This window comes from Streptomyces misionensis (assembly GCF_007896895.1).
GTDB classification, from domain to species: Bacteria; Actinomycetota; Actinomycetes; order Streptomycetales; family Streptomycetaceae; genus Streptomyces; species Streptomyces misionensis_A.
In genome coordinates, this window is the sequence record NZ_VOGW01000132.1 from 43,848 (window position 1) to 92,340 (window position 48,493).

Sequence of the window (48,493 nt, forward strand, 5' to 3'; positions counted from 1 at the left end):
GCCGGGAGCCGTCGCGCCGCCCGGCGAGCCAGCCGACCAGCTCCGCCGCCGGGCCCGAGACGGTCACCTCGGGCTCGTCCGCGGCCCCCCCGGCGTCCCAGGTCCGCGTGACCGCCGTGGTCCCGGTCGCCGGGCTCGGCCTGGCGGCGTGCTCGGCCCCGGGCGGAGACGGCGCCTCCGCGTCCAGCCCGACCGCGCCGGTGGACCTCGGTGCCGAGAGCGAGGTCGCCAAGGGCGGCGCCAAGCTCTACCGGGAGCACAACGTGGTGGTCAGCAGGGACGACAGCGGGGCGCTGAAGGCGTACAGCACGATCTGCACGCACGCCGGTTGCCCGATCAACAAGCTCCAGGGCACCACCCTGATCTGCCCCTGCCACGGCAGCCAGTTCGACGCCATGACCGGCAAGGTGGTCCAGTCGCCGGCCACCGTGCCCCTGACCGAGCTGTCGGTGCAGACCAAGGACGGCAAGATCGTCGCGGGCCCGGCGGCCTGACCCCGGCGGCGCCCCGGCGGTCCACGGGTCAACCAGCGGGCGCCGCGCCCCCGTTCACCGCTGCCAGTCCCACGCGATGCCCACGACGCCCGGCCGGATGCGCGGCTCGACCACATGGACGCAGTGGTGCGGGGCGGTGACGGGGAGTTCCTGCCGGCCGCCGCGCGGGGCCGCCGGGGAGTGCTGGGTGAAGCGGTGGCAGCGCACGGGCAGCGCCGCCGCGTCGAAGCGCACCTGGAGCGCGTACTGACCGCCCGGCACGTCGAAACCGCGCAGGTACTCACGGGCGGCCCGGGCCGTGCCGTCCTCGACGGCGTACCGGAAGAGGAACGTGTCCCCGGCGCGCAGCCGGGTGCCGAAGAGCAGCTCGGCCACCAGCACCCCGCTGTCGTGGTCGAAGCGGACGCGGCCGGTGCGGCAGTTCTCCAGGGCCCGCACCCGCATGTCGCGCGGCGCGCAGCCCGGGTCGCCCCGGTGCACCGCGAGGAAGCCGTCGACGCCGTCGCGGTGGGCGCGCACGATGTGATGGGCCTCGCGGGCCGCCAGCTCGCGCCGGGCGCCGATCCGGACGCACTCGTGGTGGCCCAGGGTGTGCAGCCCGCTGTCCGCCGGGCGGCCCAGCTCGGCCCGCAGCCGGTCCACCACGGCCGAGGCCTCGACCAGGGAGCGGTACGAGCGGGCCGCCCGGCGGCCGGATGCCGGGTGCGGCTCGGACTCCGCGAGCAGCCGGATCAGGGACTCGTCCGGCAGCTGGAGGATCTCCTCCAGGGCGCGTACCGCGCGCAGCGACTCCGGGCGCTGCGGACGGCGGGCGCCCTGCTGCCAGTAACTCAGGCTGGTCACCCCGACCTTGACCCCGTGGCGCGAGAGATGGTGCTGCACGCGCTGGAGCGGCAGACCGCGCGCGGCGATCGCGGCACGCAGCGCCACATGGAAGGGGCCGCCGCGCAGGGCCGAGTCCAGTTCCCCGCTGGGAAGGTCCGCGTGCTGTGTGGCATGCAGCATGCCGAGGGGCCTTTCTGTGAGGTGTCACGACGGCTGGTCAGACCGTCTGCGCGGTGTGCGGGGCCACCCCCGTGGCGTCGTGACGCCCATGGCTGCGCACGCCGCGCCCCTTCCCGCACGTGCCGGCCCCGAGTTCCCCCGCATTGAAGCGTGTTGATCAGCACCCGACAACACCTGGGGACCGGTCGCCCCGGACGACTGGCCGGACCCCGCCCCTCACCGGGCGGCGGGCGCCGGCGGGCGGGCCTTTCGGGCCCCGCGGCCGGAGCGGACCGGTCCGCGCGCCGCGGAGCCGGCGTCGTCCACAGGCCCGACGCGGTGTCGGTGCTCGCCAGTAGGGTGTGAGACATGGCCGATCCCTCCAGCTACCGCCCCAGGCCGGGAGACATCCCGGACACCCCCGGGGTGTACAGGTTCCGTGACGAGCACCGCCGGGTGATCTACGTCGGAAAGGCGAAAAGCCTGCGCCAGCGCCTGGCGAACTACTTCCAGGACCTGGCGAACCTGCACCCCCGCACCCGGACCATGGTGACCACCGCCGCGTCCGTGGAGTGGACCGTGGTGTCCACGGAGGTCGAGGCGCTGCAGCTGGAGTACTCCTGGATCAAGGAGTTCGACCCCCGGTTCAACGTCAAGTACCGCGACGACAAGAGCTACCCGTACCTCGCGGTGACGATGAACGAGGAGTTCCCGCGCGTCCAGGTGATGCGCGGTCACAAGAAGAAGGGCGTGCGGTACTTCGGGCCGTACGGACACGCGTGGGCCATCCGGGACACCGTCGACCTGCTGCTGCGGGTCTTCCCGGTGCGCACCTGCTCGGCGGGCGTGTTCAAGAACGCCGCCCGCACCGGCCGGCCCTGCCTGCTCGGCTACATCGGCAAGTGCTCCGCCCCCTGCGTCGGCCGCATCAGCCCCGAGGATCACCGGGACCTGGCCGACGAGTTCTGCGACTTCATGGCCGGCCGCACCGGCACCTACCTCCGCCGTCTGGAGAGGCAGATGATGGAGGCGGCGGAGGAGATGGAGTACGAGCGGGCCGCCCGGCTGCGCGACGACATCGGGGCCCTGAAGAAGGCCATGGAGAAGAGCGCGGTCGTGCTCGCCGACGCGACCGACGCGGACCTCATGGCCGTCGCCGAGGACGAGCTGGAGGCGGCCGTGCAGATCTTCCACGTGCGCGGTGGCCGGGTGCGCGGTCAGCGAGGCTGGGTGACCGACAAGGTCGAGGAGGTCACCACCGGCGCCCTGGTCGAGCACGCCCTCCAGCAGCTGTACGGCGAGGAGACCGGGGACGCGGTGCCCAAGGAGGTCCTGGTCCCGGCGCTGCCCGAGCCGGTCGAGCCGGTCCAGGAGTGGCTGACCGGGCGCCGCGGGTCCCATGTGTCGCTGCGCATCCCGCAGCGCGGCGACAAGAAGGCGCTCATGGAGACCGTGCAGCGCAACGCCCAGCAGGCGCTCGCCCTGCACAAGACCAAGCGCGCCTCCGACCTCACCACCCGCTCCCGCGCCCTGGAGGAGATCGCCGACGCCCTCGACCTGGACAGCGCCCCGCTGCGCATCGAGTGCTACGACATCTCGCACCTCCAGGGGGACGACGTGGTCGCCTCCATGGTGGTCTTCGAGGACGGGTTGCAGCGCAAGAGCGAGTACCGCCGCTTCCAGATCAAGGGCTTCGCGGGCCAGGACGACGTCCGCTCCATGCACGAGGTGATCACCCGCCGCTTCAAGCGGTACCTCGCCGAGAAGGAGCGGACGGGGGAGTGGGCCGACGGCGAGGAGACCGACGGCGACACCGCGCCCGCCGGCAATGCCCCGGCAGTCGACCGGTTCACCTCCGCCGGCACGGCCCCGGGAAGCGACCGGCTCATCCCCGGTGGAACCGGCCCGGAAACGGACGCGGTCACCGGTGCGGAGCCCGGCCCGCTCACCGCCACGGCCCCGGAAAGCGACCGGCTCGCCCCCGGCGAAAGCGGCCCGGAAACCGGCCCCCGGCCCGGCCCGGTCCCCGGCGTCGGAGCCGGCCCGCTCAACGGTGCCCTCAAGGACGACGACGGGCGCCCCCGGAAGTTCGCCTACCCGCCCCAGCTCGTCGTGGTCGACGGCGGGCAGCCGCAGGTCGCGGCGGCCCGGCGGGCGCTGGACGAGCTGGGCATCGACGACATCGCGGTGTGCGGCCTCGCCAAACGGCTGGAGGAGGTCTGGCTGCCCGGTGAGGACGACCCCGTCGTACTGCCCCGCACCAGCGAGGGCCTGTACCTGCTCCAGCGCGTTCGGGACGAGGCGCACCGGTTCGCGATCACCTATCAGCGCACCAAGCGCGCCAAACGCTTCCGCGCCGGCCCCCTGGACGACGTCCCCGGCCTCGGCGAAACCAGGAAACAGGCGCTCATCAAGCATTTCGGCTCGGTGAAGCGGCTGCGGTCCGCCACAATCGAACAGATCCAGGAAGTGCCCGGGATAGGCCGCAAGACGGCCGAGACCATCGCCGCGGCCCTCGCCCAGGCGGCCCCGGCCGCACCCGCCGTGAACACGGCGACCGGAGAGATCATGGAAGACGAGGAACCCGAGACGACGGCGGGCTCCTCGGGGGCGCCCGTGACCACGGGTCCCCCGGACGAACGACGGGGGCAGGAGACATGACCGAGCACGACGCGGAACCCACGCAGCGCCGAGATCAGGCGCGTGGCGGCCCGGGCGACGACACGGGCCGGCAGCACACCGGCCGGCCCACCGCCCGCCGGCACACGGGCCAGGACGCGGCCGACGACAACGGAGCACAGGTGAGTACGGGCAGCGAGACACCCGGGGTACCCGAAGCGGCCATCCCGGAGCTGGTGATCATCTCCGGCATGTCCGGAGCGGGCCGCTCGACGGCCGCGAAGTGTCTGGAGGACCTCGGCTGGTTCGTCGTGGACAACCTCCCGCCCGCCCTCATCCCCACCATGGTGGAGCTGGGCGCCCGCTCCCAGGGCAACGTGGCGCGGATCGCGGTGGTCGTGGACGTCCGCGGCCGGCGCTTCTTCGACAACCTGCGCGAGTCCCTGGCGGACCTGGAGGCCAAGCACGTCACCCGGCGGATCGTCTTCCTGGAGTCCTCCGACGAGGCACTGGTGCGCCGCTTCGAGTCGGTGCGCCGCCCCCACCCCCTCCAGGGCGACGGCCGCATCGTGGACGGCATCGCCGCCGAGCGGGAACTGCTGCGCGAACTGCGCGGCGACGCCGACCTGGTGATCGACACCTCCAGCCTCAACGTGCACGAGCTGCGCGCCAAGATGGACGCCCAGTTCGCCGGCGAGGAGGAGCCCGAGCTGCGGGCCACCGTGATGTCCTTCGGGTTCAAGTACGGCCTCCCGGTCGACGCCGATCTCGTCGCGGACATGCGGTTCCTGCCCAACCCGCACTGGGTCCCGGAGCTGCGCCCGTTCACCGGCCTCAACGAGGAGGTCGCCGCGTACGTCTTCAACCAGCCCGGCGCCAAGGAGTTCCTGGACCGGTACGCCGAGCTGCTTCGGCTCATCGCGGCGGGGTATCGGCGCGAGGGCAAGCGCTATGTGACCATCGCCATCGGCTGCACCGGCGGCAAGCACCGCTCGGTCGCGATGTCGGAGAAGCTCGCCGCGCGCCTCGCGGCCGAGGGCGTCGAGACGGTGGTCGTGCACCGGGACATGGGACGGGAATGACGGAACGTACACCGCGGCTGGGCCGGCTGCGCCGGATGGTGCCGGACGCGCGCTCCGGCCGCTCCGCCGGGACCGGGGCCGGCCGCCCCGTCGAGGCCCGCGGGGGCCGGCCCCGTCGCCGGGGCGCCCAGCCGAAGGTGGTCGCGCTCGGCGGCGGCAGGGGCCTGTCCGCCTCGCTCGCCGCCCTGCGCCGGATCACCGGCGACCTCACCGCCGTCGTCACGGTGGCCGACGACGGCGGCTCCAGCGGCCGGCTGCGCGACGAGTTGGGCGTGCTGCCGCCCGGCGATCTGCGCAAGGCGCTGGCCGCGCTCTGCGGCGACGACGACTGGGGCCAGACCTGGGCCCGGGTCATCCAGCACCGCTTCCAGTCCCAGGGCGACCTGCACGACCACGCGGTGGGCAACCTGCTGATCGTCGCCCTGTGGGAGCAGCTCGGCGACCACGTCCAGGCCCTGGACCTGGTCGGCAAGCTGCTCGGCGCGCACGGCCGGGTGCTGCCCATGTCCGCCGTACCGCTGGAACTCCAGGCCCTGGTCAAGGGGCACGACCCGGAGCACCCGGAGGACGTGGACACCGTGCGCGGGCAGGCCACGGTCGCGCTGACGCCCGGCGAGGTGCAGTCCGTGCACCTGGTGCCGAACGACCCGCCGGCCGTCCCCGAGGCGCTGGCGGCGGTGCTGGACGCCGACTGGGTGGTGCTCGGCCCCGGCTCCTGGTTCTCCTCGGTGATCCCGCACCTGCTCGTGCCCGAGCTGCTGGACGCGCTGACCGAGACCAAGGCGCGCAAGGTCCTGTCCCTGAACCTCGCCCCGCAGCCGGGAGAAACCGACGGCTTCTCCCCGCAGCGTCATTTGGAGGTTTTGGGGCGACACGCCCCTAAACTCGCCCTGGACGTGGTGCTGGCCGACGAGGCCGCCGTGCCCGACCGCGACTCGCTCACCGAGGCCGCCAAGCGGCTGGGCGCCGCGGTCGAGCTGGCCCCGGTGGCCCGGACCGACGGAACACCCCGGCACGACCCGGAGCTGTTGGCCGCCGCGTACGACCGTATTTTTCGGATGCATGGAAGGATCGGCCCATGGCGATGACGGCAGCGGTGAAGGACGAGATCTCCCGGCTCCCCGTCACCCGGACCTGCTGCAGGAAGGCGGAGGTCTCCGCCATCCTGCGGTTCGCCGGCGGCCTGCATCTGGTGAGCGGGCGCATCGTGATCGAGGCGGAGCTGGACACCGCGATGGCGGCCCGCCGCCTCAAGCGGGACATCCTGGAGATCTTCGGCCACAGCTCCGAACTGATCGTGATGGCGCCCGGTGGGCTGCGGCGCGGCTCGCGCTACGTGGTCCGGGTCGTCGCGGGCGGCGACCAGCTCGCCCGGCAGACGGGCCTGGTCGACGGCCGGGGCCGGCCGATCCGCGGGCTGCCCCCGCAGGTGGTCTCGGGGGCCACCTGCGACGCGGAGGCGGCCTGGCGCGGGGCGTTCCTCGCGCACGGCTCGCTGACCGAGCCCGGCCGCTCCTCCTCCCTGGAGGTGACCTGCCCGGGGCCGGAGGCCGCGCTGGCGCTGGTGGGCGCCGCCCGCCGGCTGTCGATCGCCGCCAAGGCCCGCGAGGTGCGCGGGGTGGACCGGGTGGTGGTCCGTGACGGTGACGCGATCGGCGCGCTGCTGACCCGGCTCGGCGCGCACGAGTCGGTGCTGGCCTGGGAGGAGCGCCGGATGCGCCGCGAGGTGCGGGCCACGGCCAACCGGCTCGCCAACTTCGACGACGCCAACCTGCGGCGCTCGGCCCGTGCGGCGGTGGCCGCCGGGGCCCGGGTGCAGCGCGCGCTGGAGATCCTCGGGGACGAGGTGCCCGAGCATCTCGCCGCGGCCGGGCGGCTGCGCATGGAGCACAAGCAGGCCTCGCTGGAGGAGCTGGGGGCGCTCGCCGACCCGCCGCTGACCAAGGACGCGGTCGCGGGCCGGATCCGCCGGCTGCTGGCCATGGCCGACAAGCGCGCCGCCGATCTCGGCATCCCGGGCACCGAGGCCAACCTGACCGAGGAGCTGGCGGACAACCTGGTCGGCTGACCGCCGCACAGCACGCCGACACGCCGGTGCCGATCCCCGTCCGGGGGGATTCGGCACCGGCTTTCGCATGTCCTCGTCCGCCGAACTCCCCGGCTCCATACCACAGGTGAGCGGAGCCCTCATCAAGGGTGCGGAATTGGGGTACTCGACAGGTGAGCCGACCCGCTCACGAACGAGTGACAACGACGTCAGCAAGGGGGGACATCAGGTAGCGAATCCGGGTGAATCGACTGCCGGTCCAGGGGGGTCCGTACCCCTAGTGACGTGTACGGAAGACCTGCCCACGTATGCGCCGTCTCGATGTCACCGAGGGCCCCTCGGAGAGGTAGGGTCGGTGGTGGTCGGGGACATCCCAAACAGAGCTCGCCGGCTCGCATGGCCGGCGTACCAACGAGGAGATCGGTTCGTGACGATCCGCGTAGGCATCAACGGCTTCGGCCGCATCGGCCGTAACTACTTCCGCGCGCTGCTGGAGCAGGGTGCGGACATCGAGGTTGTGGCTGTCAACGACCTGGGTGACACGGCCACCACGGCCCACCTGCTCAAGTACGACACGATCCTGGGTCGTCTCAAGCAGGAGGTCTCCCACACCGCCGACACGATCACCGTCGACGGCCACACCATCAAGGTGCTCTCCGAGCGCAACCCGGCGGACATCCCCTGGGGCGAGCTGGGCGTCGACATCGTCATCGAGTCGACCGGCATCTTCACCAAGCGCGAGGACGCCGCCAAGCACCTGGCCGGCGGCGCCAAGAAGGTCCTCATCTCGGCTCCGGCCAAGGAAGAGGACATCACCATCGTGATGGGCGTCAACCAGGACAAGTACGACCCGGCGAACCACCACGTCATCTCCAACGCGTCGTGCACCACCAACTGTGTGGCCCCGATGGCGAAGGTCCTGGACGAGAACTTCGGCATCGTCAAGGGTCTGATGACCACGGTGCACGCGTACACCAACGACCAGCGCATCCTTGACTTCCCGCATAAGGACCTGCGCCGGGCCCGCGCCGCCGCCGAGAACATCATCCCGACCACCACCGGTGCCGCCAAGGCCACCGCCCTGGTCCTGCCGCAGCTCAAGGGCAAGCTGGACGGCCTCGCCATGCGCGTCCCGGTCCCGACCGGCTCCGTCACCGACCTCGTCGTCGAACTCAGCCGCGAGGTCACCAAGGAAGAGGTCAACGCCGCCTTCCAGAAGGCCTCCGAGGGCGAGCTCAAGGGCCTCCTCGACTACACCGAGGACCCGATCGTCTCCTCGGACATCGTCAACGCCCCGGCGTCCTGCACCTTCGACTCCTCCCTGACCATGGTCCAGGAGGGCAAGAACGTGAAGGTCATCGGCTGGTACGACAACGAGTGGGGCTACTCCAACCGCCTCGTGGACCTCACGGTCTTCGTCGGCAACCAGCTCTGATCGCCGAAGACCACAGCAGCACGACCGTGACATGAGAGCAGGGCTCGGCAGGCGCAGCGCGGCGCCCGCCGGGCCCTGTCTCGCGCACGGACCACGTCCTCATACGATCAGGTGCACCACGAGCCCTCCTCAGGAGTCCACTCAATGAAGACGATCGACGAACTTCTCGCCGACGGCGTAAGCGGCAAGCGGGTCTTCGTCCGCGCCGACCTCAACGTGCCGCTGGCCGACGGAACGATCACCGACGACGGCCGCATCCGCGCCGTCCTGCCCACCGTCAAGGCCCTCGCGGACGCGGGCGCCAAGGTGATCGTCGCCTCGCACCTGGGCCGCCCCAAGGGCGCCCCGGACCCCGCCTTCTCGCTGCTGCCCGCCGCCGAGCGCCTCGGTGAACTACTCGGCGCCCCGGTCGCCTTCGCCCAGGACACCGTGGGCCCCGCCGCCCACGACGCCGTCGACGGCCTCCAGCCCGGCCAGGTCGCGGTCATCGAGAACCTGCGCTTCAACCCCGGCGAGACGGCCAAGGACGACACCGAGCGCGGCGAGTTCGCCGACCGGCTCGCCGCCCTCGCCGACGTGTACGTGGGCGACGGCTTCGGCGCCGTGCACCGCAAGCACGCCTCCGTGTACGACCTCCCGGCCCGGCTGCCGCACTACGCCGGCCACCTCATCGCCACCGAGGTCGGCGTCCTGAAGAAGCTCACCGAGGACGTCAAGCGCCCCTACGTCGTCGCGCTCGGCGGCGCCAAGGTCTCCGACAAGCTCGCCGTCATCGACCAGCTGCTCGGCAAGGCCGACCGGCTGCTCATCGGCGGCGGCATGGCCTACACCTTCCTCAAGGCCAAGGGCTACGAGGTCGGCATCTCCCTCCTCCAGGAGGACCAGATCCCGGCCGTCACCGAGTACATGCAGCGCGCCGAGAAGCAGGGCGTGGAACTGGTGCTGCCCGTCGACGTCCTCGTGGCCCGGGAGTTCCCGGATCTGAAGACCAAGGCGCCGAGCCGGTTCACCACCGTCGACGCGGACAAGATCCCCGCCGACCAGGAGGGCCTGGACATCGGCCCCAAGACCCGAGAGCTGTACGCCTCGAAGCTCGCCGACGCCGAGACCGTCTTCTGGAACGGTCCCATGGGCGTCTTCGAGCACACCGACTACGCCGAGGGCACCAAGGTGGTCGCCCAGGCGCTCGTCGACTCGGACGGGTTCACCGTCGTCGGCGGCGGTGACTCCGCCGCGGCCGTGCGTACGCTCGGCTTCGACGAGAACGCTTTCGGCCACATCTCGACCGGTGGCGGCGCCTCCCTCGAATACCTCGAGGGCAAGACGCTCCCCGGCCTCGCCGCACTGGAGGACTGACCCCGTATGACCACCCGCACGCCGCTGATGGCGGGCAACTGGAAGATGAACCTCAACCACCTCGAGGCCATCGCCCACGTCCAGAAGCTCGCCTTCGCCCTGGCCGACAAGGACTACGAGGCCGTCGAGGTCGCCGTCCTGCCGCCCTTCACCGACCTGCGCTCCGTGCAGACCCTGGTCGACGGCGACAAGCTGAAGATCAAGTACGGCGCCCAGGACATCTCGCAGCACGACTCCGGCGCCTACACCGGCGAGATCTCCGGCCCGATGCTGGCCAAGCTGAAGTGCACGTACGTGGTCATCGGCCACTCCGAGCGCCGCCAGTACCACCACGAGACCGACGAGCTGGTCAACGCCAAGGTCAAGGCCGCCTACAAGCACGGCCTGACCCCGATCCTGTGCGTCGGCGAGGAGCTGGACGTCCGCGAGGCGGGCAACCACGTCACCCACACCCTCACCCAGGTCGAGGGCGGCCTGAAGGACCTCCCGGCCGAGCAGGCCGAGACGATCGTGATCGCCTACGAGCCGGTGTGGGCCATCGGCACCGGCAAGGTCTGCGGCTCCGACGACGCCCAGGAGGTCTGCGCCGCCATCCGCGCCAAGATCGCCGAGCTGTACTCCCAGGACGTGGCCGACAAGGTCCGCATCCAGTACGGCGGCTCGGTGAAGTCCGGCAATGTCGCCGAGATCATGGCCAAGGCCGACATCGACGGCGCCCTGGTCGGCGGCGCGTCGCTGGACACCGACGAGTTCGTCAAGATCGTGCGCTTCCGCGATCAGTGACGGTGCGGTGACGCCGCTCATGAGTAGGCGGTAGCCGCGATACGTCGTACTCTTGCGGGGGCACGGCCCAGGTGCTGTGCCCCCGTCGTCCATCCGAATCCGAGGAAGTTGGTCCAGCCGTGGTTTTGGGGTTCTCGATCGCCCTGATCGTCTTCAGCCTGTTGCTGATGCTGCTGGTGCTGATGCACAAGGGAAAGGGCGGCGGCCTCTCCGACATGTTCGGTGGCGGCATGCAGTCCTCCGTCGGCGGCTCCTCGGTCGCCGAGCGCAACCTCGACCGGATCACCGTCGTGATCGGCGTGCTGTGGCTCGCGTGCATCGTGGTCCTCGGCATCCTGATGAAGACGAACAGCTGATCCCGGGCTTCACGGCCCACACATTCCGTACGTTGAGCCCCATGTTCGGTACGCGCCCCCATGCGCGGCCTATCATGGGGCTTGCGTCTGGATGTGGGGGGCGGTAACTCCAATCACTGGACGCGCGTTGGGCCTTACGTAGACTGAGGCGCTCGCGGCGAAGCGGAACGCCGACTCGCTTCGCGGCACCATCACGCAGGGAGTTACGACCGTGGCAAGTGGCAACGCGATCCGAGGAAGCCGGGTCGGGGCGGGGCCGATGGGCGAGGCCGAGCGCGGCGAGTCCGCACCGCGGCTGCGCATCTCCTTCTGGTGCTCCAACGGGCACGAGACGCAGCCGAGCTTCGCCAGCGACGCGCAGGTTCCCGACACCTGGGACTGCCCGCGCTGCGGCTTTCCGGCCGGCCAGGACCGGGACAACCCCCCGGACCCGCCGCGCACCGAGCCGTACAAGACCCACCTCGCCTATGTGCGCGAGCGGCGCAGCGACGCGGACGGCGAGGCGATCCTCGCCGAGGCGCTCGCCAAACTGCGCGGCGAGATCTAGGAATTGACGACCGGCCGGGCCCCTCGGGTGCCTGGCCGGAGCCGTATGCACCCGCTCGCGTCCGGCCCGTTGTCAGTGGCACCCTCTACGGTTCTCGTGAAGGCGACGACCGCGAGGGGGAGTTGTGTCGACGACGGCGGCGCGGATGCGCGCGCCCGCAAGGCGCGGGCGCGCGGGCTCCGGGCGGCTGTGGAGCGCCGCCGTGCCGTCCCGCTTCGGTGACGCGCCGCGCACCGCCGCGCCGCCCGCCGCCGGACCGCGCGTCCTGCGGCCCGACCGGCCACTGCGCGGACTGGACGCGGCCACGCCCCTGTGCGGCATCGGGACGGACGCCCCGACGGTGGAACGTCACCACCACCCTGATGCAGCAACGCACCCTCGCGGCCACTCTTGGCGCGGGTCCGTGCCGCCCCTGTGCGCACGGCCGCCGTCCTCGTGCTGTCCGTCGGCTCGCCGGCACCGGCCCGCGAGCCGGCCGCACCCCGTGTCCCGCCGGTGGGCGGCGCGACGGCGGCCCACACCCGGCGGTGATCAATTAGGTTGGAACCCGCTGGGACAGGCACGAAAGAAGGCGGAAGTCGGAAATGAACGCAGACGGCCGTACCAGGCTCAACCAGTCGCCCGAGTGGACCGCTCTCGCCAAGCACCGGGAGGAGCTGGCCGGCACCCATCTGAGGGACCTGTTCGCCGCCGAGCCCGAGCGCGGCGCCGGGTACACGCTGCGGGTCGGGGACCTCTCCATCGACTACAGCAAGCACCTGGTCACCGGCGAGACCCTGCGGCTGCTGCGCGAGCTGGCCGCGGCGAGGGACGTCTTCGGGCTGCGGGACGCCATGTTCCGGGGCGAGAAGATCAACGTCACCGAGGACCGGGCGGTGCTGCACACCGCGCTGCGCGCCCCGCGGGACGCGGTGATCGAGGTCGACGGCGAGAACGTGGTGCCCAAGGTGCACGCGGTGCTCGACAAGATGGCCGGCTTCGCCGAGCGGGTCCGCTCCGGCGCCTGGACCGGGCACACCGGCAAGCGCATCAGGAACGTGGTCAACATCGGCATCGGCGGCTCCGACCTCGGCCCCGCGATGGCCTACGAGGTGCTGCGCGGCTACACCGACCGCGAGCTGACCGTCCGGTTCGTCTCCAACGTGGACGGCGCCGACCTGCACGAGGCCACCCGCGACCTGGACCCGGCCGAGACGCTGTTCATCGTCGCGTCCAAGACCTTCACCACCATCGAGACGATCACCAACGCGACCTCCGCCCGCGCCTGGCTGCTGGCCGCGCTGGGCGACGAGGCCGCGGTGGCCAGGCACTTCGTGGCGCTCTCCACCAACGCCGCCAAGGTCGCCGAGTTCGGCATCGACCCGGACAACATGTTCGAGTTCTGGGACTGGGTCGGCGGCCGGTACTCGTACGACTCGGCGATCGGCCTCTCCCTGATGATCGCCATCGGGCCGGACCGGTTCCGGGAGATGCTGGACGGCTTCCGGCTGATGGACGAGCACTTCCGTACCGCGCCCGCCGAGGCCAACGCCCCGCTGCTGCTCGGCCTGCTGGGCATCTGGTACGGCAACTTCCACGACGCCCAGTCGCACGCGGTGCTGCCGTACAGCCACTACCTGTCCAAGTTCACCGCCTATCTCCAGCAGCTGGACATGGAGTCCAACGGCAAGTACGTGGCGCGCGACGGCAGGCAGGTGGACTGGCAGACCGGGCCGGTGGTGTGGGGCACCCCGGGCACCAACGGGCAGCACGCGTACTACCAGTTGATCCATCAGGGCACCAAGCTGATCCCGGCCGACTTCATCGGTTTCGCCGAGCCGGTCGCCGAGCTGAGCGCTGAACTGAAGGCACAGCACGACCTGTTGATGGCCAACTTCTTCGCCCAGACCCAGGCGCTCGCCTTCGGCAAGAGCGCCGAGGAGGTCCGCGCGGAGGGCGTGCCCGAGGAACTGGTGCCCCACAAGACCTTCCCGGGCAACCGGCCGACGACCACCATCCTGGCGAGGGAGCTCACCCCCTCCGTGCTCGGCCAGCTGATCGCCCTCTACGAGCACAAGGTGTTCGTGCAGGGCGCGGTGTGGGACATCGACTCCTTCGACCAGTGGGGCGTGGAGCTGGGCAAGGTCCTCGCCAAGCGCGTCGAACCGGCCCTCACCGAGGGCGCCGAGGTCCCCGGCCTCGATGCCTCGACCAAGGCCCTGGTCGCCCGGTACCGGGAGCTGCGCGGCCGGAGCTGAGGCCGGAGCCGGGGCCGGGGCAGAGGCTCTGGCGGCCGATCAGCGACCCGGTGGCCGGCCTGCGATCCGGTCGGCCGACCGGCGACCCGGTGGCGTCCCCCGTATCCCGTACACTCCCGATGATCATGAACAACGCGACTCGGGGGAGTGTGCCGTGGCACGGGGGATCCGCAGGCCGGGAGAACAGCGCGAGCGGAACTGGCTGAAGGCCCATCACGCGGCCCGGGCGGTGTTCCACCCGGCCTGGATACCCGAGCCGCTCGACCCGTCCGTGGAGCAGCTGAAGCGGATCCGGGTGGCCGGGGGCACGGTCGCCGCCGTCGGCGTGTACACCTTCGTGCAGGGCGGCTTCGCCGTCACCGAGATGCTGGAGAACCTGCTGGTGGCCTGCGGGGTGCTGCTGGTGATCGCCCCGCTGACGGTCGGGGTGATGCTGTGGATCTGGCGGCGCACCGGACCCCTGCGCGTCCTGCGCCCGGCCCTGCTGAAGGCCCTCGGGCTGCTGCTCACCTTCATCGCCTCGGCCGTGACGGCCCTTCTTATGCTCCAGCACAACAGCCAACTGGGCGCGGGGCTGCTGATCCTCCCGGTGAGCCTGGTGACGCTGTGGCTGATCTGGTTCGTCGGCGCCGGGGCACTGCGCGTCACCGGGAACTTCTTCGGCACGGCGGCCGTGCACCGCGGTCTGCCGCCCCTGCTCGCCATCGTCACCAGCTGGCTGATGGCCCTGCCGGACCTATTCACCGGCGATCTGCACGGCCTCGGGCTCACCCTCGGCATCGTGTTCATCCTGGGCGCCCCCGTGACGGTCACCGGCATCGCCCTGTACGAGCTGGCCCTGCTGAGGCGGCGCTACGGCATCAGGCTGACGGATCACCCGGCGTCGCACCTCGGCCGTGCGCCGTCCAACGCGCCGTATTCGTACGGTCGTTGAGCCCGGACACGCGAGACGGCGGGGATGGTGGCCTCCCCGCCGTCCGCTGTGTTCCGGGCCGTCTCGCGTCAGGGCGACGCGGGCGGATAGAGCGACCTGGGCAGCTGGGAGGCCGCCGCCGCGTCCAGCAGCCACAGGGTGCGGCTGCGGCCGCGGGCACCCGCCGCCGGGGCCTGGATCTCGCCCGCGCCGGACAGCGCGATGGCCGCCGCCTCCGCCTTGTCCTCACCGGCCGCGAGCAGCCAGACCTCGCGGGCCGAGCGGATCGCGGGCAGGGTGAGCGAGATCCGGGTCGGCGGCGGCTTGGGCGCGCCGTGCACGCCCACCACCGTGCGCTCGGTCTCCCGTACGGCCGGCAGCTCGGGGAAGAGCGAGGCCACATGGGTGTCCGGGCCGACGCCCAGCATCAGCACGTCGAAGGTGGGCACCGGGCCGTGGTTCTCCGGCCCGGCCGCCTTCGCCAGCTCCGCCGCGTAGGCCTCGGCCGCCGCCTCGACGTCCGTGCCGTACGGCCCGTCGGAGGCGGGCATGGCGTGCACGCGCTCCGGGTCCAGCGGGACGGAGTCCAGCAGGGCCTCGCGGGCCTGGGTGACATTGCGCTCGGGGTCGCCCTCGGGCAGATAGCGCTCGTCGCCCCACCACAGGTCGAGCCGGCTCCAGTCGACGGCGTCCCGGGCCGGCGCCGCCGCCAGCGCGGCCAGCAGGCCGTTGCCGTTGCGGCCGCCGGTGAGGACCACGGACGCGGTGCCCCGGGAGGCCTGCGCGTCCACGATCTTCGTGATCAGCCGGGCCGCGGCGGCCTGGGCCATCAGTTCCTTGTCGCGGTGGACGACCAGCTGCGGGGTGTTCACTTCGCCGTCGCCTTCCTCGAAGGGGCCTTCTTCGCGGTCCTGGCCGCCGCCTTCTTCGCGGGCGCCTTGGCCGCCTGCTCGACGGGCTCAGGCTCGGCGACGGCCGCCCCCTCCGCGGAGGCCTCGGCGCCGGTCGCCCCCTCGGAGCCCTCAGCGGTCTTGGGACCCTCGGAGGCCTTGGGACCCTCGGAGGCCTTGGGGCCCTCGGCATCCTCGGAGCCCTCGGACTTCGCGGAACCCTCGGCAGCCGCCTGCCGCGGAACCGTCTCCAGCCGGTCCACCCCGTAACGCAGCGCCGACGCGTAGGTGTCGTCCGGGTCCAGCCGGCGCAGCTCCTCCGCGATCAGCTCGGCGGTGTCCCGCCGCTTCAGCGCCACCGCGCGGGCCGGCTGGCCCTCGATGGACAGCGTGGCGAGGGAGCCGTCCGCCCGGTCCAGGGTGATCGGGCCGCAGGTGGTGTCCATGCGGACGGCCGTGAGGCCCGGCCCCGCGGACGGGGACAGGCGCACCGGCACGTCCAGCCGGTCCGCGAGCCACATCGCCAGCAGCTCGCAGCTCGGGTTGAACTCCTCGCCCTCCACCTCGACCGCCCGCACCGTGCAGGTGACCTGGTCCAGGGCGGCCGCCAGCATCGAGCGCCAGGGCGTGATCCGGGTCCAGGACAGATCGGTGTCGCCGGGGGTGTAGGCCGCGGTGCGGGCCGTCAGCTCGCGCACCGGCTCCTCGGCGGCGTAGGTGTCCGTGACCCGGCGCTGGGCGAGCGCGCCCAGCGGGTCCTTGGCCGGGTCCAGCGGGGCGTTCACCGGCCACCACACGACCACCGGGGCGTCCGGCAGCAGCAGCGGCAGCACGACCGAGTCGGCGTGGCCGACGACCTCGCCGTACAGCCGCAGGACGACCGTCTCGCCGGTGCCCGCGTCCGCGCCCACCCGCACCTCGGCGTCCAGCCGCGAGGAGGTGCGGTCGCGCGGGGTGCGCGAGACCCGCTTGACGACCACCAGCGTGCGCGAGGGGTGCTCGCGCGACGCGTCGTTGGCGGCCTTCAGCGCGTCGTAGGCGTTCTCCTCGTCGGTGACGATGACGAGGGTGAGGACCATGCCGACGGCGGGGGTGCCGATGGCGCGGCGGCCCTGCACGAGGGCCTTGTTGATCTCGCCGGCGGTGGTGTCGGTCAGATCTATCTTCATGGCCGGCGCCAGCTCCGTCCGTCTCGTGCGAGCATCTCGTCCGCCTCGGCGGGGCCCCAGGTGCCCGATTCGTACTGCGCGGGCCTGCCGTGCTTGTCCCAGTACTCCTCGATCGGGTCGAGGATCTTCCAGGACAGCTCGACCTCCTCCGTGCGCGGGAAGAGGTTGGCGTCGCCGAGCAGCACGTCCAGGATCAGCCGCTCGTACGCCTCCGGGCTGGACTCGGTGAACGACTCGCCGTAGGCGAAGTCCATCGACACGTCCCGGATCTCCATGGAGGTGCCGGGCACCTTGGAGCCGAAGCGGACCGTGATGCCCTCGTCCGGCTGGACGCGGATCACGATGGCGTTCTGGCCCAGCTCCTCCGTCGCCGTGTGGTCGAAGGGGGAGTGCGGGGCCCGCTGGAAGACGACGGCGATCTCCGTCACCCGGCGGCCCAGGCGCTTGCCGGTGCGCAGGTAGAAGGGGACGCCCGCCCAGCGGCGGTTGTCGATGCCCACCTTGATCGCGGCGAAGGTGTCGGTCTTCGACTTCGGGTCGATGCCGTCCTCTTCGAGGTAGCCGATGACCTTCTCGCCGCCCTGCCAGCCCGCCGCGTACTGACCGCGCACGGTGCTCCTGCCCAGGTCCTTCGGCAGCCGCACGGCGCCGAGCACCTTGGTCTTCTCCGCGGCCAGCGCCTGCGCGTCGAAGGAGGCGGGCTCCTCCATCGCGGTCAGTGCCAGCAGCTGGAGCAGGTGGTTCTGGATGACGTCACGGGCGGCGCCGATGCCGTCGTAGTAGCCGGCGCGGCCGCCGATGCCGATGTCCTCGGCCATGGTGATCTGCACATGGTCCACGAAGGACCGGTTCCAGATCGGCTCGAACATCGTGTTGGCGAAGCGCAGCGCCAGGATGTTCTGGACGGTCTCCTTGCCGAGGTAGTGGTCGATCCGGAACACCTGGTCCGGCTCGAACACCTCGTGCACGACCTTGTTCAGTTCCTCGGCCGACTTCAGGTCGTGCCCGAACGGCTTCTCGATGACGGCGCGCCGCCAGGAACCGCCGGACTGGTCGGCCAGTCCGTGCTTCTTCAGCTGCTGGATGACCACCGGGAAGGAGCGCGGCGGCACCGACAGGTAGAAGGCGAAGTTGCCGCCCGTGCCCTGTGCCTTGTCCAGCTCCTCGATGGTGGAGCGCAGCCGCTCGAACGCCTCGTCGTCGTCGAAGGTGCCCTGCACGAAGCGCATCCCCTGGATGAGCTGCTGCCAGACCTCCTCCCGGAACGGCGTCCGGGCGTGCGCCTTGACGGCGTCGTGGACCTCCTGGGCGAAGTCCTCGTTCGCCCACTCGCGGCGGGCGAAGCCCACCAGCGAGAAGCCCGGCGGCAGCAGACCCCGGTTGGCGAGGTCGTACACCGCGGGCATCAGTTTCTTGCGCGACAGATCGCCCGTGACCCCGAAGATGACCAGACCCGACGGCCCCGCGATGCGCGGGAGCCGTCGGTCGGCCGGGTCACGGAGCGGGTTCGCCCCGGAACCGGAAACGGATGACAACTCAGTCCTCCGAGGGGGCGAGGCGTTCGAGCTCCGCCTGAGTGGACTTCAGCAGGTCGTTCCAGGACGTCTCGAACTTCTCGACGCCCTCGTCCTCCAGCACCTGGACGACCTCGTCGTACGAGATGCCGAGGCGCTCCAGCGCGTCCAGGTCGGCGCGGGCCTGCTCGTAGGTACCGGTCACCGCGTCGCCGCGGATCTCGCCGTGGTCGTCGGTGGCCTCCAGGGTGGCCTCCGGCATGGTGTTGACCGTGTTCGGCGCCACCAGCTCCTCGACGTACATGGTGTCCTTGAGCGCCGGGTCCTTCACGCCGGTGGAGGCCCACAGCGGACGCTGCTTGTGTGCGCCCGCGTTCTCCAGGGCGCTCCAGCGGTCCGAGGAGAAGACCTCCTCGTACGCCTGGTAGGCGAGGCGCGCGTTGGCGACGCCGGCCTTGCCGCGCAGCGCCTTGGCCTCCTCGGTGCCCAGCTTGTCGAGGCGGCGATCGATCTCGGTGTCCACCCGGGACACGAAGAAGGACGCCACCGAGCGGATCTTCGACAGGTCCAGGCCGCGCTCCTTGGCCTTCTCCAGGCCGGCGAGGTACGCGTCCATGACCAGGCGGTAGCGCTCCAGCGAGAAGATCAGCGTGACGTTGACGCTGATGCCCAGGCCGATGACCTCGGTGATCGCCGGCAGACCCGCCTGGGTGGCCGGGATCTTGATCAGGGTGTTGGGACGGTCGACCAGCCAGGCCAGCTGCTTGGCCTCGGCGACGGTCGCCTTGGTGTTGTGCGCGAGGCGCGGGTCGACCTCGATGGAGACCCGGCCGTCCTGGCCCTCGGTGGCGTCGAAGACCGGGCGCAGGATGTCGGCGGCGTCGCGGACGTCCGCCGTGGTGATCATGCGGATGGCCTCTTCGACGGTGACCTTGCGGGCGGCGAGGTCCGAGACCTGGAGGTCGTAGCCGTCGCCCTGCGAGATCGCCTTCTGGAAGATCGTCGGGTTGGTGGTGACGCCCACGACGTGCTGCTGGTCGATCAGCTCGGCGAGGTTGCCGGACGTGATCCGCTTGCGCGACAGGTCGTCCAGCCAGATCGCGACGCCTTCGTCGGAGAGGCGCTTGAGTGCGTCTGTCATGGAATTACATCTCCTACGTGTCGTATATGAGCGTCAGCGCTGCGCGGCGGCGATGGATTCCCGGGCCTTGGCGGCCACGTTCTCCGCGGTGAAACCGAACTCTTTGAAGAGCACCTTGGCGTCCGCGGACGCGCCGAAGTGCTCCAGGGAGACGATGCGGCCGGCGTCCCCGACGTACTTGTGCCACGTCAGGCCGATGCCCGCCTCCACGGCGACCCGGGCCTTCACGGACGGCGGCAGCACGGAGTCCCGGTACCCCTGGTCCTGCTGCTCGAACCACTCGACCGACGGCATGGACACGACGCGGGTGGGAACACCGTCGGCCTGGAGCCGCTCACGCGCCTCCACGGCCACGTGCACCTCGGAGCCGGTGGCGATCAGGATCACCTCGGGCTCGGTGTTCTGCCCTTCGGACCCTTCGGCCTCGAACAGGACGTAACCGCCCTTGGCCGCGTCCTCGTTGGGCTCGTACGTCGGCACGCCCTGGCGGGTGAGGGCGAAGCCGTGCGGCTGGCCCTTGCCGAACTCCTTGGTGTAGCGCTTGAGGACCTCGCGCCAGGCGATCGCGGTCTCGTTGGCGTCCGCCGGGCGGACGACGTTCAGGCCCGGGATCGCGCGCAGCGAGGCCAGGTGCTCGACCGGCTGGTGGGTGGGGCCGTCCTCGCCCAGGCCGATGGAGTCGTGCGTCCACACGTACGTCACCGGCAGGTGCATCAGGGCCGACAGGCGCACGGCGTTGCGCATGTAGTCGGAGAAGACGAGGAACGTACCGCCGTAGACGCGGGTGTTGCCGTGCAGCGTGATGCCGTTCAGCTCCGCGCCCATGGAGTGCTCGCGGATGCCGAAGTGGATCGTGCGGCCGTACGGGTCGGCCTCCGGCAGCGGGTTGCCCTCGGGCAGGAAGGAGCTGCTCTTGTCGATCGTGGTGTTGTTGGAGCCGGCGAGGTCGGCGGAGCCGCCCCACAGCTCGGGGATCACCGGACCGAGCGCCTGGAGGACCTTGCCGGAGGCGGCACGGGTGGCGAGGGCCTTGCCGGGCTCGAAGACCGGGATCTTCTCCTCCCAGCCGGTGGGCAGCTCACCCCGTGCGATGCGGTCGAACTCGGCGGCGCGCTCGGGGTTCTCGTCCCGCCACACCTGGAGCGACTTCTCCCACTCGGCCTTCGCGCGGGCGCCGCGCTCCAGGGCCTTGCGGGTGTGGCCGATCACCTCGTCCTCGACGGCGAAGGACCGCTCCGGGTCGAAGCCGAGGACGCGCTTGGTGGCCGCGACCTCGTCGTCGCCCAGCGCCGAGCCGTGCGCGGCCTCGGTGTTCTGGGCGTTCGGGGCCGGCCAGGCGATGATCGAGCGCATCGCGATGAAGGAGGGCCGGTCGGTGACCGCCTTGGCCTCCTGGATCGCGGCGTAGATCGCCGCCGGGTCCAGGTCGCCGTCCGCCTTGGGCTCCACGCGCTGCACGTGCCAGCCGTAGGCCTCGTACCGCTTGACGGTGTCCTCGGAGACGGCGGTCTCCGTGTCGCCCTCGATCGAGATGTGGTTGTCGTCCCACAGCAGGATCAGGTTGCCCAGCTTCTGGTGCCCGGCCAGCGAGGACGCCTCGGCGGAGATGCCCTCCTGGAGGCAGCCGTCACCGGCGATGCAGTAGATGAAGTGGTCGAACGGCGACTCGCCTTGCGGCGCCTGGGGGTCGAACAGACCGCGCTCGTAGCGGGCGGCCATCGCCATGCCCACCGCGTTGGCCACACCCTGGCCCAGCGGGCCGGTGGTGGTCTCCACGCCCTTGGTGTGTCCGTATTCCGGGTGGCCCGGGGTCTTCGAACCCCAGGTGCGGAAGGACTCCAGGTCCTCCAGCTCCAGGCCGAAACCGGCGAGGTAGAGCTGCGTGTAGAGGGTCAGTGACGAGTGGCCGGCGGACAGCACGAAACGGTCGCGCCCCACCCACTCCGGATCGGCAGGGTCGTGCCGCATCACCTTCTGGAAGAGGGTGTAGGCGGCCGGGGCCAGGCTCATGGCCGTACCGGGATGGCCGTTGCCGACCTTCTGTACGGCGTCGGCGGCCAGGACGCGGGCGGTGTCCACGGCCCGCTGGTCCAGGTCGGTCCACTCAAGGTCTGTGGTGGTCGGCTTGGTGCTCACCCTGGGTCAGGGCTCCTCTCCACATGTCGGTCGCCGGTCTTCGGGGCGTGCGCCCACCCGGCCGCCGGCGTGCTTCTGCCCGCCGGCCGCTGACGAGCCTACCCTCGTAAGGACGTGCGTTTTTGCGGGTGTTTCCAGACTGCCGGGCATCCACGGGATCCGCCTCCCGACTGGCCGATACGGCATTCGGCACATGAATAAGGAGGCGCTCATCTGACCGCTCAAAAGAGTGGTGGGTCCCCTCTTATGGGGCCTCTGACGAGAGGGTGGCGGAAGAGGGCCGCAAAGCGGCACCCGGGCCGTCCGCCAACACGACCCCACCCCCGCGAATGCCGGGGTATGGGCAACGTCTAAAGTGGCGTGGTACGCGCGGGCCCCCATCAAGAACTCATCCGGGGGAGGCTCGCTGGGATGTCTCTGTCAGGGGTGTGCGTGACGGCCGTCGAATCCCGTCCAGCTGCGGTGCTCGGTGGTACGAGCCCGAGCCCGGTCCGCCGGCCGTTCGGGGCCCGTGCCAAGGCGTTCGTGGCGCTGACCAAGCCGCGGATCATCGAGCTGCTGCTCATCACCACGGTGCCGGTGATGTTCCTGGCCCAGCAGGGCGTGCCGTCCCTGAAGCTGGTGCTGCTCACCTGCCTCGGCGGCTATCTCTCCGCGGGCGGCGCCAACGCGCTGAACATGTACATCGACCGCGACATCGACGCCCTGATGGACCGCACCTCGCAGCGGCCGCTGGTGACCGGCATGGTCAGCCCGCGCGAGTGCCTGGCCTTCGGCATCGGTCTCGGGGTCGTCTCCACGCTGCTGTTCGGGCTGACGGTCAACTGGCTCAGCGCCTGGCTGTCGCTCGGCGCGCTGCTCTTCTACGTCGTCGTCTACACGATGATCCTCAAGCGGCGCACCGCGCAGAACATCGTGTGGGGCGGCATCGCGGGCTGCCTGCCGGTGCTGATCGGCTGGTCCTCGGTCACGAACTCGATGTCCTGGGCGCCGATCATCCTCTTCCTGGTGATGTTCTTCTGGACGCCGCCGCACTACTGGCCGCTGTCCATGAAGGTCAAGGACGACTACGCGCGCGCGGGCGTGCCGATGCTGCCCGTGATCGCCTCCAACAAGGTCGTCGCCCGGCAGATCGTCATCTACAGCTGGGTGATGGTCGTCGTCTCGCTGCTGCTCACCCCCCTGGGTTACACCGGCTGGTTCTACACGGTGGTCGCCCTCGCCGCCGGCGGCTTCTGGCTGTGGGAGGCGCACGGGCTGCAGAACCGGGCGAAGGCCGAGGTCACCGGCGCCAAGCTCAAGGAGATGCGCCTGTTCCACTGGTCGATCACCTATGTGTCGATCCTCTTCGTCGCCGTCGCGGTGGACCCGTTCCTGCGCTGACGCACCTTCTTCCCGGGCGGGAGGGGCGCGTGGTCAAGGCCACGCACCCCTCCCGTCGCCGTTTCATCTACTCGTCGGTAGCATCCTGGCCATGGCAGACACGCAGCAGGTTGACGCGAAGGCCGAGCGCACGGCGGCCCGGCTCGCCCAGAGGATCAGCGCCTTCTCCAAGGCCCACGGCGGCGCGGAGGGACAGGTGGCCTACATCGGTCAGCGCGGCGCGCGGATCGTGCTCGTCGGCGCGGACGGCGGCTGGGGAGACGTGGTGGCGCCCACGTACGCCATCGCCGAGCAGGCGGTGGCGAAGGCCGGGATCACCGTGCACGAGTCCTTCGACGGGGAGTTCGCGGCGAAGGTGAAGACGGGTCCGTACGAGTGGAAGCGGATGGCGGGCATCCAGGTCGGGGGCTGATCCGGCGGTCGCCCGGCGCCGGATGCCCGAGCGCCGCGGCCGTCCGTACGGTTCCCCGCGCGCCGTCGGTGCGCCAGGCTGTCGGCATGCAGACGGAAGCCCTGCTCGGACGTTTCCTGGACGCGCTCGCCCCGTTGCGCCCCCGCGCCGTCTGGGCGCACGGCTCGCTGGCCGGGGGTGACTACCGGGAAGGGCGCAGCGACCTCGATCTGATCGCGGTGCTGCCGGGACGCCCCGGCCCCACGGCCGTACGGCGTGTCGTGGCGCTGCACCGGCGGCTGCGCGAGGCACCGCTCGCCGCCAAGCTGCACTGCAGCTATCTCGCCCCGGCCACCCTCGCGGACCCGGGCCGGGCGCATCTCACCTGGGCGCACGGGCATCCGCTGTGGCGCCCGGTCACCCCCGTCACCCGGCGCGAGCTGCACGCCTTCGGCCGGGTGCTGCACGGGGAGCCGCCGGGCGGCCTGTTGCCGCCGGTGCCGGAGCGGGAGCTGCGTGCGTTCGTCGTGCGGGACCAGCGGGACTTCTGGCGCCCGGCCGTCGGCAAGGCCCGGCTGTGGCGGCAGGACGTCTGGGTGGACCTCGGGCTGCTGACCTTCGCCAGGGCCACCGTGACGCTGCGCGAGGGGCGGCTGATCACCAAGCGGGAGGCCCTGGCGGAGCTGCCGGCGCTGGGCGCGCCGGCCGAGGTGGTCGAGGACATCGCCCGCCGGCGGTACGCGGACCCCGCCCCGGCGGACGGCGCCTGGCTCGACCGCCGTGCGGAGCTGACCCGGGCCTGCCTGGGCCCGGCGATCGACGCGCTGGTCACCGCCTACGGGTGAGTCAGGCGCTCGTGGGAACCGTGAGCTCGGCCGCGGGGCCGGGCAGGCCCACTTCGGCCTCCGGGCGTTCGCGCAGCGACAGCAGGACCCGCAGGACGCCGATCCACACCAGGCAGGAGCCGAGCATGTGCAGGCCGACCAGCAGCTCGGGCAGGTGCGTGAAGTACTGGACGTAACCGATGACGCCCTGGGCCAGCAGGATCAGGAACAGCTCGCGGGTGCGGGCCAGCGGTCCGCGGGGGGCGTCGACGGCCTTGAGGATGAACCACAGGGCGAACGTCAGCGTCACCACGATCCAGGCGAGCACCGCGTGCAGCTTGGCCACGGTCTCCCAGTCGATCGGGATGCGCTTGACATCGCTGGAGTCGCCCGCGTGCGGCCCCGCGCCGGTGACCACCGTGCCCACCGCGAGGAGCAGCACGGACGCGGTCACCAGGAACCACACCAGCTGCACCACGGCCTTGCCGACCAGCGGCCGGGGCGCGGCGTCGCCCTCGCGGGTGCGCTGCCACATCACCACCGCGACCGTGGTCAGCGCGGTCGCCAGGAGGAAGTGCGCCGCCACGGTGTACGGGTTGAGGCCGACCAGCACCACAATGCCGCCGAGCACCGCGTTGCCCATCACCAGCCAGAACTGGGCCCAGCCGAGCCGGGTCAGGCCGCGCCGGCGGGGCTTCTCGGAACGGGCGGCGACGATCGCCCAGCCGACCGCGGCGCACAGCACGTAGGTCAGCATGCGATTGCCGAACTCGATGGCGCTGTGGTAGGTCAGCGCCTGCGTCGGCGTCAGCGAGCCGTCGGTGCACTCGGGCCAGGTCGGGCAGCCGAGGCCCGAACCGGTCAGCCGGACGGCACCGCCGGTGACGACGATCACCACCGACATCACGAGCGCGGCGAAGGTCGCCCGCCGCACGGTCCGGGGCTCCGGGGTCCAGCGGTCGGCGATGAAGGCGAGCGGATTGCGCAGGGCCGCAACGGCATCGGCGCGGGTCAGCTTTGGCACGCCCACCATGGTAGGCGCCCGCTTGTGCACGCTTTCACGAGGGGCCCGTCCCGGCGCCGTGTCGCCACTCACTCCCAGCGGAAGAACCTCCCGGCCGCCGCCAGCCCCACGACCGCCCACACCGCGAGGATCCCCAGGTCGCCCCAGGGCATCCCGGCGCCGTTCCGGAGCACGTCCCGCAGGCCGTCGGAGAGGGCGGAGATGGGCAGCAGGCCGAGCACGTGCTGTCCGGCGGAGCCGAACTTGTCCAGCGGCACGATGACGCCGCCGCCGACGAGCAGCAGCAGGAACACCAGGTTGGCCGCGGCCAGCGTGGCCTCCGCCTTCAGGGTGCCCGCCATCAGCAGGCCGAGCCCGGAGAAGGCGGCGGTGCCGAGGACCAGCAGCAGGAGCACGGCGGCCGGGTCGCCGTGCGGGGACCAGCCGAGGGCGAGGGCGATCACCGTCAGCAGGATCACCTGGAGCACCTCGGTGACCAGCACCGACGCCGTCTTGGCGGTCATCAGGGCCCAGCGGGGCAGCGGCGAGGCGGCGAGCCGCTTGAGCACGCCGTAGCGGCGCTCGAAGCCGGTGGCGATGGCCTGCCCGGTGAACGCGGTCGACATCACGGCGAGGGCGAGGACGCCCGGTGCGAGGAAGTCGACGGCCTTGCCCTTGCCGGTGTCCACGATGTCCACGGAGCTGAAGAGCACCAGCAGCAGGGTCGGGATGACCACCGTCAGCAGCAGCTGCTCGCCGTTGCGCAGCAGCATCTTCGTCTCCAGGGCCGCCTGCGCCGCGATCATGCGGGGCAGGGGCGCGGCCCCCGGTGCGGGCGCGTACGTACCCGGCGCGGTGGTCATGAACGCAGCTCCTTGCCCGTGAGCTCGAGGAAAACGTCTTCCAGGGTGTGCCGTTCGACCGAGATGCGGTCCGGCATCACCCCGTGCTGGGCGCACCATGAGGTCACGGTGGCCAGCAGCTGCGGGTCGACCTTGCCGACGACGCGGTAGGCGCCCGGGGTCAGCTCGGCGGCCGTGCAGCCGTCCGGGAGCGCCTTGAGCAGGGAGCCGACGTCGAGGCCGGGGCGGCCGGTGAAGCGCAGGGTGTTCTCCGCGCCGCCCTTGCACAGCTCCTCCGGGGAGCCCTGGGCGATGACCTTGCCGCCGTCGACGATCGCGACGTCGTCGGCGAGCTGCTCGGCCTCGTCCATGTGGTGGGTGGTGAGGATCACCGAGACGCCGTCGGCGCGCAAGTCCTTCACCAGGTCCCAGGTGGCCCGGCGGGCCTGCGGGTCGAGGCCCGCGGTGGGCTCGTCCAGGAACACCAGCTCCGGGCGGCCGACGACGGCCATGGCGAGCGCGAGGCGCTGCTGCTGGCCGCCGGAGAGCCGGCGGTAGGAGGTACGGCCGCACGCGCCGAGCCCGAGCCGTTCGATCAGGGCGTCCACGTCCAGGGGGTGGGCGTGCAGCTTGGCGATGTGGCGGAGCATCTCGTCCGCGCGGGCGCCGGAGTAGACGCCGCCGGACTGGAGCATCACACCGATCCTGGGCCGCAGCTCGGCCGCCTGGCGCACCGGGTCGAGGCCGAGGACGCGCACCGTGCCGGAATCCGGCTTCCGGTACCCCTCGCAGGTCTCGACCGTCGTCGTCTTGCCGGCGCCGTTGGGGCCGAGGACGGCGGTCACGCCCGCCCGGGCCACCAGGTCGAGGCCGTTGACCGCGGTCTTGTCGCCGTACCGCTTCACCAGGTCCCGGACCTCGATGACCGGGTGCGACGCGAAGCGCCTCCCCGAGGGGTGGGGGCCGGGAGACGGGCGGGCGGGCTCACTTCGCATGGGTCCAGAGTCTAGGGAGACCGCCCGCCGATCAGGTGGCCGGGTCGGGGAAGTCCCGGTGCGACGCCAGCCAGCGCTCGGCGTAGGCCACCGCGTCCGCGACCGGGAACAGCCGGGCGTCGGCGGCGCCCACCGTGCCGCGCGCGACGGGCCGCTCCCGCTCGAAGTCGCGCCCCAGCTCCTCGAACCCCTCGGAGGTGATCGACACCTCCGGCACGCTCCGCCAGCCGCCGGGCGTGGGCCGGCCGACCGGGACGAGCGGTGCGGGTACGCGGTATTCGGCCAGGTGGAAGCTGGTGCAGGAGTCGTATCCGGCGCCGAGCAGCAGCACCCGGGCGCCCAGTCGCTCCAGCCGGGCCAGCGGGCTGCGCTCGCCCAGCCGGCAGTCCGTGGCGTGTCCCTCGGTGATCTCCCGGGCGCGGGGTCCGAGAGCCGCGAAGGAGGTCTGCGGGTGCGCGCTGCGCAGGGCGCCGGGCCAGGTCCGCACGGTCTCGGGAATGACGCCGACCCCGCGCGTGGGCGTGAGCAGCGGATCGTACGCGGGCATGGTGGCCCGGATGCGCTCCCACCACTTCTCGGGCACCGGCGGGTTCGCCCAGTCGGCGGGGTCGGAGAGGTCGGCGGTGTGGGCCGGGACGACCAGCGTGCCGGTGGGTCCGAGGGCGTCGAGGAGCCCCTGGACGACGGCCACGGCACCGCCGTTGACCCAGCCGAGGGAACTCAGCGAGGAATGCGCGAGCAGCGTCTCGCCGCGCGTGACGCCGAGCCGGCGCAGCCCGTCGGCGATGTCGTCCCGGGTGACAAGAGGGCCGGTCGGAGGGGGTATGGCCATGGCCGGGGAGTCTCGCGCACGGGGGCGCGCGGCGCCACGGGATTTCCCGCGCGACCGTCCCGGATGATCGATCGGTGATCGTTTCCGCAGGTCAGATTAGGTATGCCTAAGTGATGCAGGGCACCGGGCGGTGATCCGGACGTCGCTTGTCAGGCCCCGAGGAATTACGCAACAATGGCGTTGTGAAAAACGTCGGCGAGGCTCGGGAGGCCCTCACGGGGACCCCCCAGGAGGAGTTCGCGACCGGGGAGCGCTCCACGCGCAACCGGGTCGCGCGGTCCATCCTGGACCACGGCCCGTCGACCGTCGCCGAACTCGCGGGCCGGCTGGGACTCACCCAGGCGGCCGTCCGCCGTCACCTGGACGCGCTGGTCGCGGACGACGTGGTGGAGGCGCGCGAACAGCGGGTGTACGGCACGCGCACGCGCGGCCGCCCCGCCAAGGTGTTCGCCCTCACCGACTGCGGCCGCGACGCCTTCGACCAGTCGTACGACAAGCTGGCCGCGGACGCGCTGCGCTGGATCGCCGAGCACGAGGGCGGGCCTGGCGCGGTCTCCGCCTTCGCCCGCGCGCGGATCGCCGCACAGGCGCGCGCGTACCGCGAGGCGATCGAGCGGGTGACCCCCGAAAAACGCGCGGAAGCGCTGGCCAAGGCCTTGAGTGCGGACGGGTACGCTGCTACGGCGCGCAGCGCACCGGTCGGCGAGCAGCTGTGCCAGCACCACTGCCCGGTCGCCCATGTGGCGGAGCAGTACCCGCAGCTCTGCGAGGCGGAGACGGAGATCTTCGCCGAGCTGCTGGGTACTCACGTCCAGCGACTGGCGACCATCGCGCACGGCGACGGCGTCTGCACGACGTTCATTCCCAAGATTTCCACTGACGCACCTGCAAGCACGGCCGGGAGGAACCCCGCATGACTCTCCCCACGGAGACTGCCCACCCTGAGCTGGAGGGCCTGGGCAAGTACGAATACGGCTGGGCCGACTCCGACGTGGCCGGTGCCTCCGCCCGGCGCGGCCTGAACGAGGACGTCGTCCGCGACATCTCCGGCAAGAAGTCGGAGCCGGAGTGGATGACCAAGCTGCGCCTGAAGGGCCTGAAGCTCTTCGAGAAGAAGCCCATGCCGAACTGGGGCTCGGATCTGTCGGGCATCGACTTCGACAACATCAAGTACTTCGTGCGCTCCACGGAGAAGCAGGCGGAGTCCTGGGAGGACCTGCCCGAGGACATCAAGAACACCTACGACAAGCTGGGCATCCCCGAGGCCGAGAAGCAGCGCCTGGTCGCCGGCGTCGCCGCCCAGTACGAGTCGGAGGTCGTCTACCACCAGATCCGCGAGGACCTGGAGCAGCAGGGCGTCATCTTCCTGGACACCGACACGGCCCTGAAGGAGCACCCGGAGCTCTTCAAGGAGTACTTCGGCACCGTCATCCCGGCCGGTGACAACAAGTTCGCCGCGCTGAACACCGCCGTGTGGTCCGGCGGCTCCTTCATCTACGTGCCTAAGGGCGTGCACGTGGAGATCCCGCTCCAGGCCTATTTCCGTATCAACACGGAGAACATGGGCCAGTTCGAGCGGACTCTGATCATCGTCGACGAGGGTGCCTACGTGCACTACGTCGAGGGCTGCACCGCGCCGATCTACAAGTCGGACTCGCTGCACAGCGCCGTGGTCGAGATCATCGTCAAGAAGAACGCCCGCTGCCGCTACACGACCATCCAGAACTGGTCGAACAACGTCTACAACCTGGTCACCAAGCGCGCCGTGGCGTACGAGGGCGCGACCATGGAGTGGATCGACGGCAACATCGGCTCCAAGGTGACGATGAAGTACCCGGCCGTCTACCTGATGGGCGAGCACGCCAAGGGCGAGACCCTGTCCATCGCCTTCGCGGGCGAGGGCCAGCACCAGGACGCCGGCGCCAAGATGGTCCACATGGCGCCGAACACCTCGTCGAACATCGTCTCCAAGTCGGTGGCCCGCGGTGGCGGCCGTACGTCCTACCGCGGTCTGATCGAGATCGGCGAGGGCGCCGCCGGCTCCAAGTCGAACGTGCTGTGCGACGCGCTGCTGGTCGACACCATCTCCCGTTCGGACACCTACCCGTACGTGGACGTCCGCGAGGACGACGTGTCCATGGGCCACGAGGCCACCGTCTCCAAGGTCTCCGAGGACCAGCTCTTCTACCTGATGAGCCGCGGTCTGTCCGAGGACGAGGCGATGGCGATGATCGTGCGCGGCTTCGTCGAGCCGATCGCCAAGGAGCTGCCCATGGAGTACGCGCTGGAACTCAACCGGCTGATCGAGCTGCAGATGGAGGGCGCGGTCGGTTGATCACCGCCGCCTTCCCCATCACGCCACTGACCTGAGAAAGCGAGCAATACGACAGCCATGGCTGAGGCCCAGAACATCCCCGTGGGGTCGACCACCGCGGGCTCGATTGCGGTCGCCGCGGAGTCGACCGTCGTCTCGCGCATGAGCGCGCCCCCCTCCTTCGACGTGGCGGACTTCCCCGTCCCGCACGGCCGCGAGGAGGAATGGCGGTTCACCCCGCTGGAGCGCCTGCGCGGACTGCACGACGGCACCGCCGTCGCCACCGGTGACGGCGTGAAGGTCGACGTCCAGGCGCCCGACGGCGTCGTCGTCGAGCACGTCGGCCGCGACGACGCGCGGCTGCGCAGGGCGGGCACCCCGGTGGACCGGGTCGCCGCGCAGGCGTACTCCGCCTTCGAGCAGGCCTCGGTCGTGACCGTCCCCAAGGAGACCGTCCTCACCGAGCCGATCCGCATCGCCGTGCACGGCCAGGGCGGCACCGCCTTCGGCCACCAGGTGATCGAGCTGGGCGCCTTCGCCGAGGCCGTGGTCGTCATCGACCACACCGGTGACGCGGTGCTCGCCGCCAACGTCGACTACCTGCTCGGCGACGGCGCCAAGCTCACCGTCGTCTCCGTCCAGGACTGGGACGACAAGGCCGTCCACATCGCCCAGCACAACGCGCTGGTCGGCCGGGACGCCTCCTTCAAGTCGGTCGTCGTCACCTTCGGCGGCGACGTCGTCCGCCTGCACCCGCGCGTCACCTACGCGGGCCCCGGCGGCGAGGCCGAGCTGTACGGCCTGTACTTCACCGACGCGGGCCAGCACCAGGAGCACCGCCTCCTGGTCACCCACAACGCCCCGCACTGCAAGTCGAACGTCGTCTACAAGGGCGCGCTCCAGGGCGACGAGGCGCACGCGGTCTGGATCGGCGACGTGCTCATCGAGGCCAAGGCCGAGGGCACCGACACCTACGAGATGAACCGCAACCTGGTCCTCACCGACGGCGCCCGCGTCGACTCGGTGCCGAACCTGGAGATCGAGACCGGTGAGATCGTCGGCGCCGGCCACGCCTCCGCGACCGGCCGTTTCGACGACGAGCAGCTCTTCTACCTGATGGCCCGCGGCATCCCGGAGCACGAGGCCCGCCGTCTGGTGGTCCGCGGCTTCTTCGCCGAGCTGGTCCAGCAGATCGGTGTCACCGACATCGAGGAGCGACTGCTCGCCAAGATCGAGCAGGAGCTGGAGGCCTCGGTCGCATGAGCTTCCAACGCGCCTGCGGACTGAGCGAGCTGTCGGAGGGCACCCCCAAGCGGGTGGAACTCGACGGCACGCCGGTCTCGGTCGTCCTGACCGAGGGGGAGGTGTTCGCGATCTACGACATCTGCTCCCACGCGAACGTCTCGCTCTCCGAGGGCGAGGTGGAGGACTGCCAGATCGAGTGCTGGCTGCACGGCTCCGCCTTCGACCTGCGCACCGGCAAGCCGTCCGGGCTGCCCGCGACGCGCCCCGTCCCCGTATACCCCGTAAAGATCGAAGGGGACGACGTTCTCGTCTCCCTCACCCAGGAGTCCTGAGGCATCCATGGCAACGCTTGAAATCCGAGACCTGCACGTCACCGTCGAGGCCGACAACGCCACGAAGGAGATCCTCAAGGGCGTCGACCTCACCGTGAAGCAGGGCGAGACGCACGCCATCATGGGCCCCAACGGCTCCGGCAAGTCCACCCTCGCCTACTCGCTCGCGGGTCACCCGAAGTACACGATCACCGAGGGCACCGTGCTGCTCGACGGCGAGGACGTCCTGGCGATGTCCGTCGACGAGCGCGCCCGCGCCGGCCTGTTCCTGGCGATGCAGTACCCGGTCGAGGTCCCCGGCGTCTCGGTCTCCAACTTCCTGCGCACCTCCGCCACTGCCGTCCGCGGCGAGGCCCCCAAGCTGCGCACCTGGGTGAAGGAGGTCAAGGAGGCCATGGAGCGTCTCCACATGGACCCCGCCTTCGCCGAGCGCAACGTCAACGAGGGCTTCTCCGGCGGTGAGAAGAAGCGCCACGAGATCCTCCAGCTCGAACTGCTCAAGCCGAAGATGGCGATCCTGGACGAGACCGACTCCGGCCTGGACGTCGACGCCCTGCGCATCGTCTCCGAGGGTGTCAACCGCGTCCGCGAGACCGGCGAGGTCGGCACCCTGCTGATCACGCACTACACGCGCATCCTGCGCTACATCAAGCCCGACTACGTCCACGTCTTCGCGGCCGGCCGCATCGTCGAGTCCGGCGGCCCCGAGCTCGCGGACAAGCTGGAGAACGAGGGCTACGAGGCATATGTGAAGGGTGGCGCATCCGCGTGACACAGCTGTCGGGCCTCCTCGACACCGAGGCGATCCGCAAGGACTTCCCCGTGCTGGACCGCGTCGTCCACGACGGCCGGAAGCTCGTGTACCTGGACAACGCGGCCACCAGTCAGAAGCCGCGCCAGGTGCTGGACGCCCTCAACGAGTACTACGAGCGTTACAACGCCAACGTCCACCGCGGCGTGCACGTCCTCGCCGAGGAGGCCACGGCACTCTACGAGGGCGCGCGCGACAAGGTGGCGGAGTTCATCAACGCGCCCAGCCGCGACGAGGTGATCTTCACCAAGAACGCCTCCGAGTCGCTCAACCTCGTGGCCAACATGCTGGGCTGGGCCGACGAGCCCTACCGGGTCGACCACGAGACCGAGATCGTCATCACGGAGATGGAGCACCACTCCAACATCGTGCCGTGGCAGCTGCTGGCGCAGCGCACGGGCGCGAAGCTGAAGTGGTTCGGCCTCACCGACGACGGCCGGCTCGACCTGTCCAACATCGACGAGATCATCACCGAGAAGACGAAGATCGTCTCCTTCGTGCTGGTCTCCAACATCCTGGGCACGGTCAACCCGGTCGAGGCGATAGTGCGCCGCGCCCAGGAGGTCGGCGCGCTGGTCTGCGTCGACGCCTCCCAGGCCGCGCCGCACATGCCGCTGGACGTGCAGGCCCTCCAGGCCGACTTCGTGGCCTTCACCGGTCACAAGATGTGCGGCCCGACCGGCATCGGCGTGCTGTGGGGCCGCCAGGAGCTGCTGGAGGACCTGCCCCCGTTCCTGGGCGGCGGCGAGATGATCGAGACCGTCTCGATGCACTCCTCGACGTACGCCCCGGCACCGCACAAGTTCGAGGCGGGCACGCCCCCGATCGCGCAGGCGGTCGGCCTGGGCGCGGCGATCGACTACCTCCAGGCCATCGGCATGGAGAAGATCCTCGCCCATGAGCACGCGCTGACCCAGTACGCGGTGGAGCGCCTGGCCCAGGTCCCGGACCTCAGGATCATCGGCCCGACCACGGCCGAGGACCGGGGCGCCGCGATCTCCTTCACTCTGGGCGACATCCACCCGCACGACGTGGGCCAGGTCCTGGACGAACAGGGCATCGCGGTCCGTGTCGGCCACCACTGCGCCCGTCCCGTCTGCCTGCGCTACGGAATTCCCGCGACCACGCGAGCGTCGTTCTATCTGTACTCCACGCCGGCCGAGATCGATGCTCTGGTCGACGGCCTGGAGCACGTACGGAACTTCTTCGGCTGAGAGGCGTGTGCTGAGACCGTGAAGCTGGATTCGATGTACCAGGAAGTCATCCTGGACCACTACAAGAACCCGCACGGGCGTGGTCTTCGGGATGGCGACGCCGAGGTGCACCATGTGAACCCGACGTGCGGCGACGAGATCACCCTCCGTGTGAAGTACGACGGCACCAAGATCGCGGATGTCTCGTACGAGGGCCAGGGCTGCTCCATCAGCCAGGCCTCGGCCTCCGTGCTGAACGAACTCCTCGTCGGCAAGGACCTGCCCGAGGCGCAGAAGATCCAGGAGACCTTCCTGGAGCTGCTGCAGTCCAAGGGCCGGATCGAGCCGGACGACGCGATGGAGGAGGTGCTGGAGGACGCCGTGGCGTTCGCCGGTGTCTCCAAGTACCCCGCGCGGGTCAAGTGCGCCCTCCTGAGCTGGATGGCGTGGAAGGACGCGACGGCCCAGGCGCTGGGTGGCGCCGACGCCGAAAGGAAGACCGCATGAGCGACACCGTCGAGATGAAGCCCGCCTCCGAGGAGGAACTCCGCGAGGCCCTGATGGACGTGGTCGACCCCGAGCTGGGCATCGACGTCGTCAACCTCGGCCTGATCTACGGCATCCACGTGGACGACTCCAACGTGGCGACCGTGGACATGACCCTGACCTCGGCGGCCTGCCCGCTGACGGACGTCATCGAGGACCAGGCCAAGTCCGCCACGGACGGCATCGTCAACGAGCTCCGGATCAACTGGGTCTGGATGCCGCCGTGGGGCCCGGACAAGATCACCGACGAGGGCCGCGAGCAGCTGCGCGCCCTGGGCTTCAACGTCTGACAACGGTTTGGTGAAAGGGGCCACGGCTTGCCGTGGCCCCTTTTGCGTACGCCCGTTGTGTACGCGCGTACATTCCATGTGTACGCTCGTACACATGGGGTATCTGACGCTCGTCGGCGCCATAGCCGCCGAGGTGTGCGCGACCACGGCGATGAAGTACAGCCACGGTTTCAGCAGGCCGTGGCCCTCGCTGGTGACGGCGCTGGGGTATCTGGTCTCCTTCGTGCTGCTCGCGCAGACGCTGAAGTCCGTCCAGATCGGCACGGCGTACGCGATCTGGTCCGGGGTGGGCACCGCGGCCGTCGCCGTGCTCGGGCTGCTGCTGTTCGGCGAGGGGCTGGGCGCGGCCAAGATCGCCGGGATCGTGCTGATCATCGGGGGAGTGGTGGTGCTCAACCTCGGCGGGGCGAGCCATTGACGGCCCGGCGCCACGACCCCGGCCGGCGGCAGCGGATCATCGACGCGGCGATCCGGGTGGCCGCCCGGGACGGACTCGCCGGACTGAGCCACCGCACGGTCGCCGCGGAGGCGGACGTGCCCCTCGGCTCCACCACCTACCACTTCGCCACCCTGGACGAACTGCTGGTGGCGGCCCTGTGCCAGGCCAACGAGGGTTTCGCCAGGGTGCTGGACGACAGCGGCGCGCTGACCGCGCCCGGGACCGACCTCGCGGCCGGTCTCGCCCGCGTCCTCGGGCAGTGGCTGGGCGGCGACCGTCCGGGCGCGGAGCTGGAGTACGAGCTGTACCTCGCCGCCCTGCGCCGCCCGGCCCTGCGCCCCGTCGCCGCCCGGTGGGCCGAGGAGACGGCCGCCCGCCTCGCCGCCCGCGTCGACGCCGTGACGGCCCGCGCCCTGGTCGCCCTGATGGACGGCATCTGCCTCCAGGTGCTGCTGACGGGGGGTGCCTACGACGAGGAGTACGCGCGGGAGGCGCTCGGGCGGGTGATCGGCCACGGCCCTGGCCGCCGGACGGGGGACCCGGGGGCCGGGGCGCCCGGCACCTGAGACACGGTTCGCTCCCACAGCCCGCCCCACGTTAGGTTTTCCCCATGACCGACACTGCTTCCCGTACCACCGGCGCCGTCGCCGCCGGTCTTGCCACCATCGCCTCCGACGGCACCGTCCTCGACACCTGGTACCCCGCGCCCGAACTGGTCGCGGAGCCGGGTCCGGCCGGCACCGAGCGGCTGTCCGCCGAGCGCGCGGCGGAGCTGCTGGGCGGCGGCGCGACCGCGGCGACCGGCCCGGACACCCGCCGGGGCGTCGAGGTGGTCGCGGTCCGCACGGTCATCGCCTCGCTGGACGAGAAGCCGCTGGACGCGCACGACGTCTACCTGCGGCTGCATCTGCTCTCGCACCGTCTGGTCAAGCCGCACGGCCAGAGCCTGGACGGCATCTTCGGCCACCTCGCCAACGTCGCCTGGACCTCGCTCGGCCCGGTCGCCGTGGACGACGTCGAGAAGGTGCGGCTGAACGCCCGCGCCGAGGGCCTGCACCTCCAGGTCACCTCGATCGACAAGTTCCCGCGCATGACGGACTACGTCGCCCCCAAGGGCGTCCGGATCGCCGACGCCGACCGGGTCCGCCTGGGCGCGCACCTGGCCGAGGGCACCACCGTGATGCACGAGGGCTTCGTCAACTTCAACGCCGGCACGCTCGGCACATCGATGGTCGAGGGCCGGATCTCCGCCGGTGTCGTCATCGGCGACGGCTCGGACATCGGCGGCGGCGCCTCCACCATGGGCACCCTCTCCGGCGGCGGCAACGTGATCATCTCGATCGGCGAGCGCTGCCTGATCGGCGCCGAGGCGGGCGTGGGCATCGCCCTCGGCGACGAGTGCGTGGTCGAGGCCGGTCTCTACATCACCGCGGGCACCCGGATCACCATGCCCGACGGACAGATCGTCAAGGCCCGCGACCTCAACGGCGCCTCCAACATCCTCTTCCGCCGCAACTCGGTCACCGGCACGGTCGAGGCCCGCCCGAACAACGCGGTCTGGGGCGGCCTGAACGACATCCTGCACAGCCACAACTGACGCGTCCCGCACGTCCCGAGCGCCCCTCGACCCGCGTGGTGAGGGGCGCTCGTCATGTCGGGGGCAGTCCGGCCGCGAACTCCGCCAGGGCCCCGAAGTCGCCCTCGCGCAGGCCGATGCGCGGGTCGACGTGGTGCAGCAGGGCCGGGCCGGGGTGGTGGCCGGTCACGAACACGCGGTCCGCGGGGCTCTGTTCGTCGTCCACCCAGGCGAACGGCCGGCCCCCCGCGTACGCCACGATCGCCTCCGTCTTCCAGTGCACGCCGTCGGGCCGGTGGGCGAACAGGCCCGCGCCGAAGTCGACCCAGGGCAGTTCGGGCAGGCCGAGGACCGGGGCGATCCAGCGGTTGGCCTCGACCATCCAGGTCGTCGCCCAGCACAGCTCGTAACCGAGGGCCGACAGCGCGGGGCCATGGGCCGGATTCAGCCAGACCCGCAGCGGGCGGCGGGAGTCCAGGGGGACCCGGATCGTCGTGTAGCCCTCGGGCCGGCGCTCCGGCCGGGCCGCGTACGGGTTCAGGGGGCCGTCGACGTCCAGGAACAGCAGGGGGCGGCTCACCCGGACACCGTACGGCAGACGGGGGCGCGGGGGTCAGGATCGTGTCAACTCCGCGTGGCGGGCGAGGAGGGCCTTGGCGGTGACCGTGCCGGGCAGGCCTGAGTCCATCATGGCCTCGATCAACGGGGTGGCGCGGAGCTGGAGCCGGGTGGCCCGGGCGGTGTCGCCCGCGTCGAAGGCGTCGAGGACCGCGGCGATGTGCCGGGGAGCCGCGTTGGCGACGGTGCTGACGCAGCCCGCCGCGCCGACGGCGTAGAGGGCGAGGTTCTGTTCGTCGCAGCCCGCGTAGTAGGCCAAGTCGGTGCGGGCCAGGACCTTCTGGGTGCCGAGGAGGTCGTAGGAGCAGTCCTTGACGCCGACGATCCGGGGGTGTTCGGCGAGGCGGAGGATCGTCTCCGGCTCGATGCGCGTGCCGGTGCGGCCGGGGATGTCGTAGAGCAGCACGGGGAGTCCGCTCGCGTCGGCGACGGCGCGGAAGTGGGCGGCCACGGCCTCCTGGGGCGGCCTGCTGTAGTACGGCGCCACCACCAAGACGGCGTCGGCGCCCGCCTTCTCGGCGGCGAGGGCGAGTTCCGCGGTGTGCCGGGTGTCGGCGGTGCCGATGCCCGCGATCAGCGGGACCCGTGCGCCGACCGCCTCCCGTACGGCCGTGATCAGCTCCGCCTTCTCGGCGTCCGTCGTGGTCGGGGACTCGCCCGTGGTGCCGTTGAGGACCAGGCCGTCACAGCCCTCGGCCACCAGATGGGCGGCCAGCTCCGCGGCCCCGGCCCGGTCCAGCGCGCCCTCCTCGGTGAACGGGGTGATCATCGCGCAGAGGGCGCGGCCGAAGGGGGACCGCCGGTGTGTGATCGTCATGGAAGCAGTGTCGGCAGTTCCTCGATGAAGCTCTACTTAATTCTTCTTCAAGGGTATCGGTAAGTTCGCTTAATGATTCCGGGTGTGGCGCAAGGTCGTGTGTCCAAGTCGGCCCGTCATGGGTCACTATGGCCAAAGGGTCGTCACCGACGTCAGCCATGGGAGGCACCATGAAGCTCGGCAAGGCACTGGCCACCGGAGTCGCCGAGGAGCGGCCGCCGGTGCAGGAGGAAGAGACCCGGCAGCCCGTCGAGGCGGAGCGCACCGCACCGGCCGAGCCGGCCCGTGAAGAGGTCCCGGCCGCCCGATGAGGCTGCGGCTCCCGGCGGAACGCCCCACGGAGCCGCCGACCGGCTACAAGATCGCCCACCCGGTGCTGTCCCAGGACGGCACCCGGGTGGGGTTCACCGGCGTGTCGCTCGGCGGCGCGCTCCCGTACGGGGTGCTCGACGAGGCGTCCTGCGTCTACGGACGCAGGCACCGCCCACCCGCGCGCCTGTGCGACTGCGGTTTCCACTGCGTCCACGACCGCGCCGCCGCCGAGGCCCTGCGCTGCACCGCCGAGCACCGCACGGCGCTGCTGCTCGACGTCACCGTGCTCGGCGCCTACATCCGTTTCGAGCGCGGCTTCCGGTACGCCCGGCAGCGGGTGCGCACCGCCACCGCGGGCCCCTGCGCCTGCGGTGCCACCGCGGCCCTGCTGGCCGATGCCGGCTGGGGCAGACCCGGCTGGCGCGCGCTGGCCCCCTCCTGCGCGGGCTGCGCGCGCGGCCGGGTGTCCGTCACCCTCGACCGGTTCGCCCGGCTGGCCGGGGAGGGGCTGCGGGTGCGGGCGGACGACGGCGTCCGCGCCGGGGCCGTCACCGAGCCGGACCCAGGCGCCGAGCTGAGCGTGCCCGAACTGGTCGCTGAGGCCGCGCTGTTGCAGGCGCGGCTCGACTGGTTCCAGTCCCAGCTCGCGCGCCTCGGCGACCGCGGGACCGGGGGCCAGGACAAGGGCTGACGCCCCCGGGCCCGGGTACCCGGATGTTCTGTACAGAGAGGAGGCGGGACACCGTGACCGTGACCTCGCACACGCGACCCGCAATCGAGACCCACCCCCGACGGCTCGACGGGCACCACCCCTCCACGGGTGAACTCGTCAACCGGGCCACCGAACAGCTCTCCCGGTTGCTCCGGCAGGAGGTCGCCCTCGCCAAGGCGGAGCTGGCCGAGAAGGGCAAGCGCGCCGGACGCGGCGGCGGACTGCTGGGCGCCGCGGGCGCCCTCGCCTACGTGGGACTGATCGTGCTGGCCGGCGCGGCCACCGCGGCCCTGCGGCTGGTGCTGCCCCTGTGGGCGGCCGCGCTGGTCGTCGCGGTCGCGCTGTTCCTGGTGGCCGCCGCACTGGCCGCCACCGGACGCGCCCAACTGCGCCGCGCGGGCTCGCCGGTGCCCGAGAGGACGCTCGGCAGCGTCAAGGCCGATGTGGACGTGATCAAGGAAAGGGCGCATCGATGACCGACAGGACCCCCCACCGCCCGGGTGCCAAGGGCCCCGACGAGCTGCGCCGGCAGATCGAGCAGACCAGAAGCCAACTGGGCGACACCGTGTCCCAGTTGGTGGACCGGGTCGATGTGAAGGGCCGGGCGCGGGCGCGGGCCGCCGACCTGCGGGACAAGGCGGGCGCCATGACCGTGCAGCTGCGCTCCAGCGCGGCCCACGCCGGGCACGGCGCCCAGGACCGGGCCGCGCACGCGGCGCAGGCGGTGCGGGGCCGGGCCGCGCGGGCGGGGCACGCCGTACAGGGGACCGGGCACGCCCTCCAGTCCCGGGTCACCGGACACGGCGGTCCGGGGGCGGACGGGCAGCCCCTGAGCGACCGGGCCGTGGAAGCCGGGCGCCATGTGCAGAGCAGGGCGCTGGACGCCGGGCACCGGGTCCAGGACAAGGCGGTCCAGGCGGGTGCCCGGGTGCAGGACAAGGCCACCCAGGCGGGCGTTCGGGCCCAGGACAGGGCCGCCCGGGCCGGGTCCCGGGTCGCCGCGCCCGCGCGCAAGGTCTCCCAGGGCCTGCGGGAGCTGCCCACCCCGGTACTGATCGCGGGCGCCACCGGCGTGCTCGCCCTGATCGCCGCCGGGGTGCTGGGCCGCCGGGACCGCGCCCGCCGCGGCTGCTGAGACTCCCGGGGCCGCCCGGGGTCTCGCGACACACCCTCCCACCGAAAACTCGGTCCGTCTGGACGAAAAGGTCTTCGGTGGGAGGGCGTGCGCGTGCTGGATGTGACCGTGATCGAGGACTCCGAGGCCGCGGCCGTGCCGCTTGACCCCGTCCGCGCCCGGCTGCCGGCCGAACGGGCCGCCGGGTCCGCGTCGGCGGCCATGCCGGCCGGCGAGGTCGGATCGCCCCGGCAGGTCCGCCCCGCCCTCGTCCGCCCCAGCGGCCGCGGCCGCCGGGGCGATCCGCTCGGCGCCGGCGTGCACGGCTTCGCGCCGGGTGCCGACGGCGGGGCGGACGAGGCCGCCGGGCAGGACTGGCCGAACGGGGCGTTCGGCCAGTCCCGCACCCGTCGGAGCGGTCCCGATCCCGCGGACCGGTCCTGACCCCCTCGGATCAGGGGCGGAACCGCAGCACCTGCGGGTCGTGGTCGCTGATCTGGTCGTGGAACTCCGAGTTGATGTGCACGCTGTCGTACGCGAAGTCGTCGCGGCGCACCGCCGGGCTGATCAGGATCTGGTCCAGCACCTGCGCGTTGCCCTGGTAGTCGTAGGTGTAACGCTCGTTCGCCGGCAGCGACTTGATCGCCGACCACAGCTCGCCGTCGCCCTCGAGGATCTGCGCGGTGCCGGAGAACTCGAAGTCGTTCATGTCGCCGACCGCGAGGACGTTCGCGTTCTTCTGGACCTTCAGGATGTCCTTCACGAACGCGTTGACCTCGGCCGCCTGCGCGTGGCGCTGGTTCTCCGAGCTGCGGGTGACCGGCTGGTACTGACCGGTCAGCGGCTGGTCGCCGCCCTTGGAGACCAGGTGGTTGGCGATCACGAAGACGGTCTTGCCGCGGAAGACGAACTGGCCGACCAGCGGCTTGCGGCTGTTCTGCCAGGCGGCGCTGGCCGGGTCGATCCGGCCCGGGGAGACGGTCAGTTCGGCCTTGCCGTGCACCTTGGTGACGCCGACCGCGGTGGTGGAGTCGCCGCCCGCGCGGTCCACGAAGGACACCCGCTCGGGGTTGAACAGGAACACCTGGCGGATGTTGCCGCCCGGCTCGCCGCCGTCCTGGTCGTTGACCGGGTCGATGGCGCGCCAGTCGTAGCGGGGGCCGCCCGCCGCCACGATCGCGTCGATCAGCTTGTTCACGGTGACGCTCGCGTCGACCGTGCCGTCGTCCGTGGCGCCGTTGTCGTCCTGGATCTCCTCCAGGGACACGATGTCGGGCGACTGGAGGTTGTGCACGATCGCCGCGGCGTGCTGGTCGAAGGTGTTGTCCGAGGGGTCGAGGTTCTCGACGTTGTACGTCGCCACCGCGAGCTGCTTGTCGGACTGCTTCTCGGTGGTCTCGCGCTGCAGCCCGCCGCTCTTCAGCGTGCCGAGCCGCCCGGCCACCAGGGTGTAGCCGCCGTACTGGTTGAAGTCCAGCGGGCCGGTGGTGGTGCCGGCGAGGGTGTCGCCGACGTCGGCCGTCGGGAAGTCGGCGGTGGCGCCCAGGGACTGGATCTGGAGCCGGCCCGTGTTCTGGGAGTCGTAGGAGCCGTAGACCGTGCCGCCGCGGGAGGCGCGGTGCTCGTCCGGCTTCACGGTGACCCACAGCTCGGCGTAGGGGTCGGTGGCGGTGACCACCCGGGCGTCGGCGACCTGGACGTTCATGCCCTCCAGGGACTCGTAGTAGTCCAGGGCGTACGTGTCGGGCCGCAGCGGCAGGTTGTTGATCGAACCGCGGTCGGCGCTGTCCCCCTGCGGGGTGTACCGGTCCGGCACCGACTTCGCGTCGATGACGACCGGCGCCGGGACGGCGTTGCCGGTGGAGACCGTGGTGACCACCGGCTTGCTGATCTCCGTCAGGGACTGGTTGCCGGTGGCGGCACCGCCCGGGACGTACTCGGAGACCGTGCCGGTCACCGTCACCGCGTCGCCGACGGCGACCTTGGGCGTGGAGCTGGTGAAGACGAATATGCCCTCGCTGGTCGCCGGGTTGTCGTCCGGCGTCGGGTCCTGGAGCCAGAAGCCCTTGGAGGAGCCGTAGGTGCGCGTGGCCGTGACGATGCCCGGCACGTCCGTCACCTTCTGCCCGGCGTAGGGCGACAGGCGGGTGGTGCCCTGGATGTCGTGGATGCGCACCGAGTCGGCGTGCGCGGGCGAGGTGAGGACGACGGCCGACGCGGCGGAACAGACGGCGGCGACGGTGAGCGCGGCGAGGCGCGCGGTGGACCTGCTCGGCAAGGGGATCCCTCCGGGGCGTGACTGGGTGCCGGGACGAGGCGGAATGGGAGCGTGTGGGGGCCGTTGCCCTCCGTGACGCGCGTAGAGCCCGGCGAACGGCTGTTCCCCCGACTTCTACGCGCGTCAATCTCCAGCCTGGGCCGGGGAGTTGTCAAGGTTTCGGCCATGTACGAGGGGCGGCCGGGAGATGAACCGGGCGGCATGGGTGGAAATCCGTCTAGGCTGAGGGGCTGAGCCCGTTCACGCTCCGAGGAGATCCAGCCGATGTCAGACAGCTCCCCCCTGCCGCCCGTACGGCTGCACTCCGAAGCGGAGCTGGCGCGCGCCGCACTGTCCACGCCCCTGCTCACCCGGGCCGCCCGCCTCGCCCGCTGGGCGGGCCCCGGAACCCGGGTGGACGCGGGCGGCAGCCTGGTCGAGGAACAGCTTCCGGACGCCGCCGACCAGCTGGGTCTCACCGGCGACGACGCGGCCGCCTACGCCGCCGAGGCCTGGCGGGCCGCGCTGGACTCCGGACTGGTCGAGATCGCCGACGAGGAGGCCGGCACGGTCGGCGCGGGCGAGGCGCTGGGGCTGCTCACCGGCTCCCCGCACGAGGTGCTCACCGTGTGGCTGGCCGCCCTGGAGACGGTGCTCGCCGACGCGAGCGTGCCCGACCTGGACGATCTGGTGGACGCGCTGGACGAGGGCGGCGAGATCGATTTCGCGTCACTCGACTGGGACCCCGAGGCCGAGGCCGAGTTCCTCGACGGCGTCCTCGGCAACCTCTATCTGCTGACCGTGAGTGAGGACGGCGCCGGGGACGGGCCCGTGCCGCTGCCCGCCCTCGCCGCGTCGATGATCGTGCCCGACGACATGGGCGAACCCACCGACGACGTGCTGGAGCAGGTCTCCGACGCGATGATGCGCCTGGACGACCAGTTCCGGACGCTGGAGCCGATCGGCCTGGTCGAGTACGAGCCGGTGGACGAGGCGCTGATGGCCGACGCGGAGGAGGAGCCCGCGGCCCCGCTGGACGAGACCGACGTCTCCCGTTACGGCATGGTCCGCCTCACCCCGCTCGGCGCCTACGGGCTGCGCGCCCGGCTGCTGGAGGCCGGCTTCGACGCGCCCGCCGTCGGCGACCTCGCCGACAAGGGCGCGGACGCGCTGCTCGACGGCACCGCCGGTTTCGGGCCGGCCGCCGCCCGTGCCGAGACCGAGCAGTGGCTGGCCCGGCAGGAACCGCTCGCCGCGGCGCGGGAGCTGCTGGCCGCGGCCCGCGGTGCCGACGCCGGGGCGCCGCTGCGGCGGCTGCGCTGCCAGCAGGCGCTGTCCCTGGTCGGCGCGGAGGCGGAGCCCGCGCTGCGGGAGGTGCTGGACGATCCCGAACTCGGCGGGCTGGCCCGGGTCTGGCTCAGCGAGCGGGGCGCGGCCGAGGTGCCGGCGCCGTCCCAGGAGCTGGTGTTCTGGCTGACCATCGACACCGTCGCCGCCCAGCTGGCCGCCGAGGGCAACTCCGAGGAACTCCAGGCCCTGGTGGAGGGGCTGGCCGAGCAGCACAGCGGCTTCTTCGCGGCGGCGTGGCGGGTGGAGCACCCGGCGACGGCCGATGTGCTGGAGGCGATGGGCCGGCTGCACCCGGACAAGAAGGTGGCGAAGGAGGCCCGCAAGGCGGCGTTCAAGGCGCGCTCTCAGCACGGGGGCTGAGCGCCCGCGGGTGAGCCGGGCTTGGGGCGGCCATGGGGCCGGGTATACGGATTCTTGAACAAGGGACCTCGATGCGGCCTCCTGTTCAACTCCCGTTCAGGCACCGGCGGGAGCGTGTGCGCGGTCCGCCGCCCTCCACGGCTCACCCGTCCGTCACAGGAGACACCATGTCGCTCACCCGCAGGGACTTCGCCAGAACATCCGCGTTCACCGGTGCCGGGATCGCCCTGGCGGGCAGCGTCGGCGCCCTCGCCACCGCGCCGAACGCCCTCGCGTCCACGGAGACCGGCAGCGCGCACACCGGCCGCGGGGACGCCCCGGAGCACGGCCGCCCCGAAGTCGGCTACGGCCCGCTGCACCCCGACCCCGAGGGCATCCTCGCGCTGCCCGCGGGCTTCTCGTACGAGATCGTCACCTACAGCGGGAAGACCCGCCTGGAGTCCGGGGAGTTCACCCCGTCCAACCACGACGGCACCTCCACGTTCGAGGGCCCCCGGGGCACCACCCTGCTGGTCAACAACCACGAACTGGCGGGCCCGCGCGCCAAGTGGACCTACCCGGTGCCGCTCACCGAGGGCCTGGTGTACGACCCCGCCGCGGCCGGCGGCTGCACCGTGGTCGAGGTCCGCCGGGGCCACGTCGCCGAGTGGGTCGGCATCGCCGGCACCTCCACCAACTGCGCGGGCGGCAACACCCCGTGGGGCACCTGGCTGACCTGCGAGGAGACCGAGGACAAGGCCGGCCAGAACGGCATGACCAAGGACCACGGCTACGTCTTCGAGGTGGACCCGGCCGACCGCCGGGCCAACCGCGCCCCCAAGCCCGTCAAGGCGCTGGGCCGGTACGCCCACGAGGCGGTCGTCGTCGATCCCAAGCGCGGCCACCTCTACCTCACCGAGGACGCCTCCGGGCCCAACGGGCTGTTCTACCGCTGGACCCCGCCGGCCGGCTTCCGGCACGGCCACGGCCGGCTGCGCACCCTCGCCGACGACGCGGGCGCCCTCCAGGCGTTCAAGTGCTTCGACTCCGGCGGCCGGTTCGTGGACGACCTCTCCCGCGCCACGAGGACCGGCACGGTGTACGGCGTCGACTGGGTGGACGTGCCCGACCGCGACGCCCGGACGGTGTCCACGCGCAAGCAGTTCGGCGACGGCCAGATCACCCGCGCCCGCAAGCTGGAGGGCATGTGGTGGGGTGACGGCGGCGTCTACGTCGTCTCCTCCTACGCCCGCGCGGAGAGCCCGGTCCAGCACGACGGCCAGGTCTGGTTCTACGACCCCCGGCGCCGGACCCTCACCCTCAAGGTGCTGCTCGGCGTGAACCCGGACCCGGCCCAGGACGGCGCGTTCGACGGCCCGGACAACATCACCGTCTCGCCGTACGGCGGTCTCGTCATCGCCGAGGACGGCGAGGGCGTCCAGCATCTGTTCGGCGCCACCGACAGCGGCCGGACCTACCCGATCGCCCGCAACGAGCTGAACATCGGCACCGAACAGAAGCCGGAGTACAGCGAGTTCACCGGCGTCACCTTCTCGCCCGACGGGCGGACCCTGTACGCCAACATCCAGACCCCGGGCATCATGGTCGCCATCACCGGGCCCTGGAAGCGCCAGCGGAAGTAATCAATTCGCTCGCCCCGCCCGCGGCCCGCCTCCTAGAGTGACGTACGTCCAGGTGCGACAGGCAGGACCTACTTCCACTTCTGAGGGGGAGGCCGCGGGTTCGACTCCCGCCACCGGTGCCGGCAGGCCGGTGTAGCTCAGTGGCAGAGCACCAACCGTCGGTTCAGCCGCCCTCGATCTCTGGACACCTGTTTCTTCACGCACCTCCCGGTGCGCGGGGCGGCGGCTCCTTCTTCTGTGACGAGAATCCACGCCGCGGCCCGCCCTGATCTCGGGAGGCGCGCCACACGGTGGGTGCCCGGCCCGTCCCGGGCCCCCTCCCTTTGGCGCGCCTTCCTCGAAGCGAGCATGAATTCGGGGGAATTCACCATGGCGCGATTCAACACGCCTGCCACCAAGGCGCGCCCCGCCTTTGCGGTCACGACGACCGGCCGCGAACTGTCCACGCACGAGGGCGGCCGGGGCCGCGAGCGCGACGCCCGTTCGGAGCTCTTCCTCCTCGCCGTCTCCCACCTGGTCTCCGAGGACACCTTCTACGAGAGCGGCGAGGACCGCGACGACCGGTACGCCCGGCTGGTGCGCGACCTCGCCGTCGCGGACCCCGAGTGGACGGCCGGGCTGCTCGGCTGGCTGCGCGGCGAGGGCACCATGCGCACCGCGTCGATCGTGGGCGCCGCCGAGTACACGCACGCACGGCTCACCGCGGGCGCGACCGGCGGTCCCACCGGCCGCCAGGTCGTGGACTCGGTCCTGCGGCGGCCCGACGAGCCGGGCGAGTTGCTCGCCTACTGGGTGTCGCGGTACGGCCGCGCCGTCCCCAAGCCCGTCAAGCGCGGGATCGCCGACGCGGTACGACGGCTGTACCACCCCAAGGCGCTGCTGAAGTACGACACCGCGTCCAAGGGCTACCGCTTCGGCGACGTCCTCAACCTCGTCCACGCCGCCCCGGACCCGGACAGGCCCTGGCAGGGCGAGCTGTTCCGGTACGCGCTGGACCGGCGCCACCACCCGGAGACGGCCGTGCCGCCCGCGGCGCTGCCGCTGCTCGCCGCGCACCGGGAGCTGATGCGGTTGCCGGTCGCCGGGCGGCGGGCCGTCGTCACCTCGCCGGGCGCCGCCGAACGGCTGGCCGCGGCCGGGATGACCTGGGAGGCGCTGGCCGGCTGGCTCCAGGGGCCGATGGACAAGGCGGCCTGGGAGGCGGTGATCCCGTCGATGGGCGTGATGGCGCTGGTGCGCAACCTGCGCAACTTCGACGCCGCCGGGGTCTCGGACGAGGTGGCCGAGCAGGTCGCGGCGCGGCTCGGGGACCCGGAGCAGGTGGCCCGGTCGCGGCAGTTCCCCTTCCGCTACCTCGCCGCCTACCGGCACGCCCCCTCGCTGCGGTGGGCGTATCCCCTGGAGCGGGCGCTGCGCCACTCACTGGGCAGCGTGCCCGCGCTGCCGGGGCGGACGCTGGTGCTGGTCGACCGGTCGGGTTCCATGTTCCGGTCGCGGTCCGGGGGCGGGTCGGGGCTGACGCGCGCGGACGCCGCGGCGGTCTTCGGCACGGCCGTGGCGATGCGGGCCGCGTCCGCGGACCTGGTGGAGTTCGGTTCGGCGAGCGCGGCGGTCCCGTACCGGCGGGGCGAGTCGGTGCTCAGGGCCCTGGAGCGGTTCGGGAACCTCGGCGGTACGGACACGACCGGGGCGATCCGCCGGCACTACCGCCGGCACGACCGGGTGCTGATCGTCACGGACGAGCAGTACGCGGCCGGCGGGCACGGTGAGCCGACGTCGCAGGTCCCCGCGGACGTGCCGGTCTACACCTGGAACCTGGAGGGCTACCGGGCCGGGCACGGCCCCTCGGGCGCGGCGCACCGGCACACCTTCGGGGGCCTCACGGACGCGGCGTTCCGCATGGTCCCGCTGCTGGAGGCGGCACGGGACGCGCGCTGGCCCTGGCAGTCGTGAGGCATCCGGGGGCGCGGGGAGCCGCCCCGGCCGGCTCCCCGCGCCGCCCCGGCGAACTCCCTGTCAAAGGGCCTTCGCCGCCGGTTCCACCATGTTGCGGACCGTCCGCGCCTTCACGAAGTCGCCCATCGCCGTCATGTCCCATTCGCCGGAGAACTGGCGGATCAGCTTGGCCATCATGACGCCGGTCTGCGGTTCGGCGTGCGTGAGGTCGAAGCGGACCAGTTCCTCCTCCGTGGCCGCGTCGACCAGGCGGCAGTATGCCTTGGCGACGTCCGTGAACTTCTGGCCGGAGAAGGAGTTGACGGTGAAGACGAGACCGGTGACCTCCTGGGGGATGCGGCCCAGGTCGACGACGATCACCTCGTCGTCGCCCGCGCCCTCGCCCGTGAGGTTGTCGCCGGAGTGCTTGACCGCGCCCTTGAGGATCGTCAGCTTGCCGAAGTAGCAGCTGTCGACGTGGTTGCGCTCGGGGCCGTAGGCGATCACCGAGGCGTCCAGGTCGATGTCGCCGCCCCGGAACGCCGGCTCCCAGCCGAGCCCCATCCGCACCTGGGACAGGAGCGGGCGACCGCCCTTGACCAGGGACACCGTCTGGTTCTTCCGCAGGCTCACCCGGCCCTTGTCCAGGTTGATCTTCCCGGCGCCGGGCGCGGGGG

The 48,493-nt window shown here is 71.7% G+C and carries 46 protein-coding genes and 2 pseudogenes; 34 read left to right on the forward strand and 14 right to left on the reverse strand.

Annotated features, from left to right (window positions below; genetic code table 11):
- Positions 1–113: 113 nt before the first annotated feature.
- A pseudogene (locus FRZ03_RS23390) lies at positions 114–494 on the forward strand (Rieske (2Fe-2S) protein); the annotation flags it as partial.
- Between the two features lie 54 nt (positions 495–548).
- Here the strand turns inward: FRZ03_RS23390 and FRZ03_RS23395 are convergent.
- Positions 549–1,499, reverse strand: a complete 951-nt coding sequence (locus FRZ03_RS23395) for a hypothetical protein (RefSeq protein ID WP_146467113.1) — start codon at positions 1,497–1,499, stop codon at positions 549–551.
- Positions 1,500–1,847: 348 nt separating this feature from the next.
- Here FRZ03_RS23395 and uvrC point away from each other — a divergent pair, with 348 nt between their 5' ends.
- The 11 genes from uvrC to FRZ03_RS23450 all read left to right on the forward strand — a co-directional run bounded on the left by uvrC (position 1,848) and on the right by FRZ03_RS23450 (position 14,874).
- Entirely contained in the window at positions 1,848–4,139 is a 2,292-nt protein-coding gene (gene uvrC / locus FRZ03_RS23400; RefSeq protein WP_146467114.1) for an excinuclease ABC subunit UvrC, read from the forward strand.
- A complete protein-coding gene (gene rapZ / locus FRZ03_RS23405) occupies positions 4,136–5,179 on the forward strand; it encodes an RNase adapter RapZ (protein WP_146467115.1) in 1,044 nt (347 codons plus the stop codon). Before uvrC ends, rapZ begins: the two co-directional genes overlap by 4 nt.
- Positions 5,176–6,267: a gluconeogenesis factor YvcK family protein gene (locus FRZ03_RS23410; protein WP_146467116.1), complete on the forward strand. Its 1,092-nt coding sequence runs from the start codon at positions 5,176–5,178 to the stop codon at positions 6,265–6,267. The genes rapZ and FRZ03_RS23410 overlap by 4 nt, the downstream gene beginning before the upstream one ends.
- Positions 6,258–7,247, forward strand: coding sequence for a DNA-binding protein WhiA (whiA, locus tag FRZ03_RS23415; RefSeq protein ID WP_146467117.1), 990 nt, complete (start codon positions 6,258–6,260; stop codon positions 7,245–7,247). The genes FRZ03_RS23410 and whiA overlap by 10 nt, the downstream gene beginning before the upstream one ends.
- A 406-nt stretch (positions 7,248–7,653) precedes the next feature.
- Positions 7,654–8,661, forward strand: a complete 1,008-nt coding sequence (gene gap / locus FRZ03_RS23420; RefSeq protein WP_146467118.1) for a type I glyceraldehyde-3-phosphate dehydrogenase — start codon at positions 7,654–7,656, stop codon at positions 8,659–8,661.
- A gap of 144 nt (positions 8,662–8,805) precedes the next feature.
- Positions 8,806–10,017 (forward strand): phosphoglycerate kinase, encoded by a 1,212-nt coding sequence (locus tag FRZ03_RS23425; protein ID WP_146467119.1) that lies wholly within the window; start codon positions 8,806–8,808, stop codon positions 10,015–10,017.
- Positions 10,018–10,023: 6 nt separating this feature from the next.
- The gene (gene tpiA, locus FRZ03_RS23430; RefSeq protein ID WP_146467120.1) at positions 10,024–10,800 is read left to right on the forward strand and encodes a triose-phosphate isomerase; all 777 of its coding nucleotides are present in this window, start codon (positions 10,024–10,026) and stop codon (positions 10,798–10,800) included.
- Positions 10,801–10,925: 125 nt separating this feature from the next.
- A complete protein-coding gene (secG, locus tag FRZ03_RS23435; protein ID WP_070028463.1) occupies positions 10,926–11,156 on the forward strand; it encodes a preprotein translocase subunit SecG in 231 nt (76 codons plus the stop codon).
- A 211-nt stretch (positions 11,157–11,367) separates the two neighbouring features.
- A complete protein-coding gene (locus FRZ03_RS23440) occupies positions 11,368–11,703 on the forward strand; it encodes an RNA polymerase-binding protein RbpA (RefSeq protein WP_003957010.1) in 336 nt (111 codons plus the stop codon).
- Between the two features lie 584 nt (positions 11,704–12,287).
- On the forward strand, positions 12,288–13,940 hold the full coding sequence (gene pgi / locus FRZ03_RS23445) for a glucose-6-phosphate isomerase (RefSeq protein WP_146467121.1): 1,653 nt from the start codon (positions 12,288–12,290) through the stop codon (positions 13,938–13,940).
- 154 nt (positions 13,941–14,094) lie between these two features.
- Positions 14,095–14,874 carry a hypothetical protein gene (locus FRZ03_RS23450; protein ID WP_146467122.1) on the forward strand — a complete coding sequence of 260 codons (780 nt, stop codon included), beginning with the start codon at positions 14,095–14,097 and terminating at the stop codon, positions 14,872–14,874.
- 68 nt (positions 14,875–14,942) lie between these two features.
- Here FRZ03_RS23450 and pgl read toward each other — a convergent pair whose 3' ends face one another.
- The 5 genes from pgl to tkt are packed head-to-tail and all read right to left on the reverse strand — an operon-like array spanning position 14,943 to position 21,703.
- A complete protein-coding gene (pgl, locus tag FRZ03_RS23455) occupies positions 14,943–15,725 on the reverse strand; it encodes a 6-phosphogluconolactonase (RefSeq protein ID WP_146467123.1) in 783 nt (260 codons plus the stop codon).
- Positions 15,722–16,912, reverse strand: coding sequence for a glucose-6-phosphate dehydrogenase assembly protein OpcA (gene opcA / locus FRZ03_RS23460; RefSeq protein WP_146467124.1), 1,191 nt, complete (start codon positions 16,910–16,912; stop codon positions 15,722–15,724). The genes pgl and opcA overlap by 4 nt, the downstream gene beginning before the upstream one ends.
- Positions 16,909–18,447, reverse strand: coding sequence for a glucose-6-phosphate dehydrogenase (gene zwf, locus FRZ03_RS23465; protein WP_146467125.1), 1,539 nt, complete (start codon positions 18,445–18,447; stop codon positions 16,909–16,911). Before zwf ends, opcA begins: the two co-directional genes overlap by 4 nt.
- A gap of 1 nt (position 18,448) precedes the next feature.
- Positions 18,449–19,567 carry a transaldolase gene (tal, locus tag FRZ03_RS23470; RefSeq protein WP_146467126.1) on the reverse strand — a complete coding sequence of 373 codons (1,119 nt, stop codon included), beginning with the start codon at positions 19,565–19,567 and terminating at the stop codon, positions 18,449–18,451.
- 33 nt (positions 19,568–19,600) lie between these two features.
- Positions 19,601–21,703, reverse strand: coding sequence for a transketolase (gene tkt, locus FRZ03_RS23475; RefSeq protein WP_146467127.1), 2,103 nt, complete (start codon positions 21,701–21,703; stop codon positions 19,601–19,603).
- Positions 21,704–22,129: 426 nt separating this feature from the next.
- Here tkt and FRZ03_RS23485 point away from each other — a divergent pair, with 426 nt between their 5' ends.
- The 3 genes from FRZ03_RS23485 (at position 22,130) to FRZ03_RS23495 (ending at position 24,322) form a co-directional block, all read left to right on the forward strand.
- A complete protein-coding gene (locus FRZ03_RS23485; protein ID WP_186785575.1) occupies positions 22,130–23,086 on the forward strand; it encodes a heme o synthase in 957 nt (318 codons plus the stop codon).
- A gap of 91 nt (positions 23,087–23,177) precedes the next feature.
- The gene (locus tag FRZ03_RS23490; RefSeq protein WP_146467129.1) at positions 23,178–23,498 is read left to right on the forward strand and encodes a hypothetical protein; all 321 of its coding nucleotides are present in this window, start codon (positions 23,178–23,180) and stop codon (positions 23,496–23,498) included.
- An 86-nt stretch (positions 23,499–23,584) separates the two neighbouring features.
- Positions 23,585–24,322: a nucleotidyltransferase domain-containing protein gene (locus FRZ03_RS23495; protein ID WP_146467130.1), complete on the forward strand. Its 738-nt coding sequence runs from the start codon at positions 23,585–23,587 to the stop codon at positions 24,320–24,322.
- Between the two features lies 1 nt (position 24,323).
- Here FRZ03_RS23495 and FRZ03_RS23500 read toward each other — a convergent pair whose 3' ends face one another.
- From FRZ03_RS23500 to FRZ03_RS23515, 4 genes are read right to left on the reverse strand one after another with little or no spacing between them, the layout of a single operon-like run.
- Positions 24,324–25,334, reverse strand: a complete 1,011-nt coding sequence (locus FRZ03_RS23500) for a COX15/CtaA family protein (RefSeq protein WP_146467131.1) — start codon at positions 25,332–25,334, stop codon at positions 24,324–24,326.
- Between the two features lie 59 nt (positions 25,335–25,393).
- Positions 25,394–26,167, reverse strand: a complete 774-nt coding sequence (locus FRZ03_RS23505) for an ABC transporter permease (protein ID WP_146467132.1) — start codon at positions 26,165–26,167, stop codon at positions 25,394–25,396.
- The gene (locus FRZ03_RS23510) at positions 26,164–27,141 is read right to left on the reverse strand and encodes an ABC transporter ATP-binding protein (protein ID WP_261399314.1); all 978 of its coding nucleotides are present in this window, start codon (positions 27,139–27,141) and stop codon (positions 26,164–26,166) included. Before FRZ03_RS23510 ends, FRZ03_RS23505 begins: the two co-directional genes overlap by 4 nt.
- Positions 27,142–27,172: 31 nt before the next feature.
- Positions 27,173–27,973 carry an AAC(3) family N-acetyltransferase gene (locus FRZ03_RS23515; RefSeq protein ID WP_146467133.1) on the reverse strand — a complete coding sequence of 267 codons (801 nt, stop codon included), beginning with the start codon at positions 27,971–27,973 and terminating at the stop codon, positions 27,173–27,175.
- Positions 27,974–28,155: 182 nt separating this feature from the next.
- On the opposite strand from FRZ03_RS23515, the gene FRZ03_RS23520 reads away from it, so the two are divergent.
- The 11 genes from FRZ03_RS23520 (at position 28,156) to dapD (ending at position 36,740) form a co-directional block, all read left to right on the forward strand.
- Positions 28,156–28,890 (forward strand): helix-turn-helix transcriptional regulator, encoded by a 735-nt coding sequence (locus FRZ03_RS23520; protein ID WP_146467134.1) that lies wholly within the window; start codon positions 28,156–28,158, stop codon positions 28,888–28,890.
- The gene (gene sufB / locus FRZ03_RS23525) at positions 28,887–30,308 is read left to right on the forward strand and encodes a Fe-S cluster assembly protein SufB (protein WP_070025403.1); all 1,422 of its coding nucleotides are present in this window, start codon (positions 28,887–28,889) and stop codon (positions 30,306–30,308) included. Before FRZ03_RS23520 ends, sufB begins: the two co-directional genes overlap by 4 nt.
- 57 nt (positions 30,309–30,365) lie before the next feature.
- The gene (gene sufD, locus FRZ03_RS23530) at positions 30,366–31,550 is read left to right on the forward strand and encodes a Fe-S cluster assembly protein SufD (protein ID WP_146467135.1); all 1,185 of its coding nucleotides are present in this window, start codon (positions 30,366–30,368) and stop codon (positions 31,548–31,550) included.
- Positions 31,547–31,864 carry a non-heme iron oxygenase ferredoxin subunit gene (locus FRZ03_RS23535; RefSeq protein WP_146467136.1) on the forward strand — a complete coding sequence of 106 codons (318 nt, stop codon included), beginning with the start codon at positions 31,547–31,549 and terminating at the stop codon, positions 31,862–31,864. Before sufD ends, FRZ03_RS23535 begins: the two co-directional genes overlap by 4 nt.
- A 7-nt stretch (positions 31,865–31,871) precedes the next feature.
- Positions 31,872–32,636 (forward strand): Fe-S cluster assembly ATPase SufC, encoded by a 765-nt coding sequence (sufC, locus tag FRZ03_RS23540; protein ID WP_070025400.1) that lies wholly within the window; start codon positions 31,872–31,874, stop codon positions 32,634–32,636.
- Positions 32,633–33,889, forward strand: coding sequence for a cysteine desulfurase (locus FRZ03_RS23545; protein ID WP_146467137.1), 1,257 nt, complete (start codon positions 32,633–32,635; stop codon positions 33,887–33,889). The genes sufC and FRZ03_RS23545 overlap by 4 nt, the downstream gene beginning before the upstream one ends.
- An 18-nt stretch (positions 33,890–33,907) precedes the next feature.
- Positions 33,908–34,375, forward strand: coding sequence for a Fe-S cluster assembly sulfur transfer protein SufU (gene sufU, locus FRZ03_RS23550; RefSeq protein ID WP_146467138.1), 468 nt, complete (start codon positions 33,908–33,910; stop codon positions 34,373–34,375).
- The gene (locus FRZ03_RS23555; RefSeq protein ID WP_037656710.1) at positions 34,372–34,704 is read left to right on the forward strand and encodes a metal-sulfur cluster assembly factor; all 333 of its coding nucleotides are present in this window, start codon (positions 34,372–34,374) and stop codon (positions 34,702–34,704) included. Before sufU ends, FRZ03_RS23555 begins: the two co-directional genes overlap by 4 nt.
- Positions 34,705–34,798: 94 nt before the next feature.
- Entirely contained in the window at positions 34,799–35,122 is a 324-nt protein-coding gene (locus tag FRZ03_RS23560) for a DMT family transporter (RefSeq protein WP_146467139.1), read from the forward strand.
- Positions 35,119–35,709, forward strand: a complete 591-nt coding sequence (locus tag FRZ03_RS23565) for a TetR/AcrR family transcriptional regulator (protein WP_146467140.1) — start codon at positions 35,119–35,121, stop codon at positions 35,707–35,709. The genes FRZ03_RS23560 and FRZ03_RS23565 overlap by 4 nt, the downstream gene beginning before the upstream one ends.
- Before the next feature lie 44 nt (positions 35,710–35,753).
- Complete coding sequence (gene dapD / locus FRZ03_RS23570; protein WP_146467141.1) at positions 35,754–36,740, forward strand: 2,3,4,5-tetrahydropyridine-2,6-dicarboxylate N-succinyltransferase; 987 nt, start codon at positions 35,754–35,756, stop codon at positions 36,738–36,740.
- A gap of 52 nt (positions 36,741–36,792) precedes the next feature.
- Here the strand turns inward: dapD and FRZ03_RS23575 are convergent, their stop codons facing one another.
- Together FRZ03_RS23575 and dapA are read right to left on the reverse strand one after the other, a co-directional pair.
- On the reverse strand, positions 36,793–37,299 hold the full coding sequence (locus FRZ03_RS23575) for a hypothetical protein (protein WP_146467142.1): 507 nt from the start codon (positions 37,297–37,299) through the stop codon (positions 36,793–36,795).
- Between the two features lie 33 nt (positions 37,300–37,332).
- A complete protein-coding gene (gene dapA / locus FRZ03_RS23580) occupies positions 37,333–38,154 on the reverse strand; it encodes a 4-hydroxy-tetrahydrodipicolinate synthase (RefSeq protein WP_146467143.1) in 822 nt (273 codons plus the stop codon).
- 170 nt (positions 38,155–38,324) lie between these two features.
- On the opposite strand from dapA, the gene FRZ03_RS39290 reads away from it, so the two are divergent.
- The 5 genes and pseudogenes from FRZ03_RS39290 to FRZ03_RS23600 form a co-directional block, all read left to right on the forward strand.
- Positions 38,325–38,465 (forward strand): hypothetical protein, encoded by a 141-nt coding sequence (locus FRZ03_RS39290; protein ID WP_186785571.1) that lies wholly within the window; start codon positions 38,325–38,327, stop codon positions 38,463–38,465.
- A complete protein-coding gene (locus tag FRZ03_RS23585; RefSeq protein ID WP_146467144.1) occupies positions 38,462–39,157 on the forward strand; it encodes a hypothetical protein in 696 nt (231 codons plus the stop codon). Before FRZ03_RS39290 ends, FRZ03_RS23585 begins: the two co-directional genes overlap by 4 nt.
- A 53-nt stretch (positions 39,158–39,210) precedes the next feature.
- A complete protein-coding gene (locus FRZ03_RS23590; protein WP_146467145.1) occupies positions 39,211–39,654 on the forward strand; it encodes a phage holin family protein in 444 nt (147 codons plus the stop codon).
- Complete coding sequence (locus FRZ03_RS23595) at positions 39,651–40,313, forward strand: DUF3618 domain-containing protein (RefSeq protein ID WP_146467146.1); 663 nt, start codon at positions 39,651–39,653, stop codon at positions 40,311–40,313. The genes FRZ03_RS23590 and FRZ03_RS23595 overlap by 4 nt, the downstream gene beginning before the upstream one ends.
- 93 nt (positions 40,314–40,406) lie before the next feature.
- Positions 40,407–40,595 (forward strand): annotated as a pseudogene (locus tag FRZ03_RS23600) (ArsR family transcriptional regulator); the annotation flags it as partial.
- A gap of 151 nt (positions 40,596–40,746) precedes the next feature.
- On the opposite strand, the gene FRZ03_RS23605 reads toward FRZ03_RS23600, so the two are convergent.
- Entirely contained in the window at positions 40,747–42,570 is a 1,824-nt protein-coding gene (locus FRZ03_RS23605) for an endonuclease/exonuclease/phosphatase family protein (protein ID WP_146467147.1), read from the reverse strand.
- Between the two features lie 264 nt (positions 42,571–42,834).
- On the opposite strand from FRZ03_RS23605, the gene FRZ03_RS23610 reads away from it, so the two are divergent.
- The 3 genes from FRZ03_RS23610 to FRZ03_RS23620 all read left to right on the forward strand — a co-directional run bounded on the left by FRZ03_RS23610 (position 42,835) and on the right by FRZ03_RS23620 (position 47,834).
- Positions 42,835–44,259: a hypothetical protein gene (locus FRZ03_RS23610; protein ID WP_146467148.1), complete on the forward strand. Its 1,425-nt coding sequence runs from the start codon at positions 42,835–42,837 to the stop codon at positions 44,257–44,259.
- A 167-nt stretch (positions 44,260–44,426) separates the two neighbouring features.
- Positions 44,427–45,881, forward strand: a complete 1,455-nt coding sequence (locus tag FRZ03_RS23615; RefSeq protein ID WP_146467149.1) for an alkaline phosphatase PhoX — start codon at positions 44,427–44,429, stop codon at positions 45,879–45,881.
- A gap of 369 nt (positions 45,882–46,250) precedes the next feature.
- A complete protein-coding gene (locus FRZ03_RS23620; RefSeq protein ID WP_146467150.1) occupies positions 46,251–47,834 on the forward strand; it encodes a TROVE domain-containing protein in 1,584 nt (527 codons plus the stop codon).
- A 63-nt stretch (positions 47,835–47,897) separates the two neighbouring features.
- Here the strand turns inward: FRZ03_RS23620 and FRZ03_RS23625 are convergent.
- Positions 47,898–48,493: TerD family protein (locus FRZ03_RS23625; protein ID WP_186785573.1), on the reverse strand; the 596-nt coding region annotated here is incomplete at its 5' end.

Bases quoted from the DNA above. Each gene is read 5' to 3' on its own strand.
- FRZ03_RS23620 (WP_146467150.1), top strand. From the start codon at position 46,251: ATGGCGCGATTCAACACGCCTGCCACCAAGGCGCGCCCCGCCTTTGCG.
- FRZ03_RS23500 (WP_146467131.1), bottom strand. From the start codon at position 25,334: ATGGTGGGCGTGCCAAAGCTGACCCGCGCCGATGCCGTTGCGGCCCTG.
- FRZ03_RS23585 (WP_146467144.1), top strand. From the start codon at position 38,462: ATGAGGCTGCGGCTCCCGGCGGAACGCCCCACGGAGCCGCCGACCGGC.
- opcA (WP_146467124.1), bottom strand. From the start codon at position 16,912: ATGAAGATAGATCTGACCGACACCACCGCCGGCGAGATCAACAAGGCC.
- FRZ03_RS23505 (WP_146467132.1), bottom strand. From the start codon at position 26,167: ATGACCACCGCGCCGGGTACGTACGCGCCCGCACCGGGGGCCGCGCCC.
- tpiA (WP_146467120.1), top strand. From the start codon at position 10,024: ATGACCACCCGCACGCCGCTGATGGCGGGCAACTGGAAGATGAACCTC.
- FRZ03_RS23510 (WP_261399314.1), bottom strand. From the start codon at position 27,141: ATGCGAAGTGAGCCCGCCCGCCCGTCTCCCGGCCCCCACCCCTCGGGG.
- uvrC (WP_146467114.1), top strand. From the start codon at position 1,848: ATGGCCGATCCCTCCAGCTACCGCCCCAGGCCGGGAGACATCCCGGAC.
- FRZ03_RS23425 (WP_146467119.1), top strand. From the start codon at position 8,806: ATGAAGACGATCGACGAACTTCTCGCCGACGGCGTAAGCGGCAAGCGG.
- tal (WP_146467126.1), bottom strand. From the start codon at position 19,567: ATGACAGACGCACTCAAGCGCCTCTCCGACGAAGGCGTCGCGATCTGG.
- dapD (WP_146467141.1), top strand. From the start codon at position 35,754: ATGACCGACACTGCTTCCCGTACCACCGGCGCCGTCGCCGCCGGTCTT.
- FRZ03_RS23555 (WP_037656710.1), top strand. From the start codon at position 34,372: ATGAGCGACACCGTCGAGATGAAGCCCGCCTCCGAGGAGGAACTCCGC.
- rapZ (WP_146467115.1), top strand. From the start codon at position 4,136: ATGACCGAGCACGACGCGGAACCCACGCAGCGCCGAGATCAGGCGCGT.
- sufD (WP_146467135.1), top strand. From the start codon at position 30,366: ATGGCTGAGGCCCAGAACATCCCCGTGGGGTCGACCACCGCGGGCTCG.
- FRZ03_RS23490 (WP_146467129.1), top strand. From the start codon at position 23,178: ATGGCAGACACGCAGCAGGTTGACGCGAAGGCCGAGCGCACGGCGGCC.
- FRZ03_RS23610 (WP_146467148.1), top strand. From the start codon at position 42,835: ATGTCAGACAGCTCCCCCCTGCCGCCCGTACGGCTGCACTCCGAAGCG.
- FRZ03_RS23535 (WP_146467136.1), top strand. From the start codon at position 31,547: ATGAGCTTCCAACGCGCCTGCGGACTGAGCGAGCTGTCGGAGGGCACC.
- sufC (WP_070025400.1), top strand. From the start codon at position 31,872: ATGGCAACGCTTGAAATCCGAGACCTGCACGTCACCGTCGAGGCCGAC.
- FRZ03_RS23515 (WP_146467133.1), bottom strand. From the start codon at position 27,973: ATGGCCATACCCCCTCCGACCGGCCCTCTTGTCACCCGGGACGACATC.
- sufB (WP_070025403.1), top strand. From the start codon at position 28,887: ATGACTCTCCCCACGGAGACTGCCCACCCTGAGCTGGAGGGCCTGGGC.
- FRZ03_RS23495 (WP_146467130.1), top strand. From the start codon at position 23,585: ATGCAGACGGAAGCCCTGCTCGGACGTTTCCTGGACGCGCTCGCCCCG.
- FRZ03_RS23615 (WP_146467149.1), top strand. From the start codon at position 44,427: ATGTCGCTCACCCGCAGGGACTTCGCCAGAACATCCGCGTTCACCGGT.
- FRZ03_RS23595 (WP_146467146.1), top strand. From the start codon at position 39,651: ATGACCGACAGGACCCCCCACCGCCCGGGTGCCAAGGGCCCCGACGAG.
- dapA (WP_146467143.1), bottom strand. From the start codon at position 38,154: ATGACGATCACACACCGGCGGTCCCCCTTCGGCCGCGCCCTCTGCGCG.
- FRZ03_RS23395 (WP_146467113.1), bottom strand. From the start codon at position 1,499: ATGCTGCATGCCACACAGCACGCGGACCTTCCCAGCGGGGAACTGGAC.
- pgi (WP_146467121.1), top strand. From the start codon at position 12,288: ATGAACGCAGACGGCCGTACCAGGCTCAACCAGTCGCCCGAGTGGACC.
- whiA (WP_146467117.1), top strand. From the start codon at position 6,258: ATGGCGATGACGGCAGCGGTGAAGGACGAGATCTCCCGGCTCCCCGTC.
- FRZ03_RS23560 (WP_146467139.1), top strand. From the start codon at position 34,799: ATGGGGTATCTGACGCTCGTCGGCGCCATAGCCGCCGAGGTGTGCGCG.
- FRZ03_RS23410 (WP_146467116.1), top strand. From the start codon at position 5,176: ATGACGGAACGTACACCGCGGCTGGGCCGGCTGCGCCGGATGGTGCCG.
- FRZ03_RS39290 (WP_186785571.1), top strand. From the start codon at position 38,325: ATGAAGCTCGGCAAGGCACTGGCCACCGGAGTCGCCGAGGAGCGGCCG.